The sequence below is a fragment of the Nocardioides flavus (ex Wang et al. 2016) genome (assembly GCF_014653115.1).
GTDB classification, from domain to species: Bacteria; Actinomycetota; Actinomycetes; order Propionibacteriales; family Nocardioidaceae; genus Nocardioides; species Nocardioides flavus.
Map to the genome: position 1 here is coordinate 396088 of NZ_BNAD01000001.1, position 54657 is coordinate 450744.

Here is a 54657-nt window from a genome sequence, read left to right on the forward strand (position 1 = left end):
CTCGTCGAGCGCTGGGAGGCCGCGACGGGCGGGCTCCTCGTGGAGGGCTACGGCCTGACCGAGACGTCCCCGGTGATCGTCGGCAACCCGATGACGGGCGCCCGCCGACCGAGCGCGATCGGGGTGCCCTTCCCCGACGTCGAGGTGCGGGTCGCGGACCCGGACGACCTCGACCGCGAGGTCCCCCTCGGCGAGCGCGGCGAGCTGCTGGTGCGCGGCCCGCAGGTGTTCGGCGGCTACCGCGGACTGCCCGACGAGACCGCGGCGGCCTTCCACGACGGCTGGTTCCGTACGGGCGACGTGGTGACGATGTCCCCCGACGGCTTCCTCACGATCGTCGACCGGATCAAGGAGATCATCATCACCGGCGGGTTCAACGTCTACCCGACCGAGGTGGAGGCGGCGCTGCGTACGCACCCCGCGGTCGCGGACGCGGCGGTCGTCGGGCTGCCGCACGAGGACGGCGGCGAGGAGGTCGTCGCCGCGGTGGTGCTCGCCGACGGCGCCACGGTCGAGCCGGACGAGCTGCGTGCGCACGCCCGCGAGGGGCTCACCCCCTACAAGGTGCCGCGCCGGGTGGTCTTCGTCGACGAGCTGCCGACCAACCCGATGGGCAAGGTGCTGCGCCGCGAGGTGGTGGCCCGGCTGCGCACGGAGGGTTGACTGACCCGGTGCCCCATGATGGGGGCATGACCACCTCCGACGTGACCGCCGCGGGCGTCGACGCCCCGGCGCTGCGCTCGCTGCGGGCCTGGAACCTCGGCCTCACCGTGCTGCACCTCGCCCAGGCGGTCGCGGTCGTGGTCCTCGCGACCGACTTCGCGATCACCCTCACCCAGACGCTGCCGACCGGCCCGCCCGGCACCCCGACCGCGTCGCCCGAGGCCCTGTTCGACCTGCCCGTCGGGGTGGCGATCGCCGTCTTCCTGGCGCTGGCCGGGCTCGACCACCTGCTCACCGCGACGGTCCTGCGCGTGTCGTACGAGCGCGACCTGCGCCGCGGCATCAACCGGTTCCGGTGGGTGGAGTACTCGTTCAGCGCGACGATCATGGTCGTGCTGATCGCGCTCTACTCCGGGATCGTCGACGTCGCCGCGCTGATCGGCATCATCGGCGCCAACGTGGCGATGATCCTGTTCGGCTGGCTGCAGGAGTCGGCCAACCCGCCCGGCGCCACCGCCCGCACGATGAAGCCGTTCTGGTTCGGCTGCGTCGCCGGCGCCGCGCCGTGGGTGGCGATCGGCTACGTCATCGTCGCCGCGGAGGAGGTGCCCGGCTTCGTCGTCGGCATCTTCGTGTCGCTCTTCGTCTTCTTCAACAGCTTCGCGCTGAACCAGTGGCTGCAGTACCGCCAGGTCGGGCCGTGGCGCAGCTACGCCTTCGGCGAGAAGGCCTACCTCGTGCTCAGCCTCGTCGCGAAGTCGGCGCTCGCCTGGCAGATCTTCGGCGGGTCCCTGGCCGGGTAGGCGCCCGACCCGAGGGGCGTCCCGTGGTCCGTGGATCGATCCCTTGTCGGCCCTCGGACCCGGTGTTATCTTCGATCCCAGCACTGTGCTCCCCGTCACAGGGAGCCCCACCCCAGACCCCCGGTGGAACGTCGACACACGTCCCGGAGGGTGGGCATGCATCGATTTCTGAACGAGTCGGACAGCTGCGTCGTGGACCAGGCCAGGGGCGCGTTGATGCTCCAGTACGGCATCGGGTCGCGCGAGGCGCTGGCCGTGCTGGACCGGTGGGCACAGGAGGCAGGGGTCGACCTCGTCGAGGTCGCAGAGGCGCTGGTCCACGGCATCTGCCTGGGCCGCGTCACCGACGAGACCGCGGTGCTCGTCCGCTGGCTCGAGCAGCGGATGCGCGGCGACATCGGTGATGTACGGGGGACGACGGAGGGGTCGGCGTCGGGGGTGAGCACGGCGGTCGCGCGCGTGCCCGCGCCGACCCCTTCCGTGTCGGCCACCGTGCCCGGTCCACGTCAGTGGCGCTACTCGTCGGCGGTCCACGCCGCCCGGGTGCTCCGCAGCCGCTGAGCGGACCACACCCGGCCGGGCGCGGACACAGTGCCGTTGGACCCTGACGCGCCCCCGTCGGCGGGCGCATGATGGACCCATGGGGGATGACGAGCGCATCACCGCCGCCGAGCAGCTGGCGGCCATCGGGCAGGCAGTGATCACCACGGACCCCGACGGCGTCGTCGTCTACTGGAACGCCGCCGCCGAGCGGTTGTACGGCTGGACGGCGCAGGAGGCGGTCGGTCGCCCGATCGGGGAGGTCACCGTCTCCGAGGTGGGCCAGGACGTCGCCGCCGCGATCATGGCGGCCCTGCGGGACGGGATCCCGTGGACCGGCGGCTTCCCCGTACGACGCAAGGACGGCAGCGCCTTCCCGGCGCTCGTGACCGACGCCGGCGTCTATCGTGGCGGCGACCTCGTCGGCATCGTCGGCGTGTCCACCAACCTCGGTACGGCCATCCGTCCCCTCCTCGAGCGCTCGACCGACGCGGCGCTGGTCCTGCGCCACGACGCAGTCATCTCCTATGCGAGCCCGGCGGTGGAGCTGCTCTTCGGGTGGGAGCAGGACGCGCTGATCGGCACCTCCGTGGTCGACCTGCTGCACGACGAGGACCGGCCCGCGCTGGGCCAGCTCCTCGAGGACGTCGTCGCCCATCCGGGTCCGCACCCGCCCGCCGAGGTGCGGGTCCAGGCGTTCCACGACTGGCGGTGGGCCGAGGCGGCCTTCACCAACCTGCTCGACGACCCCACGGTGCGCGGGGTCGTGTGCAACCTGCGGCCCAGCCCGACCCGGATGGCCGTGGAGCTCGCGGAGGACCGGGCGCGCCACCTCGAGACGGCCCTGCAGACGCGGCTCGTCATCGAGCTCGCGAAGGGCTTCCTCATGGGCCGCGACGGGGTGAGCGCGGACGAGGCGTTCTGCGCGCTCCGGTCCTACGCGCGCTCGCACCACCTGACGCTGCACGACGTGTGCCGGCGGGTGGTCGACGGCGAGGTGCAGGTCTCCGCGGTGGTCGGGCGCGAGTGAGGTCCTGCGAGGATCGGCGGGTGAACCGTCGCGCACTCGTCCGCCGCCCCAGCCCTCGCCTCGCCGAGGGACTGCTGACCCACCTCGACCGGGTCCCCGTCGACCTCGACCTCGCGCTGCACCAGTGGGAGGCGTACGTCGCCGCCCTGCAGGCCGAGGGCTGGGAGACGATCGAGGTGCCGGAGGCGCCGGAGTGCCCAGACTCGGTCTTCGTCGAGGACACGGTCGTGATGTACGGCGACCTCGCCGTCATCACCCGGCCCGGGGCCGACGAGCGCAAGCCCGAGACCGCGGGCACCGAGCAGGTCCTGCGCGAGCTGGGCCACCGCATCGCGCACATCGAGGCGCCCGGCACCCTCGACGGCGGCGACGTGCTCAAGCACGACGGCACCGTGTGGGTCGGGCTCGGCGGCCGTACGAACCGGGCCGGCATCGACCAGCTCGCCGCCCTGCTCGCGCCGCTCGGCGCCTCCGTCGTCGCGGTCCCGCTGACCAGGGCGCTGCACCTCAAGTCCGCGGTGACGGCGCTGCCCGACGGCACGGTCGTGGGGTGGCCGGACGTGGTCGACGACCCGGGGGTGTGGCCGTCCTTCCTCGCCGTCCCCGAGGAGCCGGGCGCACACGTGGTGCTGCTCGACGAGTCCACCGTGCTGATGTCGGCGGCCGCACCGCGCACCCGCGCGCTCTACGAGGAGCGCGGGTTGCGCGTGGTGGGCGTCGACGTCACGGAGTACGAGAAGCTCGAGGGCTGCGTGACCTGCCTGTCCGTACGCCTGCGGGGCTGACGCGGCGGCGCACCTCCGTCACGACGGCCTCGGCCCCCATCTGCTGGACGTCACCGACCCGCTCCCCGTCGACGAGGAGCGAGCCGGCCGTGGTGGCGCGGTTGGCCTCCTTGAGCGCCGCCCAGGTGCCCCGGCGACGGCGTACGGCCCGGAACACGCTGGGCAGGAGGTAGGCGGTGTTGTCGGCGCCGACGATCTGCACGTCGGCCTCGGGCACCTCGGCGAGGAGCCGGAGATGGGCCTCGGCGACGGTGCCCACCTCCTGGTCGTGCGCGCGCGGACCGTCGACCCGGCCGTCGAAGCAGAGGCCGTCGCGGGCCTCCCCGCCGCAGCACCCGGTGCCGCCGTGGGCATCGGTCCACGGCCGCACCAGCACCACGCGCACGGTCATCTGGTGGTCACGTCCGAGTCGTCGCCCAGCGGGCTGCCGGCCTCGTCGTACTCCCGGCGGCTGCCCCGGCGAAGCGCCCCGGCGGCCTCGACGATCAGCCACAGCGCCAGCACGAAGATGACCGCGTCGAGCGGGGCGAGCACCCAGCGCTCGCTCCACGACTCGCCCTGGGTGAAGTCCCAGAACTGGCTGAACAGCGCCCATGTGGTCATCGCCAGCAGGAAGACCAGGGGGGTGACGGCGGGCAGCGGGTTGCGCTTCATCCGGAGCACCCACACCGCGACGACGGTGAGCGCGAGCCCTGCCGTGAGCTGGTTGGTGGTGCCGAACAACCGCCAGAGCACGCCGAACGTGTAGCCGGCGTCGCCCCCGCCGGGGACCAGCGCCATCGCCATCGGGACCGCGACCGCGACGAGGCCGGCGAGCGTCAGGTTGCGCGCGAGCGAGTGCCAGCCGGCCAGCTCCGCGATCTCCTGGACGATGTAGCGCTGGAGGCGGACCCCGGTGTCCATCGTCGTGGCGGCGAAGGAGATGACCACGACGGCCGCGAAGATGACGGCGAGCTCGAGCGGCACGCCGAGGTTGTTGGCGAACACGGCCACACCGTTCACGAAGTTGCCCACCGCCCCGCCGGACGCGGTGGCGAAGTCGGGGTAGAGCGCCTCCCACTCGCTCCGTGTCGCGACCACGCCGGCCGTCACCGCGAGGACGGCGCCGGTCGCGAGGCTGCCCTCGCCCACGGCACCCATGTAGCCGACGTAGCGGGCGTCGGTCTCCTTGTCGATCTGCTTGGCGGTGGTGCCCGAGGAGACGAGGGAGTGGAACCCGGAGATCGCGCCGCAGGCGATCGTGATGAAGAGGAACGGGAAGATCGACGGCGAGCCGTCGGGGACGTCGTTGACCAGCGGAGCGACGATCTCGTTCCAGCCGACCAGCATGCCCAGTCCGATCACGCCGAGCGCGATGAACAGCTGGTGGGAGTTGATGTAGTCACGCGGCTGGAGCAGCATCCACACCGGGATCCGCGAGGCCACGAACGTGTAGGCGAACAGGATGACCACCCACACCGTGCGCGGCTCGACCCCGACCGCCTCGGCGAGCGGAGCGAGGTCGATCGGGAACTGCTGCCCGACCCAGATCAGCAGGTAGAGGCCGATGACCCCGAGGATCGAGGGCACCAGTGCGGCCGACCGGGTCTTGTAGATGTACTGGCCGATCGCCATGGCGAGCGGGATCTCGACGAAGATCGGGATCACCGCACCCGGGTTGGCGATGAAGAGGTTCGAGATCACCACCGCGAACACCGCGTTCACGAGCGTCAGCAGGAAGAAGATGATCAGCAGGAAGAGCGTCCGCGCGCGCTTGCTGATCACGTCCTGCGCGATGGTGCCGATGTTCTTGGCGCGGTGCCGCAGGGAGACCGCGAGGGACCCGAAGTCGTGGACGCCCGCGGCGAAGATCGTGCCCAGCACGATCCAGGCCAGCGCCGGCCCCCAGCCCCAGAAGACCGCGATCGCCGGTCCCACGATGGGCGCGGCGCCGGCGACCGAGGTGAAGTGGTGGCCGAAGACGACGTGCTTGTTGGTGGGGACGAAGTCGATCCCGTCCCGGAACTGGTGCGCGGGCGTGAGGAACCCCGGGTCCAGGGCGTACACGCGCTCGGCGAGGTAGGCCGAGTAGTAGCGGTACCCGAGGAAGAACAGCACCCTCGCGCCTCCTGGCCGACTCGCCCCTCCTGCAGCGCGAGCACTGGTGGTACCTCCCGCGCCTGCTCGTCGAGATCGACGTGGATGCCGTCACCCCCGCGCAGGTGCGCGACGACTGCGCTCGCGACCACCTCCTCGTCGTGGCGGGCGCCGACGAGCCCGTGGTGCGCGTCGCCCGCCTCTCCGGCGGAGGTCCCGGGCACATCGCCCTGCGGTCCGGGCACCCGTCCCCGCCGCCACCGGGCCCGGCGGTGCTGTTCGGGCAGGATGCGTCGTTCCCGGACCTGGAGCAGTGGACCCAGTGGAGCTTCCGCGGTCGGTGGGACGGTGCCGGCCTGGAGGTGGACGAGGCACCGGACACCATCGGCCTGGGACGCCCGCCCGGGTTGCTCCAGAGGTGGAGGCGTCAGCGCGACCTCGAGCGCCGATGCGTGGCTGCCATCCCCCGGCCCGCGCGCTGAGCTGCCAGTCCTAGGCTCGGTGCGTGGCCGAGCACCCCCAGACGTTGCCCGCCGCAGGCGCGCACGGCGGTGACGGACCGGCAGTGGCCCGGGCGCTCGGGCTCGATCCGACCGACTTCCTCGACCTCTCGCAGAACTTGAATCCGTTCGCTGCGGACGTGGCCGAGCTGGTCACCCGACACCTGGACGCCCTGGGCCACTATCCGGACGACCGCCCGGCGACTCGGCTCCTGGCCCAGGCGCTGGCGGTGGACCCGGAGCGACTGTTGCTGACCAACGGTGGCAGCGAGGCGATCGCACTGCTCGCCGCCGAGCACGGCGGTCAGGTGCTCAGCGAGCCCGAGTTCGCGCTGCACCCGCGAGGCGACGTCGGACCGGTGTGGCGCAGCGACCCGCACAGTCCTACCGGGCACCTGGCCGGGCCCGAGGAGCATGCGGACATCTGGGACGAGGCGTTCTACGCGCTTGCCACGGGCCGCTGGAGTGCTGGCCGCAGGGGCTCGGTCGTCGGCTCCCTCACCAAGACGTTCGCGTGCCCGGGGCTGCGGCTGGGCTACGTGCTCGTCGAGGACCCGGTGGACCTCGACCGGGTCCGTCGCCATCAGCCGCACTGGTCCACCAGCGCGCTCTCGCTCGCCGTGCTGCCCGACCTGCTCGAGTCCGCGGATCTCCCCACGTGGTCGGCGCAGATCAGTGACGCACGTGACCGTCTGGTGGCGCTCCTGCGCGCCTACGGCCTCGAGGTGACCCACGCCGCTGCCCCCTGGGTGCTGGTGGACCGGCCGGGTCTGCGTGAAGCCCTGGCTCCCCACGGGGTCCTGGTCCGAGACTGCACCAGCTTCGGGATGGCAGGTGTCGCACGCGTCGCCGTACCTCATCCGGATCAGCTGGCCCGACTGGGTCGGGCACTCGGCCGCGCCTTGGACCCCCCTGCGTCCTGAGCCTTCGCCGGGTCTACCCTGTGCGGGCGTCCTGAAGACGAAGTCCGGTGAGAGTCCGGCACTGTCCCGCAACGGTCAAGCCACCAGCTCCTGGTGGACGAGTCCGGTCGATCTTCTCGACGTGAACCGCATCGCCCTCGAGGACTGGGGTGGGTTTCGTCCGGCCACTCGTCGGCGAGCGCTTCCTCCTCGATCTACCAGGAGGAACGTTGAACCAGCCCCGCAACCTGCCCATCGCGCTGGCCCTCGCGGCCTCGCTCATCCTCGCCGGCTGCGGCGAGGGCGACGACGCCAGCAGCTCGCCCGCGGCCCCCGAGAACACTGCCTCGTCGGGTGGATATCCGGTGACCATCGACGGCGTCCACGGCGAGGTCACCCTGGACGAGCAGCCTCAGCGCATCGTCTCCCTCTCACCGTCCGCCACCGAGATCCTGTTCGCCATAGGCGCCGGGGACCAGGTGGTCGCTGCAGATGAGTACTCGACCTACCCCGCAGAAGCGCCGACCACCGACCTGTCGGCGTACGACCCGAACGTCGAGGCGATCGCCGGCCACGAGCCCGACCTCGTGGTGATCGCCAACGACACCAACGGCATCGTCGGGGCGCTGGCCAAGCTCGACATCCCGACCATCGTCAACCCGGCTCCGGCCACCGTCGAGGACGGCTACGACGGCGTCGCCGCCCTCGGCCTGGCGACCGGTCACGTCGACGAGACCGCGAAGGTGGTCGCGGACATGAGGGCCGAGGTGGCCGACGCGCTCGAAGCAGCCCCTCAGCAGGGCCTGCGGGTCTACCACGAGCTGGATGAGGAGCTGTACGCCGCCAGCTCGCACAGCTTCATCGGCTCGGTGTACGACGCGCTCGGTGCGACCAACGTCGCCGACGCGGCTGACAAGCAGAGGAGCGGCTACCCGCAGCTCACCGAGGAGGCGGTCATCGCCGCCGACCCGGAGCTGATCGTGATCACCGACCAGGTCAGCTACACCGCCGAGGACGTGGCGAGCCGACCCGGCTGGGAGAACGTCAGCGCGGTCAGGAACGGCGACATCGTCACCGTCGACGCCGACATCTCCTCGCGCTGGGGACCACGACTGCCGCAGATGATCGAGTCGATCGCCGACGCGATGACCTCCCTGAAGACACCCGTCGGCTGAGCACGTGCTGAGCGACACCACCGCGGAGGCGGCTGGCGCGCCGGGCGACCCGAGGTCCCCGGGCGCGGTCGACCGGGCGGCGGATCGTGCGTATCGGCTCTCGACGCCTGCCCTGCTGCTGGCGCTGGCCCTGCTCGTCGTCGCGGGTCTGGTCAGCGCTACGCGGGGGGCCGCCGGGATGCCGGTGGCCGGAGTGCTGTCGGCGTTGCTCGATGCCGTGCCGGGGGTCGCGGTCGACGCCGACCTGTCCACGTCCCAGGGGGCGATCCTGTGGTCGATCCGCCTTCCTCGTACGGCGCTGGGCATGTTGGTCGGAGCCGCCCTCGGGATGGCCGGGGCGGCCTACCAAGGGGTCTTCCGCAACCCGCTCGCCGACCCCTACCTGCTCGGGGTCTCGGCGGGAGCCGGACTGGGCGCGGTGCTCGCTCTCGGACACGACCTCGACATCAGCTTCGGTCCGTTCAGCGCGGTGCCGGCGGCAGCGTTCGCCGGAGCACTGCTGGCGGTGAGCGGGTCGGCGCTGATCGCCCGTGGATCGTTCTCCTCTGCCGCCACGCTGCTGCTCGCCGGGGTGGCGATGGCGGCGCTGTTCTCGGCCGCCCAGACCTACGCGCTGCAGCAGCTCGACGAGACGAGGGCGAGGGAGGCGCTGAGCTGGCTGTTCGGCCAGCTCACCACCCACGGATGGGACCAGGTACTCCTGCTGCTCCCCTACGTCGCCATCTCCGGGGTGGTGCTGCTGGCCCACGCCCGACACCTCGACGTGTTGCGCCTCGGAGACGACGAGGCCAAGGCGCTCGGCCTCGACCCGGCCCGGGTCCGGTTGGTCGTGATCATCGCGGCCACGCTGATGACGGCCGCCGCGGTGTCGGTCAGCGGCTTGATCGCCTTCGTCGGCCTGGTGGTGCCCCATGTCGTGCGCATGCTGACCAGCCACAGCTACCGCGTGGTCCTGCCACTGTCGGGGGCGCTGGGTGGCGCCTTCCTCGCCAGCGTCGACGTCGCCGCACGCACCGTCGTGGCGCCGGCGGAACTGCCGGTGGGAGTGATCACCGCGTTCGTCGGCGCTCCCTTCTTCGCGTTCGTGCTGTGGCGGCGGGGTGCGTCCCGATGAGGCTCCGCGCCACCGGCCTGGGCGTCCGGCTGCGCCGTACCGACGTCCTGCGCGACATCGACCTCCACCTGGAGGCCGGCGAGTGGCTCGGCGTCATAGGGCCCAACGGCGCCGGCAAGTCGACGCTCCTCAAGGCCCTCGCCGGAGTGCTGCGCCACACCGGCACCCTGGAGGTGGGCTCCGGCCCGCGGGCTCGGCGGGTCGGTCTGATGCCGCAGAACCCTCTGCTGCCCGAGGGGATGTCGGTGGTCGAGTACGTCCTGCTCGGCCGCACGGCCCACCTGGGATGGCTGCGCGGTGAGACCCGCCGGGACCGCCGGGTTGCCGCCGACGTGATCGGCAGGTTGGGGCTCGACGAGCTCGCCGACCGACCCGTCACCTCCCTGTCCGGGGGTGAGGCACAGCGGGCCGTGGTGGCCCGTGCGCTCGCCCAGCAGACCCAGGTCCTGCTGCTCGACGAGCCCACGAGCGCCCTGGACCTGGGCCACCAGGTCGACGTGCTCCGCCTGGTCGACGAGCTGCGCCGCCAGGACGACATCAGCGTGATCGCCGCCATGCACGACCTCGGCTCCGCCGCCCGCTACGCCGATCGCCTGCAGCTTCTCGCAGCCGGGTCGACAGATGCGGTGGGCACCCCGCGCCAGGTCCTGGACCCGGACGTGCTGAGTCGCGTCTACCGCACCTCACTCGACGTCCACCAGCTCGACGGCGAGCTCGTCGTCCTGCCCCGCCGCAAGGCCACCACCGACTAGGAGCACCGCATGAGCGACCACGCAGAGCCACGGACCGAGCGTCCCTACGACAAGCGCGAGCTGCGCTCGGCGCCCTCGTTGGTGCTCGTGAACACCGGCCACGGCAAGGGAAAGTCGACGGCTGCCTTCGGCACGGTGCTGCGAGCCGTGGCCCGGGGCTGGCCCACCGCGGTGGTGCAGTTCATCAAGAGCGGGAAGTGGCACACCGGCGAGGAGAAGATCAGCCGCCAGATCGGGGTGGAGTGGTTCGCGGCCGGCGACGGCTTCAGCTGGGACTCCAGCGACCTCGACGAGAGCCGGGCCAAAGCGGTGGCAGCCTGGGCGTTCGCCCGCGACCTGATCAACCGTGGCGAACACCGGATGATCCTGCTCGACGAGGTCAGCTATCCGATGAACTGGGGCTGGATCGACGCCGGAGACGTCGCCGCCACCCTCCGCGACCGGCCCGAGGACACCAGCGTCTTCCTCACCGGACGGGAGATGCCGCAGCCCGTCATCGACGTCGCAGACACCGTGACGGAGATGGTGAAGATCAAGCACGCCTTCGAGCACGGCATCCGGGCACGCAAGGGCATCGACTATTGAGCGGCGCGCTGCTGGTCTGTGGTGCCACCAGTGGTGCCGGCAAGTCCACCATCGCCTCGGCCCTGTGCCGGAGCTGGTCCGACGCCGGCCGCGACGTGGCGCCGTTCAAGGCACAGAACATGTCCAACCACGCCGCGGTGACCGCGGACGGAGGCGAGATCGGTCGCGCCCAGGCGATGCAGGCACTCGCCGCCCGGGTGGCACCGGACCGCCGCATGAACCCGATCCTGCTCAAGCCGTCCGCCACGCACACCAGCCACCTCGTGGTCATGGGTGACGAGGTCTCGGTCACCGACGCGGCCGGCTACGGGGAGGTCACGCGTGGCCTGCGCGACGTGGTCCTCGACGCGTTCACGTCCCTGCGCGTGGAGCACGACTGGGTGGTCGCGGAGGGCGCGGGAGGAGCGGCGGAGATCAACCTGCTGGACCGCGACCTGGTCAACCTCCCCCTCGCCGCCGCGGCCGGCATGCCGGCCATCGTGGTCGTCGACATCGACCGCGGCGGTGCCTTCGCCGCGGCGTACGGAACCTGGGCGCTGCTGCCGGACCACCTGCGTCGTCAGGTGCGCGGGTTCGTGTTCAACCAGTTCCGGGGTGACCCCTCCCTGCTCGGACCCGGCCACGCGGAGCTGACCGATCGCACCGGCGTGCCTGTGCTCGGCGTGCTGCCCCATCTGGGGCACCATCCGATGCTGGGTCTCGAGGACAGCCTCGACCTGGCGGCGACCGCGCGGCCGGTCAGCTCGTCGGCGCCGGTGCGGGTGGCGGTCGTGCGCCTGCCGCACCTGGCCAACCCCTCCGACTTCGACCCACTCGTGATGGAGCCGTCGGTGAGCCTGCGCTGGGCCACGCACCCCGACGACCTCGAGGGTGCGGACCTGGTGATCCTGCCGGGCAGCCGCACCACGGTCGCTGATCTGGCCTGGGTCCGTGAGAGCGGCCTGGCCGACGCCGTGGCTGGGACCGATGCGGTGGTGCTCGGGATCTGCGCCGGCTACCAGATGCTCGGGCGATGGATCGACGATCCGATCGAGTCCCGGGCGGGCCGAGTGGCCGGCCTGGACCTGCTGGACGTGCAGACCACCTTCGCCAGGCCGAAGATCGTGCGACGGACCGGCTCCGGATACGAGATCCGCTGGGGTCGCCCGGTGACGGACGAGCCGTGGGGCCCTGCGTCCGAGGGCAGCCGTCGAGGCTCGGTGCACGGGACCAGCGTGCACGGGCTCTTCGACGACGACGACTTCCGGCACTCCTTCCTGGGCGAGGTGGCCCGGTTGCGAGGACGGCGTCATGACCCCTCACCCGTGCCCTTCGACGCGGTCGTGGATGCACACCTCGATCACTTGGCGACCTGGCTCCGCGAGCACCTGGACATGGCCGCACTGGACGAGATCGCGACCTCGGCCCTCCCGGCCGCCGACGCACCGGGCTGGGTCCGTCCGGGACGTGCTCGATGAGCCGACTGGGGCGCCGCTCGCTCAGCGTCGCTGGTGGGTTGCTCCTGCAGAAGGTCTTGCCGGAGCCGCCGGACCGCTGGCACCCGGTGTCCTGGTTCGGGTTCGCGATGCAGCAGGCGGAGGCTGTCGGATATGCCGACACACGCGCCACCGGGGTGCGCCACGCGCTCGCCGGTGGTGCGATCGGCGGCTTGGCGGGCGGGGCGATCGGCTCCACCGCCCTGGCGGTTGCTGTCTGCGCTGCTGGCCGCGAGCTGCGCCGCGCGGCACGTCTGGTCGAGACGCCGCTGCTCGTCGGCGACCTCGCAGCCGCCCGCGTCGCCCTGCCCTCGCTGGTGGGCCGCGACCGGAGCCATCTCGACGCCTCAGGGATCGCGGCTGCCGTGGTCGAGTCCTTGGCGGAGAACCTCGTGGACGCCGTGGTCGCCCCCGCATTCTGGGGGCTGGCCGGCGGTGCCCGTGGGGTGACGGTGCACCGGGCGATCAACACCATGGACGCCATGGTGGGTCACCACAGCGACCGCTACGAGAACTTCGGATGGGCCGCAGCCCGCCTCGACGACGGCGCCAACTGGATCCCTGCCCGGCTCTTCGTCCTGCTGGTCATGATGGCGGCGCCGACCCGCGCAACGGCGGTGCGTGCCGCAGTCCGGAGCGATGCCCGCCTGCACCCCTCGCCGAACGCTGGCGTGGCAGAGGCAGCCGTCGCGGCCACTCTCGGTCGTGAGCTCGGCGGTCCACTGCAGTACGGCGGGCGCCACGAGGCCCGGCCCCGGCTCGGCGACGGGCCACGCCCTGAGGCAGGCGACATCGCTGCGGCGCGAGAGCTGACCAGCAGGACCGAGTGGGCACTGATCGTGACGCTGGTGCTGCTCTGGTGGGCCGACCACCGACTCGGACAGATCTCGGCGGGACGCCGGACAGCGCCCAGATGACCTGCTCGACCCCCACGTGCCGGTCAAGCCCCTCCGGCGTCGCCTCCTGACGCATCCGGAACCACCGAGCACGCGACAGGCACAGCAATCATCCTCGTGCCACACCCCGCGTACGACACCATCGACGACGACGCACCGATCACCACGTTGAAACCCGCTCGTGCCGCAGATCTGAGCCCGGCGCGAGCGGACGCGTACGGTGTCGAAGGCGCGCCCGTCCTCGCCTTCACCTACGCCGACGAGGACCTGGCCCGCGAGGTCGCAGCGGCTCCCGTGGTCGCGCCCAGCCTCACCGAGGTCCGCTCGAGGGGCGCGGCCGTCCCTCACGTCCGCCTGGTGAAGCGGACCTTGCCGTGCTTGTCGAGGGAGTGCTGGAACGCCGGGTCGTGGATCTTGCGGTGGTGGGGCGGGCAGAGCAGCCTGCCCTTCTCGACGCTCGTCCCGCCGCCCCGGCTCCACGGCACCTCGTCGTGGTGGGCCTCGGTCAGGCTTGGTGGGGCGTCACACCCCTCAGCGGTGCACCCGCCGTCGCGGATCCCCAGCGCGGTCCGTTGCGACTCGGTGTGGAAGCGCCGCTTGCGCCCGACGTCGAGCGGGACGCTCGCCCCGCCCAGCACCACCGGGATGATGCCCGCGCGACAGGCGAGCCGCCGCGCCTCACCAGCGCTGATCCGGCCGCCGGTGTCGAGCGAGGCGGACTTCAGGCTGTCGCGGAGGGTCTCGAGCTCCATCGTGACGACGACGGTCGCAGCGACCCCGCCGGACGACGGCACGGAGTCGGGAGGTCGGGACTCGATGTAGTCCAGGAGGGCCAGCCCGAGGCGGTGCCGGGTCGGCATCGGCTCCTCGTCGCTCGACGACTTCTTCTTGCGGTCGCGGAGGACGCGGGCCTTGAGGTCCTTGGCGAGCATCGCCCCGTGCAGCGACGGCACGGTGAAGGTGCCGTGGCACACGCCGTTGCCGTCGTCGACCATGCTGAGAGACGCCGCCGCGCGGGCATCGGCCTCCTCGGCCTCCAGCCGTCGCGCCTCCTCGGCGTCCGCTGCCTGGGGGTCGACGGCCTCGAGCAACCGTCGTCCCAGGACCCGGAGGTCCTTGGCGTCGTGCTCGACCGCCTTGCCGAGCAGGAACTGCGTCGCCGCTGCTGGAACCCAGTCCTCGACCGTGTCGGGGAGGTCGTCCACCGCGTCGGTGATCACGCGTGCCTGGTCGGCGCGCAGGTCGCCGGACGCCAGCGCCTGCGCGACTTCCTCGTGGTCATCCAGGGCCGCGGCCAGCCGGGCCGTACGGTGCGCCTCTGCGCGAGTGGTGCGGGTCGCGTGCGACCACCAGTTGACTGTCGACGTCGCGCCGGTGCCCAGCCCTGCGTCCACCGCCTGCGCCTGTCGCAGCACCCGCATCAGCAGCGCCTCGAGCTGGTCGCGGGCCCGCGTCAGGGACAGCAGCACCTCCTCGGCCTCCTTGGTCGACATCGACCACAGTGGCCGGTCGGCTGCGGCCGCGAGATCGGCCTCCATCCAACCCGCCAGCGCCACCACGTGGTGGTCGTCGGAGTGCTGGATGGCTGTCATGGAATGACTCTTCCAGAAGCCACCGACACTCGGGTCTGGGCGCCCAGTTCGCCGCCTGGTGAGCAAGACCGCGGCTTACCCTCGGATCATGCCGCCGACCCTGAGCTCTAACGACTACTCCCTAGATTTCGATGAGCTCTACGCGCGGATGTGGGCGCTCGCGATCGATGACCAAGGTGATGGCACCAGGGTGTACAAGCCAGAGAGCCAAAGTGCCCTCAAGTGGCTCATTGCGGACTTGGCTGGGACGCCCGCGACGCCCGGCCAGACATGGCCCGACAACGACAGGATCCGCAAGCAGGCACACACCCTCCTGCAAGAGGGCGGATGGGCGGAGCGCCTGACTCAGACGAGCTTCCGTCTACTTAGGCCGCCCAATGACGACGGAAGCAGCGAACGCGACACTCACGAGCGATACGACTGGCCAACGGTCGAGTGGGTGAAGATCCCTGTCGATCGTGCAACCGGCAATCCGAACGGTACGCCGATCCGTAAACGGCACTTCTTGGACTGTTGGCACTGGTATCGGGATGAAGACCAGAACCTGTTGGGCGACCCGCCGAGACTTGCGACGGACGAGGAGATGCGTCGCCTTGCGCCCTGCCAAAGCTGTTTGGCTGAGGCGACAGCCGCGAACAATCCGTCACGGGGGCCTCGGCTCTCCCTAGACCTCGAACCCAGCGACGTCGAAGATGGTCCCGTACTCACGCAATGGCGAAGCGACGGTCCAACCGACGGCACCGCGCAAGTGGCCGTGCGTCATGAGCAGCGTCACCTTCGCAGGCATCTCATTGGTTCCCAGCCTGAGTCTCCATGCGGACTGTGCGGTCGGAAACTCCCAGCGCGGGAGCTGGTTGCAGCCCACATCGTGCCCCGCCACACGCTCAACGAAGCCGAGCGTCTCGACTTTTCCACGGCCGCTGTGCTGGCCTGCACTCTGGGTTGCGACGCCCTGTTCGAACGCGGATACATCGCGGTGGACGACAGCGGTCGAGTCGTTAGCCACAGGCCCACCAAGAATGAGGCCCTGCGCGACGCGGTCTCTGCAATTGTCGGCAGGAACGTAGCGGCACACACCGAGGCCAGCGCACCTCGATTTGCGCAGCATCGCGCGCTACACGCATCTGCGGACGCGTAGTCAGCGGACTGGCTGCCTGCCTAGAACGATTCATCCCTAGCTAGTTGAGTCATTCCGCCGTGTGTGGCCACGCCCGACGCCACACCCGACGCCGCCAGTGCGGCGACGCCGGGCGACGCGACTAGCTGGCGACCTGGAGCGCCTTGACCTCGTCGCGGGCAGCGACCACCGCAGCGTGCTGGCGTACGACGACCTCGCGGAACCCTGCACTGAGGTCCAGCTTCAGGGCGTCCTCGTACTCCGAGACCGCGTGGTCCTCACCGGTGAGAGCGGCCTTGAGCACCGCCTCGGGGTCGTCGCCGGTCACGGCGTCCTTCAGCGCGATCCAGCCGCGGTGCACGGCTGCCGCGACGGTGCCGCTCTCGTCGACGTCGTCGCCGTACGCGTGACCCATGTCGACGATCTCGCGCCAGAAGCCGGCGCGCTGCTCGGAGAAGCGCTGCAGGGTCGTGGCCCACTCGGGGTGCTCGCCGTCGCGGACCTTCTCCGCCGCTTCCGCGAAGCCCCGCTCGCCGTCCTTCAGCGTCTCGACCAGTTCCTTGGCCGCCTTGGCGTCATCAGACATCTCTGCTCCTTCGTGGGATGGGAAGCCCCCACCGTTGCCGACTCGTCGCGTCCACGAATCACCCGTGGGGATGACCGTCAGGAGCTGGACGCCCGCCCACGCCCGACCCACCCCAAGCCCCGCGGGCCCCCGAAGCTCAGCCAGCCTCCGCGATCCGTTCGATCGCAGCGAGATGGACCGCCTGCTCAGCGGCGCGGCTTGCCGCCGCCCTTGCCGCCCTTGCCCGTGGTGGGCGCAGGAGCCGTGGCGACCGGCGTCGCCGTGGCCGCGGCGGCGTCGACGATGCCCCAGCCGAAGACCGGCGAGTAGACGCCGGTGATGTCGGTGAGGGGCTGTCGCGCGGTGTCGAGCAGCACGCGCTCGACCTCCTCGCGGTCGCGACCCTGCGCGAAGAGCAGCGCTGCGACCCCGGCCACGTGCGGCGTGGCCATGGAGGTGCCGGCGTAGAAGTCGTAGTCCTCCTCGCCGCACGCGGCGCTTCCGGTGCCCAGCGGCACGGTCGAGACGATGTCGTCCTCGCAGAACAGGAGGCCGGCGCCGCCCGGCGCCGAGACCGCCTTGAGGTCCGCCTTGTTCGGCAGCTCCGAGAACCAGCTCTTCGCCTCGTTGCGGTCCGTCGAGGCGACGCAGACCGCCCCGGGCTCGAAGGCCGGGGTGTTGCAGAGGGCGGTGGCGGAGTTGCCCGCTGCGGCGATCACCGAGACGCCCCTGTCGTTGGCGTAGGCGATCGCCTCGGTGACCGAGCTCTCCTGACCCGTCAGGGTCAGCGCCTGCACGCCGGGGAGTGCGCCGAGGCTGAGGTTGATGACGTCGGCTCCGTTGTCGGCGGACCAGCGGATCCCGTCGGCGATCTCCTCGAAGGAACCACTCCCGTCCTCGAGCACCTTGACCGGAAGGATCGTGGCGTCCGGGGCGGTGCCGGCCACGCCGATGCCGTTGTCGGTGACGGCTGCGACGATGCCCGCCACGTGGGTGCCGTGCTCGTCGCCATTGTTCTCCCCGTCCGGACCGCGGAAGTCACCGTTGCCGCAGGGCGACTGGTTCTCGCAGCCGGTGAAGGTGGCGCCCTGGACGAGGTTGGCCCTCAGGTCGGGGTGGGAGAAGTCGACGCCGCTGTCGACCACGGCGACCACCGCTCCCGCGCCGGTCGTCGAGGTCCACGCCTGCTCGGCGCGCACCTGGTCCAGGCCCCACTGCAGGTCGCGCAGGGGGTCGCTCGTGGCTGCCTGTGCCGCCCCGCCGTGCAGCAGCGCGGCTGCCATGGCGAGGGGGAGTGCGGATCCAGTGATGCGGCGCATGGGGCGTGCCTTTCTGTCGGCGTTGCTCGTCTCACGAGGCCCAACGCGCAGCGGTCGGGGAAGTCACGCCGACCGGGGGCGGCGGGCCGGCGGGATCCCCCAAACGTGCAATGGCGCATCGGCTGAGGACGGAGAACAGTGGGAGGTCCCAGAGACCGAGAGAGAGGCCCGCCATGCCCGAGTTCATGGACGTCCACACCACGATGAAGGGGGTCACCACGGAGGCCCTCAACGAGGCCCACCAGGCCGACCTCGCGATCCAGGACGAGGAGCAGGTGACCTTCAAGCACGCCTGGGCCGACCCCGAGTCGGGCATGGTCTTCTGCCTGTCCGAGGCACCCAGCGCCGAGGCCGTCCAGCGGATCCACGAACGCGCAGGACACCCGGCCGACAACATCTACCAGGTGCCGGTCCAGGCCTGAGCACGGACGCCAGAGCACAGACGCGAGGCGGCGTACGCCTCGGCTCGTCGGATCCCGGGACCAGAGACCCCCGACCGGGTGACACGTGGCACTGACGCTGCGCCGCTGCGGGCGTGCATGGTCGAGGGACAGGAGGAACCCACGACCGAGGAGGAAGTCATGGCCGCAGCAATCGTGCTCCTGGTGGTCGTCGTGGTGGGCGGCACGATCGCCATCAACCTCTACCTGCGCGGCTGGGTCCGCGAGGAGTCGCAGCGCGAGGCGCACCTGAGGGACCCGAACACCCACACCCTCGCCTTCGCGATCCCCACCGGGGTGGATCCGGTCAGGCCCGAGACCGCGCTCGCCCTGGCGGGCTTCAACTCCGGGCACGACCGCGTCGGCATGGTCGAGTGCATCCGCATCGAGGCCGACGACTCGCAGCGTGACCGGGTGCGCGGGATCCTGGATGACGTCTTCCGGACCGAGTACGACAGCTCGGTGCTGCCATCAGGGCACGTCGTCTTCGAGGACGAGCGCTGACGCTCCGTACGCCTACGGTGGTGACGGTTGCGCGCTAGTCCCGGACCCGGCCGGTCTCGTAGCCCCACATCGCGACCTCCACCCGGTTGCGGGCGCCGAGCTTGGTCATGAGGCTGCCGATGTGGGTCTTCACCGTGCTGAGGCTGATGTGGAGCTCAGCGGCGATCTCGGCGTTCGTACGCCCCCGCGCGAGGGTGACGAGCACCTGCTCCTCGCGCTCGGTGAGGGGGTCGATGGGCTGGGCGGGCGGGGCGACGCGACCCGTACGCGCGAAGGTCGCCAGCAGCCGGCGGGTGATGCTGGGCGAGATGAGCGAGTCACCCCGGGTGGCGGCGCGGACCGCCTCGCCGAGCAGCTCGGGTCCGGCGTCCTTGAGCAGGAAGCCGGTGGCGCCGGCCGCCAGCGCGCCGTGGACGTACTCGTCGAGGTCGAAAGTGGTGATCACGACGACGGCAACCGGGTCCGCGACGCCCGGCCCGGCCAGCAGGCGGGTCGCCTCGACGCCGTCGAGGACGGGCATCCGGATGTCCATCAGGCACACGTCCGGGCGCAGCTCGCGCGCCAGCCGTACGGCCTCCTGCCCGTCGCGCGCCTCCCCCACGACCTCGATGCCGTCGAGGGTGCCGAGGATCAGCCGCAGCCCGGTGCGTACGAGGTCCTGGTCGTCGGCGACCAGCACCCGGATGGTCATGCCGGCACCTGCCGCGGCAGTGTCGCGCTGACGGTCCAGCCGCGACCGGGGCTCGGGCCTGCCTCGCACACGCCGCCGAGGAGCAGTGCCCGCTCGACCATGCCGGTGAGGCCGAACCCGGCGTCGGGGGCGGGGTCGGCCGCGCCCGGGTCGCCGTCGTCGCGGACGACGAGGCTGACGGTCGAGGCGTCCCCGGCGACGCGTACGTCGACGAGGGTGGCGTTGCGGGCGTGCCGCAGGGCGTTGGTGACGGCCTCCTGCGCGATCCGGAAGACGGCCGCGTCGATCGCCGCCGGGAGGGCGGCGACGTCACCGGAGACCGTGATCTCCACCCGCGGCCCTGCGGGCGAGGCACCGGCCAGCCGGTCGAGGTCGGCGACACCGGGCTGCGGGGCGTAGGCGGCGGGCGCCTCGTTGCGCAGCACCCGCACCATCGCCCGCATCTCCGCGAGCGTGCGCGTCGCCTCCACCTCGATCACCTGCAGCGCCTCGAGCGGCGCCGACGGGCTGGTCGCCGCGAGCGCACGCCCGGCCTGGGCCTGGACGGCGATGGCGGAGACGTGGTGGGCCACGGTGTCGTGCAGCTCGCGCGCCAGCAGGACCCGCTCCTCCGACTTCATCTGCTCGATCCTCCGCTCCTGGGCGCCGCGCTGGGAGCGTACGGCCCAGCCCAGCGCGACGGCGGCCAGCAGGACAGCGACGCCGCCGATCGCGTCGCCGAGCCCGGTCCAGCTGACGACGAGCGACAGGACGGCCGGGACCAGGATGATCGCCAGGCCCGCCACCGCCTCGCGCCCGGACCCCCACCGGAACAGGGCGTAGGGGAAGACGAGGAAGTAGAGCATCGAGTAGATGTCGAGGGTCGGCGCGTCCGCGACGATCACGCCGAGGTCGACCACCGCGACCGTGCCGAAGGCGGCGGCGACCACGGCGAGCGGGTGCGTACGACGCCAGAGCAGCAGCGGCGCGAGGCCGAGCGTCAGCACCATCGAGAGCTCCCGCAGCGGCATGTCCTCGCGCAGCACGCCCTCCAGCACCCCGGCGACCACCACGAGCGCGAGCAGGGCCCAGTCGCGCCACACCCGGACCGGTGGGGCCGAGGGGCGGGGCTCGTCCAGGAAGGACCGCAGCGGGGTGCTCACGCGCCCAGCGTAGGGACGGGGCGCCGCTGCCACGCCGTACTTTCGGCCAGAGAAGTGCGGCCATCGAGCCGATACGCCGACGACGCGGCGTCGCGAGGGTTGGTCGCATGATCACAGTCGAGTCCCTGACCCGGAGGTACGCCGGCTTCACCGCCGTCGACGACGTCTCCTTCACCGCCCGACCGGGCCGCGTGACCGGCTTCCTCGGTCCCAACGGCGCCGGCAAGTCCACCACGATGCGGGTGATGGTCGGCCTGACCGTCCCGACCGCCGGCTCCGCGACCATCGACGGTCGACGGTTCGCCGACCTGCCCAACCCCGGCCTCGAGGTCGGCGTCCTGCTGGACGCCTCCGCGCAGCACGCCGGCCGCACCGGGCGCGAGATCCTCGCGGTCGCCGCCGCCACGATGGGCCTGCCCGGCTCACGCGTCGACGAGATGCTCGAGCTGGTGAGCCTGACGCCCACCGAGGCCGGGCGCCGGGTGCGCAACTACTCCCTCGGCATGCGGCAGCGTCTCGGCATCGCGACCGCGCTGCTCGGCGACCCGCAAGTGCTGATCCTCGACGAGCCCGCCAACGGCCTCGACCCCGCGGGGATCCGGTGGATGCGCGACCTGCTGACGGGGTTCGCCGGCCGGGGCGGCACCGTGCTGCTGTCATCGCACCTGCTGCACGAGATCGAGGTGATCGCCGACGACCTCGTCGTGATCGGCAACGGCCGGATCGTCGCGTCCGGCACCAAGGACGAGCTCCTCGCCTCCGCCGGGACGCTCGCCCGTACGCCGTCGCCGCGCGACCTGGCCCACGCGCTCGAGCAGGCCGGGATCCCCAGCACGCTCGCCGGCGACGGCTCCGTACGCACCGAGGCCGACCCCGCCCGAGTCGGGGCCGTGGCCCTGGCCGCCGGCCTCGCCCTCACCGAGCTCCGGTCGGCCGAGGGCGCCGGGCTCGAGGACATGTTCCTGTCGCTCACCGCCGACACCCAGCGCGAAGGAGTTGCCGCATGACCGCCACGACCATCTCCCGGGACCCAGCAGCTCCCGTCCGCCGCACCGTACGTCCGATCCCGACCGCGCGGCTCGTGAAGGTCGAGCTGCGCAAGATGTTCGACACCCGCTCGGGGTTCTGGCTGCTGGTCAGCATCGCGGTCCTGTCGCCGATCGCGGCCGGGTCGGTCGTCGTCGTCGCGCCCGACAGCGACGTCACCTACCAGAGCTTCGCGAGGGCGAGCGGGTTCCCGATGTCGGTGATCCTGCCGATGATCGCGATCCTGGCCGTCACGAGCGAGTGGAGCCAGCGCAGCGGGCTGACGACCTTCACGCTGGTGCCGCACCGCGGACGCGTGATCGGCGCCAAGGCGGTCGCGACCCTCCTGGTGGGTGTCGGCTCGGTGGCCCTCGCCTTCGCGGCGGGCGCCCTCGGCAACGTGGCCGGCTCGGCAGTCGCCGGGCTGGACACCGTGTGGAACATCCCGTGGTCGATGGCGACCCAGATGCTGCTGGGCAACCTGGTCGGCATGGCGATCGGCTTCACGCTCGGGGTGGTGATGCGGGCGTCGTCGGCGGCGATCGTCGGCTACTTCGTGGTCTCGCTCGTGCTGCCCGGCGTGCTGCAGCTGCTCGCCCTGGTGCAGGACTGGTTCCTCGACCTCCAGCCGTGGGTCGACTGGAACTACACACAGGTCGAGCTCTTCGAGGGCGCCACGAACACCGGTGAGGAGTGGGCGATGCTCGGGTCGACCACGGCGATCTGGATCGTCGTCCCGCTTGTTGTCGGACTGTGGTTCTTGCGGAGGTCCGAGGTGAAGTAGGGCGGTACGGCGGTGTGCCTAGGGCTCCTCTATGGGCTCCGGGCGTCCGTCGTCTCGTGGTGGATCTACTGCGTCCAGTGAATCCCGCCTGGGGCGCGGGATCCTCAGCGCGGGTGCGTCTCAGCGCCCAGAATGGGCTACGCCCGAAGGGCGCAAACCGCGTGACGATAGGTCGCGAAAGACCACATCTAGAAGAGCATCCCCTGTTGGGTCTCATCTGCGCGAGCGGTGCGTGTCGAGCGCGCTTGCACGACAGGCTTGGCGTTCTTGGAGGCCTTGATGGCGATGATTCGATGGATGTCGCGCTCACCCCGAAGCCGCAATGTCGCGCGGGAGACGGTCCAGGTGCCGTCGCGGTTGTCCGCCGCCAGCCCGGCACGCGCTAGCAGCGTGAGGGCGGCTTTGACCTCGCTGGCGCGGCCCATGCCGAACTGGTCGCGCAGCGTCTGTGCGATGTCGGCCGGGGTGACCTCGATGGGTTGGGTGCCGGGACCGCCGTACTCGGTGGGCCAGTGCGAGGTCCACAGGTGAGTGGCTAGGTACAGCGGCTTGACGGGGTCGTTCATGAACTTCCGCCGGGCCTTGATGTGATTGAACCGGTTCGCGGTGACGTTGTTGACCCCGGTGAGGAAGTGTCCGATCGTGCTTGGGTCGTCGGAGTTCGGCAGCACACCGTTAGCGGGGTCCGGGAGGTGTTGGAACGTGTACCGGTACTCGTCTCGGTCGGCCGAGCGGCTGTACTGGGCGATCACCGGTGCCTTCGACGGCGCGTACTCGTGGTCGGGGTTGAGGTAGCGGTCCTTGATGATCCGCCGGACGGCTGCCAGCCCAACGTCGCTCGGCACCAGTTGCAGCACGTCGAGGTCGTGGACCTCGACGAGCGTGCCTGCCTCATCGACGGGAAGGTGCGTCAACTCGGCGTATTTCCCGATCTGTCGGCAGGCCTTGTCGATGCTGTTGTCATGCATCGCCAACTTGCTGATCTCGCCGACCAGACCGGTGCCGTCCTGGAAGATGACCGTGAAGTCAGGGGTGACCGTGACTTCGGTTCCGTCGTCCATCGTCACCTTGATCTTGGGGAACCGTTCGAAGTGACGGACCGTGTCGGCGATCTCGGTGACCCGTGTGAACAGCCACTCGAACGCGCACACCACGTCGACGTACTGGTCGTAGAGGTTGAAGTCGTCGAGCAGATCCTGCAGTGCGATCGCACTGCTCTTGGCCCCCGCCACAGTCGGTCAGCCGACTAGGTCGAAGATCGACACCGGCTTCGGTGGAGCGGACTCCCGCAAGTCATCGGCCTCGAAGTAGGTCCCCAAGTCCTGGGCGATGCGGGTGAGTGACCCCATGCTTGCCCGGAAGCCCGGGTGGATCTCGATCGCGTCAGGTTGGGTGACGAACAGGTCGTAGTTCGAGCCGTCGCGGTTGTCGGTCACCACCACGTGTAGGTAGGGGTTGCGGTGCACCACGGCGAACGAGATGTCGCTGGTGCCCTCCAGCATGTGAATGACCTCGCCGGTCGCCTTGGGGTCGGTGAACAGCGGCGCGGCCAGCCGCACCTCGATGGGTTGCTTAGGCGGCTCGTGCACGACTCGTGCTCGGTTCGAGAGGAGCTCACGTCGCCGCGATGCGGCCAGCGCAAGGCGGGATAGGACGCGGTTCTCGAACACCTCGAAGTCACCGCGGTAGAACGTGGCCCCGGCGATGCGCCGAAGCAGAACGTCCATCACGTCACCCACGTGCAGGTGCAGCGTCCGCAGGGCAACTCCTTGGGACTCGGCCTCTTCCACGATCTCGCGGTGGTCTGGCCTCAGGTCGCCACCCATCAACGCCCGGAAGCCTCGGTTCCACGACGACCTATCCGACCGCACACGACCCGATGCCCGCTGGACTTCGACCTCGTCGTGCTCCGACAGCGCGGCACCGATGGCCACGAAGTCGTCATGATCTAAGAAGCAACGCACGACCTGCGGAGCGGCCTTGCTCAGCCATCGGTCGACTTTGTCCCACCGCGGGTCGGTCGACGGGATCGAACCGATCAAGTGGAAGACCCCGTCGTAGGCCGTCGGCCACGCCGACAGCACGAACGGCCCTCGGTCATCCTCGACACGCATGACCGACACCCCACCGACGGTGAGCACCGAAGACAGGAGGTTCGTGGGGTGGATGACCTCCAAGGGGTTGGAGTCCTCCACGATGATCGTCTCGACGACCACGTGCTCACGCGGCTTGCCCTCACACGCGTCAACGAGGTCGTGGAGCGGCTGCAGGTGCCCCTCTTGGGCTTGCCTCCACAGGAGCGCATCGAACCGCGGAAGCCCAACGGCGTCGACGACGTTCATCGGGCCCGTCGTCCCCATCGTGCTCACCTCCGTTGGCCAGCCCAAGCTCAGTGCGGGTCCCACCGGTCCCCGGCTTGACTGACCCTAGCGTCCCCTCGGAGCGACGGCAGCAGATCGGTCGCCGCCAGCCCCCAAGGTACGTCTGACCGCCGACAAGCACGGATCTGCGGCCTTCCGCGCAGTCAACGGCGTGCCCCATTCCGCCGCGACTTCGCACCTGGGCTCGCCCGGTCCCGGCATCGTTCCAGGACGCTGGACTCGGGTTCTAACCTGAGCAGATGCTCGACCTGGCCGGAATCGACGTTGAGGAGATCGCAACCGCGCTGGCGGATCAGACGGACTACGAGCACCGTTGGCTGCTGGATCCGCGAACGGGGCAGGTGGTGTTCTGGACCAGCGACACAGGTATCGACGGTGAGAACCCCGTCGAGATCGACGAGTTGGACCTGATTCCCATCGACCCGATCCCGTCGTACGTCTGGTACCAGGACATGGCCGACTTCGCTGAGGGCATCAGTGACGAGGCGGCCAGTCGAGGCCTGGCCAGGGCGCTTCAGGGGCGGGGAGCGTTCCGTCGTTTCAAGGACGAGCTCTATGAGCACCATCCCGAGCTCGTCCCTGCCTGGCAGGCGCTGCGTGACAGTCGAGCCCAGCGCCGCGCCGTCGAATGGCTGCTAGACCATGCCCTCATCGACGACGACGCCGCTGACAAGTTCGCGGCCGACCACCCAGACCCCGCTCTGCCCTGATATCGGCAGCCGTGACGACAAACGCACCAAAGAGCACCTCAGTTCCCCCTGCCAGCCTCGCCGGGTTTCCCGGAATGCCGATGTGCGGAGACACGAGCCCGCTCGAGTCGCCTCGCAATGGCGCCCCGGCGACGCACTCAGGCGCGGCTCATGGAGTGAAGCGCTGCCTCCACGGCTGCGTACGGGTCTTCGGCCCGAGTCACGCCGCGGCCCACGATGACGTGACTGGCTCCATCGGCGATTGCCCCGCCGACGGTGCCCGCGCGGACGTGATCACGCGTCTGGACGTCCCCTGGCACCGCGGCGCCCGGCACCACGATCAGGGAGTGCGGCGGTGCGAGTGCCCGCATCCCGCGCACCTCACATGGAGAGGTCACCAGACCATGACATCCGGCATCGATCGCCAGACCTGCCAACCGTTCGACCTGCGCCTGCACCCCACCGGGCACTCCCACCTCGACCAGGCCCACGTCGGCGAGCGAGGTGATCACGGTCAACGCCAGGACCTTCAGCCGGGGCGTCGCACGCGCTGCTTCGACCGCGGCGCGCAGCACGGCCGACCCGGCGCCGGCATGGACGGTCACCATCGAGACGCCGAGGTCCCCACATACCCGTATCGCGGAAGCTACCGAGTGCGGGATCTCGTTCAGCTTCAGGTCCAGGAACACCTGTTTCCCGGATTCGACCAGAGCACTCACGACCGCGGGCCCGGCAGCGGTCAGCAGCTCCAGCCCCACCTTGTACGTGCCCACCAGGTCACCCAGCTGCCGCACGACGTCCATAGCGGGCTCGCTGTGGTCGAAGTCGAGCGCTACGACTATCTGGCCCCCGCTGGTCACGAGCAGCACACTATCGACGGTCCACCAGCGACGGCACCGTCACTCCGCCCGCTCATGTCGCGACCCGTGCATCCGCTCATGCCGATGTGCGGTTCGTCCCGTAGCCTCGGGCCGTGGACTCCGAAGACGTACGGATTGCTGTCTACGACCGGTTCAGGCGCGGCGAGGTTCCCTCAGTGGCAGACCTTGCAGCCGATCTTTCGTCGAGCCGGGATGAGGTCGGCGTCGAGTTGAAGGCCTTGGCCGAGCAGCGACACCTTGCGCTCGACGCGGACGGCGAGGTCGCAATGGCGCACCCGTTCACGGCCGTGCCATTGGGGTTCTCGGTGATGGGTCGCGACGCCCTGTGGTGGGGTGGCTGCGCGTGGGACTCGTTCGCGCTCCCTCATCTCCTTCCGGAGCAGAGCCCAGTGCTGGTTGCAACGTCGTGTCCCGCCTGCGACACGCCGCACGCCTGGCACGTGGACGATCGGGAACCGCCACCGGGCGACCAGGTCGCGCACTTCCTGGTCCCGACCAGGCACATGTGGGACGACGTGGTCCACACCTGCGGGAACCAGCGGATCTTCTGCTCCGAGCAATGCGTGACCGACTGGCTGGCGCGGACGGGGAACCAGCGCGGCTACGTGATGAACCTGCCGACGCTATGGCGACTCGCGTCGGGCTGGTACGCCGGGCGGCTGGAGCGGGGCTACGTGCGGCGCGAGCCAAGCGCCGCTGCCGACTACCTGCGCGGTGTCGGCCTCTCCGGGCCCTTCTGGGGTCTCACGGACTGACTCTCCAACGCACGCTCATGCCGCGAGTCGCGCGTTCGCAGACCCGCGTCTTACCGCCGCCTATCGGCGTCTCGTTCCGCCTTGCTAAGGCCGTCCGCTTGTCGGCTACTGTCGGCCCCATGGCATCTCCAGAGGCGAAGTTCGCACCGGTCGGGGCTTTGCGGGGCGGACTTGCCCTGATGGTCCTTGGTGCGCTGATGGCCTGGGGCCCCGTCGACTCCATACCGGAGTGGGCTTGGCTCGGGACCCTGTCCATCGGTGCCCTCTTGCTGGCGACCGCTTTGGGCATCCGCACGCTACGGACCTAGGCGACGGTTCCTTTCGAAGCGACGCGCACAAGCGAGCGAGCCGCGGCCACTGTTCGGGCGAAACGCCCCGCAGTACCGCTCTCGTCGGTCGCCGGACTCCTGTGCGATCGGTGGTCTCGGCGCCGCGTAGGACGCAGTCAACCATCAGCCGCTGGTCGTCATTCGCAGCCAGTTCCATCCCCGTCGCCGTCCAGGTGTCTCCCATAACCCGGATCTCCCGCGCGGACCGGGGTTGCGCCAGCTGCGCGCGCCTCGTCGCAGTTGTCGTAGTGCACTGATCCACCGCCTCTGGCTCCGGAGGCCTCAGTCGGGGCGTGATCGTTGGCTGCGACCGTCGGATCGGAGATGTTGTGGTCCACCTCCGTCGAGGCACCCCACTCGTCAGTGGTGAGGGCTTGCCTGTCACAAGGGGCGAGCACTCGCTGGATCGCCTCCTTCTCCGGAAGGGTCACCCAGAGGCCGTACTTGACCTTCACGGCAACTTGACGTGAGACGTACTCGCACCGGTACGAGCGGTTGGCCGGCAGCCACGTCGCGGCGTCGCCGTCTCCCTTCTGGCGGTTGGCGCCGGCGTCAGTCGGAAGAAGGTTGAGCGGGTCGTTCGCGAAGGCAGCGCGCTTGCGGATCGGCCAGCCAAACGCCCCGGTCGCCCATGCGTTCCCCAGGGAGACGACGTGGTCGATGTCGATGAGGGCCCCATCGCCGCGCCAATAGTCGATTGCGGAACCGGTGTAAGGGTCCTCGTACAAACCAGCGGCCACGACACAACCGTTGCTCTCCAGCGTCGCCTGGCGCAGGTAGTGGCCGAGGATGTCGTTCCTGGTGTCGCACCCGTTCCGGTCCGCGTCGAGCCACGCTGGACCGAAACGGTCGCGGTCGTATCCCGTCATGGGAGCACGCCCCTTGACTGGCAAGCCGTGGAGCGCTGCCAGCGTGGTTGCTCGGCCAGCTTCGTGTCCGCCGGACGTGGGTGGGGTAGGTGTCGCTCGTGCACTCGGACGGGCGCTGCCACTTCGTTGCGCGTCTCGATCCTGCGCACGGGCCACGACGTCGGAGTCGTAGCCGCACTGGCCGATCGAGACGACGAGGACAGCACCCACCACAACATGCTTGAACTTCACGACGTTCCTTCAGCGGCTGCGGTGGGCAGAGCGGCGTCGCCTCGCCCCAGGCGGAGTGGCCGCTTCCGTCAGCGCTTCTCGCAGGCGATGCCGTCGTTGTCGGCGTCGAGGGTGCCGTTGTGGCCCTCGGCGGCGCGGTAGGCCTTGGTGTTGCGGTAGAAGTTGGTGACGGGCTTGCCGCTGGTGCGGTCCTTGGCCTTGGCCAGGCCGACGCCGTGGGGCCACTTCTTGTTGAGGTTGGTGCAGTTGTCGTGGTAGCCGGTGGTGTGAGCCGATGCCGGGCCCACCAGCGTGAGTGTGGCGGCGGCCATCGTGCTGACAGCGATAGAGATGAGCGTCTTGGTGGCGTGCACGTTTGTTCCCCGTGTTGATCGTTCCCGGCCCAGTCGCCGAGACCACGAAGTTACGTCAGGCGCGGGACGGTGTCCGGCGAACAGGAACATGCGCCGGCTCACGCGACGTGAGGTCCTCTGTCGCGGTCAGGCGTCCACCCTCAGCCGCTGTTCGCGCACAGCGCGTAGAAGGCGGCGGAGAAGTTGGAGGTGGTGCTTCGGACGTAGACCTCCCACGCCGTTCCCGTCGCGTTGGGTCGGTTGGTGTGGACGGCGATGTCGACGGCCGAGCTGGCGAGGTAGTAGCCACCGGAGACGGCGATCTTGCCGGCAGGACACGGGACCGTGACGAACGCAGAACCGTAGTAGTCCCCACTCGCGGTGATGTCACGGTCGACGCTGACGCGTTCCACGCCGGTGAAGCCGCCCGTGGCGCCGGCGGGACCAGTGGCTCCCTGAGGTCCGGCGGGTCCCGCAGGTCCCGTGTTGCCCTTGAGTGCGGCGACCGTGGACGCGGCCAGGTCCTTGGTCTTGAGCGTGCGGTTCTTGATGTCCTTGGACGTGACCGAGTTGTCCTTGATCTGCTTCCCGGTGATGACCAGGGCGGCAGTCGCGCCCCCGGTGGCTGACACGACGAGCAAGGCGCCGGCAACGGCGATCGTCGGGACGCCGCGGCGCAACGTGGGGGCGATGGTGCTGGAACCAAGTAGACCTCGCGGTCCAGACCGGGGCGTGGGGACAGGTGCGCCTGGCCGCCGCGGTCACCCCTCCGCACAGGGCAGCCGCAGCCGGGACGCCCCACCCACGCCGTGGCAGATCGTCCGCACCGACGGCGCCAGGTCCGTACCCGTCGCAGGCGGCTGGCCGGTGCCCAGGTTCCGGGCCCAGCGCGGGTGCGCACCGCCGGAGACCTGCAGGCGGAGGCGGTGCCCGGCCAGGAACCGATGTGCCAGCGCGTCGAGCTGGACCTCGACGGTCCTGTTGGCGTCGTCCGGCCCCAGCCTGCGGAACCCGTCGCTCACGTTGACGGACCGCCCACCGCGCCCCACGTCGCACAGCCGCACGAACAGGTCCGCCCACGGGTTGTCGGTCTCGTGCACGATCTCGGCCACCGGGGTCCCGAGCACGTCCAACGGCTCGGTCAGCGGCGCGCTGGTGAAGGTCACGACGTCCGCGCGGCGCTCGAGCCTCCGGTTGTCCCGACGACCGGAGATCGCCGGGTTGACCACCTGGCCGCCGACCGCCGGGGTGGGATCGGCCGGGTCGTAGGCGAAGGTGGTTGGACCGGCGGCGGACGGCGGCGGGTCCTCGGCGAGGCCCCCGCCGGGCTGGAGGTGGAGCACCCGGTCGCGGGTCTGCGGCGGCCACGACTCCAGGTCGCGCCACTCCCCCGCACCCGTCACGGTGATCCGGACCGGGCTCGGTCGCCGTCGGCCACCGTCGCCGGCGAGGTGCTCGCCCAGCCAGTCCAGTGCCTCCGTCATCACGGTCGCGGCGCCTTGGGTGCCCGTCTGGAGGTGGGTCCACGGTCCGATGGTGAGCCCGACGTCGACGCCGCGCTGCCGCAGACGGTCGTACTGCTCGAGCACATGCGCGGGGAACCCAGTAGGACGCTCCCCACAGCGCCAGTCGTCCGTCGAACCACGGCTGCTCCCGCAGCCAGCCGACCGCGTCGTGCCCGTCGGCCGTCTCCTGGGCGAACGGGTCGAGCACCCCGCCGGACCCGCCCGTCCCGCGGCAGGCCTGGTTGACGACCCGGTGCCCGTGCGCGGCGAGGAAGCCGGCGGTGAGGTGGGCGACCACCCCGTCCAGGCCGTACGGCGTGCGGATCAGCACCGTGCCCGGCGACCTCGTGGCCGGGACGTAGACGTCGGTCAGCAGCTCCACACCGTCGCGCATCGGCACCCGCGCGCGCTCCACGGTGTAGCGGCAACCTCCCCGCGGCAGCCGCAGGATCCGGGCCAGCGCGGGTCCGAGCGGATGCCGCAGCCCCGGCGCCGACATCGCCGTCGCTCAGCCGACGTGCACGGCCGCGGGTCCCGCGGGCAGGTCGTACGCATGACGCACCGCGCCGCCCTCGAGCTTCGTCAGGACGTGGTGCGCCAGCCGTGCCGTCGTGGGGGCCGTGGACAGGTTGTGCGAGGCGTACAGCCGGCTCGACCAGGCGTCGAAGTGCTGGTGGCGCGCGCGGATCTCCAGCAGCTGGCGCGGGCGCCAGTCCTGCCCCGGTGCACCCAAGGACGGGACGACCGTCCCGAGGGCGTCCCACTGCCCCAGCCACAGCTTCATCTGGAGCTCGAGGGCGGCAGCGAGCAGGTCGGGGTGCTCGTCGACGACCAGCATCCGGTGGTGCAGCTGGTAGCGGTACGGCTCGCGCGGGCCGCGGGTCAGGCCGGCGCGAACGGCGGCGGCGTCGAGGTCGCGCCCACAGGCACGCGGGTCCTTCAGGCGGGCGGCGCACAGCCGCGCGGCGCACGCCCAGTCACCGGCCGCGACGTCCGCGAGGGCGTCCAGGCCGGGCGCGAGCAGCCGGGCCCCGGGATGCATGATCACGATGGCCACGACGCCCCTCCTCACCACGCGGTCGGCGCTCGCGCGCGTGGTCACCAGCGTCCGGCCGGCCGGCTGAGGTCGGGCCGGATGCGCGCGCTTTTCCCGCGAACCGGTGACGAGCAGGCGGTGGCTCAGGTGGAGTAGGGCTTGTCCTCGTGCCGCGGGTCGGACGTGGGATAGCCCGCCCTGGGGTCCACGCCCTCCGGCTGCGGCTCCTCGCCGCCCGGGCTCTGCTCCGGCGGTGCGTCCGCCGGGGTGTCGAGCCGGCTCGTGTCCCGCAGGCCGTCGGTGCTCACCTGTCCCGGACCGGTGGGACCGACCCGCTCGCTGCTGGAGCCCATGCCGCCGGCCGCTCCCTCCGGGCCGGAGGAGTTCGGCGTCCCGCGCCGCTCCGCGGTGTCGGGCTTGGCGGTCTGGTCGGCGGTCTGGTCGTCCTGTCCGGTCATGGACTCGTCCCCTCGCTCGTGGATGGCAGACGTCCTGTTCCCCGGAGACCGGTCACGATGCGCACCGGCCTCACGCCCACGGGTCCGTGATCTCCCGCAGCATTGCCATCGTCTCCTCCAGCTCACGCATCCGGGCCGCGCCGACGTGCTCCTCCCACTCCGCGAGCGCACGGGCCACCTCGGCGTCGGCGTGCTCCCCGACGGCGTGCGCCCGCGGGGTGAGCCGGACGAGCTTGGCGCGACCGTCCGCGGGGTCCGCGACGCGCTCGACGTAGCCCGCCTGCTCGAGCTGGTCGACCAGCGCGGCCGCCGACTGCTTGGTCGTGCGGGCGCGCGCCGCGAGCGTCACCACCCGGCTGCCGCCGGGGTCGACCTGCGCCATCAGGCGGGCCTGGGCGGGCGTCACGTCGGTGGCGCCGGCGGCGACCAGCGCGTCGTACGCCCGCGTCTCGAGGGAGCGCGCGGCGACCCACATCAGCACCCCGACGTTCGGCTGCCCACCACCCGTTGACGACGACTCGACCACGGGCGCATATTAGTCAGATAACCTGACCATCTGGGAGGCGACGCGATGGACAGCGACGCGATCTGGCACCACATCGACACCGAGCGCTCCGCGCTGGCCGACATCCTCGAGCCTCTCCCCGCGGACGACTGGCGCACCCCGTCGCTGTGCGACGGCTGGACGGTGCGCGACGTGGCGGCCCACCTCTGCTTCGCCCACGCGGGCCTGCGGGAGGCGCTCGTACCTGCCGTCCGCTCCGGCTTCCGCTACCACGCGACCCTCCGCAACGCAGCCCTGTGGAGCCCGCTCGACCACGAGCAGATCGTCGCCACGCTGCGCGGCTTCGTCGGCTCGAGGCGTACGGTCCCCCTCGTCACCGAGCGCGAGCCGCTGCTCGACGTGCTGGTCCACACCCAGGACATCTGCGTGCCGCTCGACCTCGACCACCCGATGCCCGTCGCCGCCGCCGTCGACGCCCTGGAGCGGGTGATCTGGTGGTCGCGGCGGATCCCGCTCGGCCCACGCCTGCGCGGCGTCCACCTCGTCGCCACCGACGTGGCGTGGGAGTGGGGCTCGGGTCGGCGCGTGGAGGGCCCCGTGCAGTGGCTGCTGCTCGCGGCGGCCGGACGCACCGTGGCCCACCAGCACCTCAGGGGCGAGGTGGGCGCGCTGACCTGAGGAAACGCTCCACCACGACCGCGGCCTCCTCGGGCGTCGGCATCGCCGCGACCTCCGCCCGCACGGCACCCGCCGCGCGACCGTACGCCTCGTCGGCCAGCACCGCGTCGAGGGCTGCGCGCACCGATGCGGGCGTCACCTCGTCGGGACGCAGGACGACGGCGGCGCCGGCCGCCGCGGCGCCCGTGGCCACGTGGAACTGGTCGGCGCCCATCGGCAGGAGCACCAGCGGCACACCCTGGGCGAGCGCGCCGAGCGTGCTCCCCGACCCGCCGTGGCCGATGGCGGCGGCGGCGCGCGGGAGCACCTGCGTCTGCGGGACGAAGCGCTCGACGCGCACGTTGGCCGGGACCGCTCCCAGCTCGGCCGGGTCGACGTCGCGACCGGTCGTGAGGACGGCCGACCCGACGCCGTCGAGGGCGGCGAGGAGCGTACGGAGCAGGTCGGGGCTGTTGAAGAGCGTGCCGAGCGTCGCGTAGACCACCGGCGGCTCGAGGTCGGCCACCCAGTCCGGCACCGCTGCCGGGTCGGGCGAGGTCGGGCGCAGGGCGGTCACCTCGCCCGGCGGGAGCTCCGTACGGAAGCGCGCCGGGGCGAGGTCGACGTAGAGGCCGTCGAACGCGCCGGCGAGCCGCGCGGGCGGGACCCCGAGGGCGTCCCAGACCGGCGCGACCCGCTCGGAGGCCGCCTCGAACCACGCCAGCGGGATCATCGGCCCCCACGAGTGGTGCACCGCGGGGACGCCCAGCGCGGCCGCGACCGCGGGCGCGGCGAGGTCGCCGCTCTCGAAGACGACCGCGTCGGCGCCCCAGCGCTCGGCGACGTCGGCGAGCTCGCGCGCCTTGCGGTGCGCGTGGCCCTGGGCGAAGAGCAGCGCGAAGACCTCCTGGCCGGTGTCCGCCCGTACGGCGCTCGCGTCGCCGAGCGTGTCGACCACGCCCTGCCAGGCCTCGTCGTGCGGGCACCCGGCGGCGAGGGCGTCCAGGCCCTCGGCCTCCACGTGCGCGTGCCAGCCGCGCTCGGTGGCGACGGCGACGTCGTGCCCGCGGCTGCGCAAGGCCCGTGCGAGCGGGACCATCGGACGGAAGTGTCCGTCCAGCGGTGTCGAGCTGAACAGGATCCGCACCGGCCCCGCCCCTTCCTCTACCCGGCGCCCACCAGCAGCATCGTCGTGGCGAAGACGAGACCGGACGCCAGCAGGGTCACCATGGTGTAGCCGAGGATGTCACGGATCTTGAGCCCGGAGATGGCCAGCACCGGCAGCGCCCAGAAGGGCTGGATCATGTTGGTCCACTGGTCGCCGTAGGCGATCGCCATGATCGTCACCGAGGGGTCGACGCCCAGCCGCGCGCCGGCGTCGAGCATCACCGGCCCCTGCACGGCGAACTGGCCGCCGCCGGAGGGCACGAAGAAGTTGACGACCCCGGCGGACAGGAAGGCCAGCACGCCGAAGGTCGACGGCCCCGCGGTCTGGACGATCCAGTCGGAGAAGACGGTGATCAGGCCCGAGGTGGCCATGATCCCCATGATCCCGGCGTAGAGCGGGAACTGCAGCAGGATCTCGCCGACGTTGGACGCGGCGTTCTTGGTCAGCGCGATCAGCTCCAGCGGGCTGCGCACCAGCAGGAAGATCAGAGCCAGGAAGGTCCAGTTGACGATGTCGAGGGTCGCCGTGCCGCCGTCGGCGTAGTGGATCACCAGGTAGGCGACGAGCGCGAGGCCCACGAGCAGAGTGAGGACGCGGCTGGCGTCGACGCGGTCGGCGGGCGTGACGACCTCGTCGATGACGACCTCGTCCTCGTAGCGCGCGTCGGTCTTCATCTCGACGACCTCGTCACCGCCGCGCGGCGCGACCAGCGCGAGGCCGACGCCGACGGCGACGATGGTCGCGACGATCGCGACCAGGTTCCACCAGGCGAAGGTGGTCTCGCTGATCGGGATGGTCTCGCCCAGCTGCTCGGCGATGAACGACCCCTCGGTCGCCGCGGTCAGGGTGCCGGAGCCCGAGTAGCCCATGTGCCAGATGACGTAGCCGGAGTAGCCGGCGGCGACCAGCATCGGGAAGTGGAGCGCGAGGCCCTTCTCCTTGCCCTGGCGGGCGACCTCGACGGCCAGCAGCACGCCGACCACCAGCCCGAGGCCCCACGTGATGAGCGAGGCCACGGCCGCGACGCCGAAGACGAACAGGTAGCCCTGGAGCGCGGTCTTCGGGATCCCGCCGAGGCGGGCGAGCAGGGCGCGCACCGGCCCGGTGTTGGCGAGCGTGTGGCCGAGCAGCAGGATCAGCGCCATCTGGGTCATGAAGGCCAGCAGCCCGGACAGGCCCGCGCCCCAGCCGCGGGTGATGTCGACGGGGCCGCTGTCGGTCAGCAGCAGCGCGAGGATCGCCACGACGAACGTCAGGACGATCGCGAAGACCAGCGCGCTCGGGATGAACCGCTCGACGACGGAGTTGACCGGTCGCATGACCCCCGAGAGCGCTGCTGATCGCTGCTGCTGGTCCTCTGCGCTCGTACGGGGCATGACGATCTCGCTCCTCAGGGTCCGGGGGTGGTCTGGACCACACCCCACCGCCGACCGTCGAACGCTGTCAAGGCGCCCTAGGCGACGGGCGCCGGGACGACCGAACGGCGCGGCGAGCGGTCCGGCAGCCAGCGCACCGCTCCGTACGTCTCCTCCGACGAGCCGTAGACCAGCAGCGCCAGGAACACGCCGTAGACCGGGAGGTGGCCGACCATCTCGGTCTGGCCGAAGAGCAGCAGCGTCGCGTTGAACGGCACCATCGCGACCAGCACCGCCACCTGCGGGAAGGCCCCGGAGATCACCAGCAGCCCGAACAGCAGCTCCGTCGCCCCGGCGACCGCGACGAAGGTCTCCGGTGAGACGTCGAGGCCGACCAGCGCGAAGACGTCGAGCGCCGGGTAGCGCTCGAGGGTGTCGATCGCCATCGCCGGGTTGGTGAGCTTCTCCGAGAAGGCCAGCACGACCAGCGCCACGCCGACGCCGAGGCGCAGCCACAGCAGGGCCCAGCGCAGGTGCGCCCGCGAGGGGTGCGCCGCTCCGTACGCGTCGGGGCCGGGCGGCACGACCACGAGGAAGGCGGCGACGGCGGCGAGGTTGGCGCACTCCCCCAACGCCGTCCAGCCCGCGACCAGGGCGAGGGCCGGCGCGAGGCCGAGCACGAGGGCGGCGGCGGTGCGCAGCTGCCAGCCGGTGACCAGCCAGATGCCCAGAGCGGCCTCGACGAGCAGCAGCGCGCTGCCCCCGGCGCCCTCGAGGTGGTCGTTGGACGGGGTGATGAACGCGCCCGTCGCCGCCAGCGCGAGCAGGGCGACGCCGAGGTGGATGCCGAGCAGGCGCGGCACCCACGGCACCAGCCGGGCCAGCGGGCGCAGCACCGGCAGCTCCGGGCGGTCGACGCGCAGGGCGACGACCCGCCACAGGACCGTCACGACCACCACTGCCGCGGTCAGCGCGAGCGGCAGCGGGGAGAGGAAGAACGACCAGTCGCCGGCCTCCCGGGACTCGACGAACCACCGCTCGTGGGTGGGCAGGGACGGCACGAGGGCAGGGGCGAGGGCCGGGAGGGCGAGGGTCATGGCTCCACCCTCGGCGCCGGTCGGGGTCGGCGTGGAGCGCCGGAGGTCAGCAACTCCGCGGGACCTTGGTCCCGAGGCGTCGGCCGCGTCCCGGACGTAGGGTCGCGGCATGCCACTCCACCCCCTGCGTGCCGGCGAGCACCTCCTGGCCAGGACCGGTGTGCGCTCACGTGCCCGCCACCGCGCGGACCCCTCGTCGCTCGGCCACCCGGCCGGCCCGCCGTCGACCCGTGCCGCGCTCGGCGAGCTCGGCGCCGGCCTCGACGGGGTTCGGCTGCTGGGCGCGCTGCCGCGCCTGGCCACCGCACCCCGCGGCGACGGTCACCTCGTGGTCGACATCCCCGGCTGGCGGGCCCCCGAGCTGTCCGGTGCGCCTCTGCGGGCGTACCTCAGGCGCCTCGGGTACGACGCGCGCGGCTGGGGCTTCGGCACCAACACCGGCGACCCGCGCCGCGACGTCGAGCGGCTGGCCGAGCGGGTGCTCGGGCTGGTCGAGGAGACCGGCGCACCGGCCTCGCTCGTCGGCTGGAGCCTCGGCGGCGTGATCGCGCGCGAGGTCGCGCGCCGGCACCCCGAGGCCGTGCGCCGGGTGATCACGTACGGCACCCCCGTCACCGGCGGGCCGCGGCACACGACGGTCGCGCGGGTGCAGAACCGCGGGGCCGAGCCCGACACCGGGCGCGTGACGCGGCGCCTCGACCCGACGGCCCCGGTCCCGGTGCCGCTGACGGTCATCTTCTCCCGGCGCGACGGGATCGTGTCGTGGCAGGCCTGCCTCGACCACACCTCGCCCGACGCCGAGCACGTCGAGGTGTCGTCGACGCACATCGGCATGGGTGTCGACCCCGACGTGTGGTCGGTCGTCGCCGACCGGCTGGCGCGGCCGGCCTGAGCAAGCGGCCTGACGTCAGGCGTCGACGACCGGGTTGACCAGCCGGCCGATGCCGGGGATCCGGCACTCGGCCACGTCGCCGGCGCGCACGTGGATCGCGCCCGGGGTGCCCGTGGAGATCACGTCGCCGGGGAACAGCGGCATCACCGCGCTGTGGAAGGCGACGAGGAACGCCGGGCTGTAGCGCATGTGCGCCACGGTGTTGGTGCGCATCTGGTCGCCGTTGACCACCGTCGAGACCTCCACCTCGCCGATCGAGCCGAACCGCTCCAGCACCTCGGCCATCGGCACGATCTCGGGACCGAAGGAGAAGAACCCGGGGAAGTTCTTCGAGCGGGTGAGGAAGCGCGGGTTGCGCTGGAGGATGTCCTCGGCCGTCTGGTCCAGGACCGTGGTCACACCGAAGACGTGGTCGAGCGCGTCCTCCTCGGACACGTTGCGGCACTCACGTCCGATGACCAGCCCGAGCTCGCCCTCGGCCGTGGTGCGCTCGCTCTGCGGCGGGATCGGGATCTCGTCGGCCGCGCCGATGATGGTGTGGTCGCCCTTGATGAAGGAGGCGGGCTCCTCCGGCACCGACTCCGACAGGTCGGCGGCGTGGTCGACGTAGTTGAGCCCGATGCCCCAGATCTTGCGGGGCCGCCGGTAGGGCGCGGTGAACCGGACGTCGGCGGCGGGCCGGAACGCGTCCGGGCCGGCACCGGCCGCGGCGGCCGCCAGCGCGTCGTACAGGTCCTCCTCGATCACGGTCAGCAGCGACGGGACGCGCCGGTCGGTGAGGTCAGCGACCGCGACGACGCCGCGCTCGGGGTCGACGAGGACCGGCACCTCGGTGCCGCGCTCGAGGATGGTGGCGAGTCGCACGATGGGCCTCCTGGGGTCGTGGGTGTCAGTAGCCGGCGACGAGGCCGCCGTCGACGCGGACCTGCTCGCCGGTGACGTAGCCGGCCTGCTGGGAGGCGAGGAAAGCGACGACCGCGCCGAACTCGGCCGGCTCGCCGTAGCGCCGGGTCGGGATCGCCGCCTCGGACGCGGCCCGCGTGTCCTCGACCGTACGGCCGGTGCGCTCGGCCGCGGCGCGGTCGAGCTGGGCGACGCGGTCGGTGTCGATGCGACCGGGCAGCACCATGTTGACGGTGACGCCGTCGCCGGCGACGGTGCCCGCGAGGGTCTTGAGGTACGCCGCGAGCGCCGCGCGCCCGACGTTGGACGCGGTCAGCGTCGGGATGGGCTGCTGGACCCCGCTCGACCCGATGGCCAGGACCCGGCCCCAGCCGCGCTCGCGCATCCCCGGCAGCACCTCGCCGACCAGCGCGACGTGCCGGGCCACGAGCAGGTCGAAGGCCGCCTGCGCCGAGTCGGCGGTGAAGGCGTCAGCCGGTCCCGGCGGGGGGCCGCCGCCGTTGAGCACCACGATGTCGACCTCGCCGAGCTCCTCGCGGGTGCGAGCGACCAGCAGCGCCGGGGACGCGGGGTCGGTCAGGTCGGCGACGACGCCGGTGGCCGAGGGCAGCGAGCCCGCGACCTCGTCGACCACCTCGGCGCGGCGGCCGACGACGACGACGCGGGCGCCCTCGGCGGCCAGGGCTTCGGCGGACGCGCGACCGAGGCCGCCGGTCGAGCCGAGGACGAGGGCGACCTTGCCGGTCAGTCCGAGGTCCATGGGGTTCCTCCTGGGGTGTCGGGCAGGTGGGACAGGTGCTGGTCCACCAGCGGCAGCAGCGCCGGCGGGAGCGTGGGGGCCGGCGGGCGGACGCGGCCGGTGGCGAGGACGCCGCGGCGGCGCAGGACCTCCTTGCGGATGGCCAGGCCGATGCGGAGCTGGCCCTCGAAGGTGGCCAGCGGCAGCCACGGGGCCCAGGCACGGTGGGCGGCGGCGAACCCGCCCGAGTCGTACGCGTCGAGCGTCGCCCGCAGGCCCTCGGGGTGGCTCATCCCGGTCATCGCGCCCGCGGCGCCACAGCCGAGCTCGTCGACCAGGCCGACGCCGCCGAGGCCGCCGTACACCGGGGCGGCGACCACGGCGGTCAGCGCGGCGATCGCGGGCGGGGTCGGCGCGGCCTCGGCCTTGACCGCCGCCACGAAGCCGTCGCACTGCCGGACCACCTCGACCAGCACGTCGGCGGCGACGCTCACGCCCGAGGCGGCGGGATAGTCCTGCACGACGACCGGGAGCCCGGTGGCCTCGTGGACCGCGGTCAGGTGCTCGACCAGGACGTCGGCGCGCGGCGAGTTCACCTGCACCATGAGCGCCCGCGGCGGCCGGTGCGCGGCCTCCAGGCACGCCTGCGCCTGGTCGACCGCGACCGCGGTGGTGCGGGCGGGGAGCCCGAGCACGACCGGGAGGTCGCTGGCAGTGGTGACGGTGCGTACGACGTCCTGCTGCTCGGCCCGGGTGAGGGCGTCGGCCTCGCCGAAGACGCCGAGCGCGACGACGCCCTGCGCCGACACCGCGTCGGCGAGCGCGAGCTGCCGCTCCAGCGAGGCGGTGTCGAGGGCGAGGTCGTCGTCGAAGGGGGACGCCAGGACCATCCACAGCCCGGGGTCGAGGTGCACCGCGCTCACCGCGCCACCTCGCGCCCGAGCACGACGTCGACCACGTGCTCGGCGATCGCCAGGCTGGAGGTGGCCGCGGGCGAGGGGGCGTTCCGCAGGGCGGTGACCCGGTCGCGGGTGCTGATCCGGAAGTCGTCGACCAGCTCGCCGGTGCGCTCCATCGCCTGCGCGCGGATGCCGCTCGGCCCGTCGACGACGTCCTCGAGCCGCAGCTCGGGCACGTAGCGGCGCGCGGCGGCCACGAACCGGCGCCGGCTCAGCGAGCCGGCCATCTCCGCCACCCCGGTGCGCCAGTGCTGCCGGGCGAAGCGGCGGAACCCGTCGTACGCGACGACCTCGCGCAGGTCGCGGGCCGACACGGTGCGCCAGTCGTAGCCCTCGCGGGCGAGGGCGAGCACGGCGTTGGGCCCGACCATCACCTCGCCGTCGACGCGCGGGGTGAGGTGCACGCCGAGGAACGGGTAGCGCGGGTCGGGCACCGGGTAGACGAGCCCGTTGACGAGCGAGCGGCGCTCGGGGCGCAGCAGGAGGTACTCCCCGCGGAACGGCACGACCCGCGGGTCGCTGGTGTCGCCCGCCTGGCCGGCGGTGCGGTCGGCCCACAGGCCGGTGCAGAGCACCACCCGGTCGACGCGCTCCTCCACGGTCCCGGCCGGGGTGCGCCCGGTGAGCACCACCCCGCCGGTCTCCTGGCGGATGCCGACCAGCTCGGTCGAGAGCCGTACGGTGCCGCCGTCGGCCTCGACGAGCTCGGCGAGGCGGCGGGTGACACCGGGGTAGTCGACGATGGCCGTCGACGGGGAGTGCAGCCCGGCGACCCCCCGGACGTGCGGCTCGATCTCGCGCAGCTCCGCGCCGGAGATGCGCCGGATGCCGGGCACGCCGTTGGCGAGCGCCTTGGCCTCGATCGCGCCGAGGCGGCCCTCCTCCACCTCGTCGAGCGCGACGAGCACCTTGCCGCACGCGTCGTAGGCGATGTCGTGCTCCTCGCAGAACTCCCGCAGCAGGCCCACCCCGCGACGGCACAGGGTCGCCTTGAGCGACCCGGGCTCGTAGTAGAGCCCGGCGTGCACCACCCCGGAGTTGCGCCCGGTCTGGTGCGCGGCGAGGCGGTCCTCCTTCTCCCACACGGTGACCGACGCGTCCGGGTCGACGACCTGGAGCCGGCGGGCGACGGCCGCGCCGAGGATGCCGCCGCCGACGACGGCGTACGACGCGGCGCTCATGCGGCACCTCCGGTCACGGCCTGCTGGTCGAGCCAGGGGCGGTCCCACGCGAGGTCCTCGTGCTGGCCGAGCAGCGGCGGCGGGACGCTCGAGGCGGCGGGCGACCCGTCGTAGCGCAGCGCGCCCCCGGGCACCGCCACCTGCCCGAGGGTGGCGTGCCCGAGCTCGTGGACGAGGCCGAGGTGGCGCACCTGCTCCCAGTCGTAGACCTCCGGGATGCTGCGGATCCGCCCGGCGGGGACGCCCTCGCGCTGCAGCTCGGCGAGGACGTCGTCGGCGGCACGCCCGGACAGCAGGCCGTCGATCTCGGCCTGGAGCGCGTCGACGTGGGCGACCCGGTCCCGGTTGGTGGCGACGTCCTCGCGGGCGGGGTCGATGCCGACCACCGCGGCGAAGCGGCGCCACAGCGACTCCGACCCGACCGCGATGACGAGCGCGGCGTCGGCGCACCGGAAGGTGCCGTAGGGCGCGATCGAGGGGTGCCGGTTGCCCGTACGGGCGGGCACGCGTCCGCCGGCGAGCCAGCCGGCGCCGTGGAAGGCGTGCACCGAGGTGACCGCCGCGAGCAGGCTGGTCTCGACGGCCCGGCCGACGCCGGTCGTCTCGCGCTCGTGGAGCGCCGACATCACCCCGAAGGCCCCGAACATGCCGGCCAGGATGTCGGCGATGGGCAGGCCGACCCGGGTGGGGTCGCCGTCGGCGTCGCCGGTGAGGCTCATCAGCCCGGCCTCCGCCTGCACGATCTGGTCGAACCCGGGACGGGTCCCGTCGGGACCTCCCGAGCCGAAGCCGGTGATCGACAGGGTCACCAGCCGCGGGTTGGCCGCGCGCAGCGAGGCGGGGTCGAGCCCGAGCCGCGCCAGCAGCCCGGGGCGGTAGTTCTCCACGAGCACGTCGGCGTCCGCGCACAGGTCGCGGAGCCGCTGGGCGCCCTCGGGCGACTTGAGGTCGAGCCGCACCGAGCGCTTGCCGCGGTTGGCGGAGAGGAAGTAGGCCGACTCCTCCTCCGCGCCGGGGGCGGCGTCCGGGCCGGGCACCGCGAACGGAAGCCAGCCGCGGCTGTCGTCGCCCGCGGGCGGCTCGACCTTGAGCACGTCGGCGCCCACGTCGGCGAGCATCATCGTGGCGTACGGACCGGCGAGCGCGCGGCTCAGGTCGACGACGCGTACGCCGGCCAGGGACCGGTGGTCGGTCGGGTTCATGATCGTCCTCCCATCAGCTTGAGTCCCACGCTCATCAGCACGATCACCGAGGTGATCCGCAGGACGTGGATCGACAGCACCACGGGCACGTTGGCCCGTACGTCCGCCGACAGCGCGCCCATCTGCGCGATGCCGCCGGGGGCGGTGGCGAGCAGGGCGGTGTAGGCGTCGAAGTCGGTGAAGCGCCACAGCCCCCAGGCCAGCGCGAGCCCGAAGACGAGGAAGAGCACGACGGTGAGGATGATCGGGACCGCCGCCGAGCGCAGCGCCGTCAGCGACTCGCGGGTCACCGACTGCCCGAGCAGCGCGCCGATCGCGACGTAGACCACCCACTTCACGCCGCCGGGCGCCGGCCAGCTCAGCTCGGTGGCCAGCGACAGCGCGGCCACCCCGATCATCGCGCCCAGGAGCGGCGCCGCGGGCAGCCGCAGGAGGCTGGCGACCACGGCGCCGGCGACCGCGGCTGCCGCGGTCGCGGCGACCCCCGCGATCACGTGGAGTCCACGCGTTCGGTCTCCGGCTCGCGGTCGGCGGCGTCCGTCGACCGGTCGGCGGCGTCCTGCGTCGTGGGAGTGGTGCCGTCGACGTCGGTCAGCTCGCCGGCGCGACGGGCGCGACGGCGGCGCATCGCGCCGTACCTCGCGATGGCGCGGGCGGCCGCCCTCTTGATCAGCACCGTGACCAGCGGGAGCACCAGCAGCAGCACCATGAGGACCAGCAGGGCCCGCGAGGTGCCACGGTCGAGGAAGACGCCGAAGCTGCCACCCGAGATGATCATGGTCTGGCGCAGCGACTCCTCCGCCATCGGACCGAGCACGAGGGCGATCACCATCGCAGCGGGCGAGAGCCCGAAGCGGCGCATGAAGAACCCGAGCACGCCGCAGCCGAGCATGATCGCGACCTCGATGATCGAGCCGTTGACGGTGAACGTCCCGAGGACGCAGAAGACGATGATCGACGGCCCGAGGACGCGGAAGGGCACCCGTGCGATGCTGGCGAAGGCCGGGATGCAGAACACGTTGACCAGCAGCAGCATGATGTTGCCGAGGAACATGCTGGCGATCAGGCCCCATGCGAACTCGGGGTTCTGCGTCATGAGGAGCGGACCGGGCTGCAGGCCCCACATCAGGAAGCCGCCCAGGAGCACGGCGGTCGACGCCGAGCCCGGGATGCCGAGGGTGAGGAGCGGGACGATGGCGCCCGAGGACGCAGCGTTGTTTGCGGCCTCGGGGCCGGTGAGGCCGGGCATCGCGCCCTTGCCGAACTTCTCCGGCGTCTTCGAGACCGAGCGCTCCAGGTTGTAGGACATCAGCGACGCGACCGTGGCACCCGCTCCGGGGGTCGCCCCGACGAAGAAGCCCAGGAACGAGCCCCGGGTGATCGGTCCGGCCGACTCCCGCAGGTCGTGCCCGGTGGGCCAGAAGCCGCGCGAGCGCGCGGACACGTTGAAGTAGGCGAGCTTCTCGAGGTGGCCACCGCGCCACAGGGTGTGGAGGATCTCCCCCACGCCGAACAGGCCGATGGCGACCGGGATGAAGTCGATGCCGTTGATCAGCTCGACCGAGCCGAAGGTGTAGCGCTGCTGGCCGGTGCCGATGTCGATGCCGACGGTGGCGATCGCGAAGCCGATCAGTGCGGAGAGAGTGCCGAGCAGACGGTTGCCGCCGATGATGACGATGAGGGTCAGCAGGCCGAGGATCACGACGAGGAAGAGCTCGGGCGGGCCGAAGGTGGCCGCGAGCGCCGCCGTCGCCGGCGAGGCGACGCTGATGAGCACGGCGCCGATCGTGCCGGCGACGAAAGAGCCGATGGCTGCCATCACCAGGGCGGGCCCGGCGCGGCCCTGCTTCGCGAGTGGATAGCCGTCGAAGGTGCTGGCCACGGTGGCCGACTCGCCGGGGGTGTTGATCAGCACCGACGTGATCGTGCCGCCGTACATCGCGCCGTAGTAGACCGCCGCCAGCATCACGACCGCACTCGTCGGGTCCAGGGTGAAGGTCAGCGGGAGCAGGATCGCGAGACCGGCCGAGGGCCCGAGACCCGGCATCACACCGACGATCATGCCGAGCATGACGCCTGCCAGCAGCAGCAGCATGTTCATCGGGGTGGCGATGGCGACGATGCCGTTGGCCAGGTTGTCGAAGGTGTCCATGTCGGGTCTCCGGGATCAGAAGCGCGGCAGGATGCCCTCGGGCAGCCCGGCGTTCAGGAAGGTCTGGAGCAGCACGTACATCGTGAGCGGGAGGCCGATCGCGACGACGGCGTTGAGGAGGTGGCGCCCGCGGTTGAGCATGCTCAGCATCACCATGAGGAAGAGCGCCGAGGAGATGATCGTGCCCAGCGAGATCAGCGTCGCGGCGAAGACCGCGGACGCCAGGACCATGATCGTCAGCAGGCGGGGGTGCTTGCCGAGGTCGGCGTCGCCGACCTCGTCCTCCATCGCGACGACCTCGTCGTCGTGGGGGGAACGGATGGCGGCCACGAGGCCCCACAGGGTGAGCGCGAGGCCGGCGACCCCGATGATCCGCGGGAAGAACCCCGGCCCGATCCGGCCCGCCTGGGTGCGCCACTCGAGGGCGAAGGCCATCTCGGTGTAGACCGCGAGCACGACCAACACCGCAGCGAGGAAGACCGTCTTGGGACGGACCCACCCCGCGACCCGGCCCGAGGGCCGGGTCGCGGGGCGCGCGGTGTCAGCCAGGCTCACAGGGCACCCAGCTCGGTGAGCTTCTCCTCGAAGGCCGTCTGCGTGTCCTCGAGGTAGGAGGTGAAGTCCTCGCCCCAGCGCTCGTCCTCGAGGAGGAAGTTCTCGTCGAGGTAGGCCTGCCAGTCGTCGGTCTCGACGACCTCCTGCATCGTGTCGATCCACCACTCCTGCGCCTCCTCGGGGGCGTCGGGCGGCAGGATCAGGCCACGAGGCATGGACGGCAGGTCGCTGACGCCGTTCTCCTCACCGGTCGGCACGTCCGGCAGCGCCTCGAGGCGCTCGGGACCGGTGAACAGCAGCGGGGTCACCTGGCCGGCCTCGATCTGGCCCATGATCGAGCCGGGGTTCGAGATCATCGTGTCGATGGCGCCCGAGAGCAGCGAGGTCTGCATCTGGCCCTCGTCGTTGTAGGGGACGTACTCGATCTCGTAGCCCTCGGCGTCCGCGACCATCTGCTGGATGATGTAGTCGACGTTGACCGTCCCGATGCCGCCCACGACGACGGAGCCCTTCTCCGTGGCGTAGTCCACCCACTCATCGTAGGTCTGGAAGTCGGCGTCGCCGGCCGCGATCATCAGCGCGTTGTCCGCGGCCAGCAGCCCGACCGGCGTGAAGTCGGTGGGCTCCCAGCCGGTGTCGGCCTGCAGCGGGGTGGTGATGAAGGATCCCGACGTGGTCGAGATGCCGTAGCCCTCGCCCGCCTGGTTGAGGAGGTAGCCCCAGCCGGTGGCGCCCGAGCCGCCGTCGCGGTTCTCCACGCGGATGTTCTCGGGGTAGAGGTCGTTGCTCTGGAGGATGTCGACCATCGTCCGCGCCATGATGTCGTTGCCGCCGCCGGGACCGAACGCGATCGTCCAGTCCATGTCCTCGGACGGGTACGCGCCACCCGACCCACCGCCCGAGTCGCCGCCGCAGGCGCTCAGCGTCATCATCAGCGCGGCCGCCGAGGCGAGCGCGATCCTCGTGTGCTTCATGGTTCCTCCTGGTTGCGTGGCACGGCGACGCCGTACCGGTGAAGAGAGTGGTGGTGTTGTCACACCGCGTCGAGGCGTTGCCACGAACCGGTGCCGAGAGCTGTGAGGCGCCCCTGCTCGTCGCTCATGCGCGACTCGAGGTGCACGATGCGGCGTCCGGCGCGGACGATCCGGCCGGTGCAGGTCCCGGTCCCGGTGAGGGGACGGAAGAACCGCATCTGCATCTCGATCGTCACGGCGGCGGACAGGAACCGCTTGGACAGGTGACCCATCGAGATGTCGAGGGCCGTGGTGATCACGCCGCCGTGCACCGACCCCTGCGGGTTGCACAGGTGCGGGGCGTAGGGCAGGACGACGGTGCAGGTCTGCTCGGTCTCGTCGTAGGAGATGTCGAGCTGCAGGAAGCGACTGAGGAAGAACGACCCGAACTCCCAGGCGGGGTCGGACGCCGCGGCGTGGGCCAGTGCCGACACCGCGTCGGCGTCGACGCGGGGTGCCGGGAGGCCGGTCTCGGTCGTCGTCATGTCAGGACCAGGTGAAGTTCGGCGAGCGCTTGGCCATGAACGCCTGGACGCCCTCGGTGAAGTCCTCGGTGTCGAACGAGGAGTTGCGCAGGTCCGTGGTGGCCTCGTCGTCGCGCACCTGCCCGCCCACGACCTTGTCGACCATGACCTTGCCGGCCCGTACGCTGAACTGGGCGCGGCTGCACACCGTCTCGGCGAAGCCGTAGGTCAGCTCCTCGAGGGCGTCGGTGTCGGTCACCTCGTCGAACAGGCCGAGCTCGTAGGCGCGGTCGGCGGGGATCTGGAGTCCGGAGAACAGGATCCACTTCGCCCGGGACGGACCGACCAGGTCGACCATCCGCTTCGTCGACTCCAGGCTGTAGACCAGGCCCAGCTTGGCCGGCGTGATCGCGAACTTGGCCGCCCGGTCGGCGAACCGGATGTCGCAGGCGAGGGCGAGCCCGGCGCCGCCGCCGATGCAGTAGCCGTGGATCATCGCGATCGAGGGCTTGGTGAGCTCCTCGATCGCGTGCTCGGCGGCCGCGACCTTCTCGTTGTAGGCCTTGGCCTTGGTGGCGTCGCTGCGCTCGGCCTCGAACTCGCTGATGTCCGCGCCGGAGGCGAACGACCGCTCGCCGGCGCCGCGCAGCACGACGACCTTCACCGTCGGGTCGCTGTCGAGACCCCGTACGACGTCGGGCAGGTCGCGGTACATCGCGACGTTGATCGCGTTGTGGCTCCCGGGACGGTTGAGGATCACGGTGGCGACGGCGTCGCGTCGCTCCACCACGATGTGGTCGGACATGTCAGGCCTCGTCATTCGTCTGGTCGTGGAGGTGGGGACGGGCGTCGAAGACGACCTCGTCGGCGAAGAGGGCGGCGATGTCCTCCTCGCTCGTGCCGATCTCCCGGAGGACCTCGGCGGTGTGCTGGCCGAGCCAGGGGGCCGGCCCGCGCACGGAGTAGTCCAGCGCGGAGAACTTCGTCGGCGGACCGATGGTCTTCATGTCGCCGATGACCGGGTGGTGGACGTCGGTGACCATGCCGCGGGCGACGACGTGGGGGTCGGCGAGGGTCTCGTCGAAGGTCAGCACCGGGCCGCACGGCACCCCGACCGCGTCGATCGTCTTGATCCACTCCTCGGTGGTGCGGGTGGAGGTGATCGCCTCGATCTCGGCCTCCAGCTCGTCGATGTGGGCCATCCGGTCGGGGAGCGTGAGGAAGCGGGGGTCGTCCTTCCACTCCGGCCGGTCGAGCGCGGTGAGCAGCCGCAGCCAGAGCCGGTCGTTGGCCGCACCGATAGTCACGTAGCCGTCGCTGGTCCGGTACGCCTGGTAGGGGGTGGAGCGCCGGTGCCGCGTGCCGGTGGGCTGGGGCACCTCTCCGGCGCCGAAGTAGGCCCCGGACTCCCACACCGCCCAGGCGAGGCCGGCGTCGACGAGGGAGATGTCCATGTACTGGCCCTCGCCGGTCGCCATCCGGTGCATCTGCGCGGCCATGATCGAGTAGATCGCGGTGGCGCCCGCGGCGATGTCGTTGACCGCGATGCCGACCTTGGCCGGACGCCCGCCGGGCTCGCCGGTCATCCGGAGGAACCCGACCATGCCCTGGGCCATGATGTCGAAGCCCGGACGCTCCTTGTAGGGACCGGTCTGGCCGAACCCGCTGATCGAGCAGTAGAGGATGTCCTCGCGCACGGCCTTGACGCCCTCGTACCCGATGCCGAGCCGGTCGGCGACGCCGGGCCGGAAGTTCTCGATGACCAGGTCGGCCTGGGCGGCCATCGCCAGGAACAGCTCGCGGCCGCGGTCGGTCTTGAGGTCGAGGGAGACCGAGCGCTTGCTGCGGTTGGGCATCGCGAAGGGGTAGCTCTCGCCGTCGACCTTCGGCGCCATCCGGCGCGAGTCGTCCCCGGTGTGCGGCTGCTCGACCTTGATCACGTCGGCTCCCAGCTCGGCCAGCACCATCGTGCAGTAGGGCCCGGACAGGAAGCGGGTCAGGTCGAGGACACGGAAGCCGTCGAGTGGACGCCGGGGGGTGGTTTCCCGTATCGTGGGATTGCTTGCCGTCATGTGGGAACTGTGGCACACGCCACAACGCCCGTCAAGGGTCTTCCCGGCGTCGGGCACACTGACCTACGTGGAAGAGGGCAACGGGACCGTGAACGGACGCAGCTCGGTGCAGTCGATCGATCGGGCCGTCGCGATACTGCGGTGCTTCGACGCCCACCACGCCGACCTCGGGATCAGCGAGATCGCCCGCGCGACCGGGCTGTCGACGAGCACGGCCCACCGGCTGCTGGGCTCGATGACGGCCAACCGGCTGCTCAGCCAGGGCCCCGACAAGCGCTACCGGCCCGGGCCGCTGCTGGTCCAGCTCGGCCGCTCCGGGGCGGTGCCGTCGAGCCTGCGCGAGGCCGCGCGCCCCTACATGGTGGCCTTGCGCGACGAGGTCGACGAGACCGTGGGCCTGCACGAGCTGCTCCCGACGTACGAGCGCGCCGTGGTCGACCAGGTCGAGTCGCGCCAGGAGCTGCGCCGGCACTACACCGACGTCGGGGTGCCCATCGCGCTCACGCACGGCGCGCCCGGCAAGGCGATCCTGTCCACCCTGCCGTGGGCGCGCCAGCAGGCTGCCCTCGCCCGGGGCATCGAGCCGGTGACCGAGCGGACCGTCACCGACCCGACGGCCCTCGCCGCCGAGCTCGAGGAGGCCCGCCGGCGCGGTTGGGCCGGGTCCGACGCCGAGCGCACGCCCGGGATCCGGGCCGTGGCGGCCCCCGTCTTCGACCACACCGGCGCGGCCGTCGGGGCGCTCGGCCTCTCGGTCCCCACCGTACGGATGGACGACGCCCGGGCCGACGAGCTCGGGACGCGGGCCGCGGAGGTCGCCTGGGAGGTCTCCGAGACCCTCGGGGCCACCCGCGAGCTCGTCGACCAGCGCCTGGCGCTGGCCCGCGACCCGGCCCGCACCGGCTGAACCGGGTCCGGCTGCCCGGGGCTGCTCAGGGTTCGAGGACGAGCTTGCCCCCGGGGTGCTGGCCCATGAGGAGCTCGGTGGCCTCCCGTGCGTCGGCGAGCAGGAAGGTGCGCGCGACGGGCACCACGAGGCTCCCCTCGCCGGCCCACCGGACCAGGTCGGCGCGCACCGACGCGCGGAACTCCTTGCTGGCCGGCATCGCGCCGGCGATGGCCGTGAAGCCCTCGGCGCGGGCGCGGTCGGCGGCCGCGATGGTCACGATGCGGGAGCGGTCGTCGACGAGGGCGAGGGAGACGTCGACCGCCTCGTCGGTGCCGACGCAGTCGAGGGCCGCGACCACGCCCTCGGGCGCGAGGTCGCGAACCCGCTGCTCGAGCCCGTCGCCGTACGCGACCGGGACGCCGCCGAAGCCGCGCACCACGTCGTGGTTGGCCGGGCTCGCGGTGCCGATGACGCGCGCACCGAGCCGCGCGGCCTGCTGCAGCACGCTGACCCCGACCGCCCCGGAGGCACCGTGCACGAGGATCGTGTCGCCCGCGGTGACACGGGTGACGTGGAGCATCTCCGCGGCCGTCGTGCCCGCGAGGAGCAGGTTGGCGGCCTCGCCGAAGCCCAGGGTCGGCGGCTTGGCGAAGACGTCGCGCGCCGGCACGGTGATCTCAGTGGCCCAGCCGCCGGTGATGCGGAAGGCGAGGACCTCGTCGCCCACCTGCACCGGGCCCGACGCGATCACGGTGTCCGGACCGACCGCGCTCACCACGCCGGCGACCTCGTAGCCGAGCCCGCGTGGGAAGTCGGCCGCGTCGCCGCGTGCCACGTGCTTGGCGTCGGCCGGGTTCATCCCCGCGGCACGCACCGCGATCGTCACCTCGCCCTGCTGTGGCGCGGGGACGTCGTACTCCTCGAACGAGAACACCTCGAGCCCGCCGGGGCGGGTCGCGATCCAGTGGTGGGCCATGGCCCCGAACCTAGACCCGCGTCCCCAGCCCGGCGTACGGGGCAGGCCTCAGCCCAGCGGCGGGAGCGTCACGACCTGGCCGGCATAGCTGAGCCCGGCGCCGAAGGCGATCAGCAGCGCCGTGTCGCCGACCGCGGCCTCGTCGTTGCGCAGCATCGCCTCCATGGCGAGCGGCACCGACGCGGCCGAGGTGTTGCCGGAGTCGACGACGTCGGTGGCGATGGCGACGGAGTCGGGCAGCTGGATGTTCTTGGCCAGGGTCTGGGTGATGCGCAGGTTGGCCTGGTGGGGGATGAAGGCGTCGAGGTCGTCGACCGAGACGCCGGCGAGGTCGAGGGCCTCGTGGGCGACCTTGGCCATCGCGAAGGGCGCCCAGCGGAAGACCGCCGTGCCCTCCATCTGCACCACCGGGTGGTCGGCGTCGGTGTGCTCACGAGCGCCCATGCAGCTCGGGGTCTGGGTGATCACGTGCGCCTGCGAGCCGTCCGAGCCCCACGCGGTCGGGCCGATCCCGGCGGACTCCGACGGTCCGACGACGACCGCGCCCGCGCCGTCGGCGAAGATGAAGGCGGTGCCGCGGTCGGTGGGGTCCATGAAGCGGCTCAGCTGCTCGACGCCGATCACCAGCACGTGCGACTCCGCGCCGGAGCGCACCATCGAGGACGCCAGGTTGAGCGCGTGGCAGAAGCCCGCGCACCCGGCGGAGATGTCGAACGCGGCCGCCGTGATGCCCAGCGCGGTCGCGACCTGCGGGGCCGAGGCGGGCGTGTGCTCGGGGTGGGTCGAGGTCGCGACGATGACGCAGCCCACCTGGTCGGCGGTGACGCCCGCCGCGGCGAGGGCGCGCTCGGCGGCCGAGACCGACATGCCGATCAGCGTCTCGTCCTCGCCGGCGAAGCGCCGCGTCCTGATGCCCGACCGGGTCTGGATCCACTCGTCGGAGGAGTCCAGGACCTCGCAGATCTCGTCGTTGGTGACGAGCCGCTCGGGCCGGTGGACCCCGAGGCCGAGCATCGCTGCGTGCGTGAGGTCGGTGGGCTGCTGGATGGTCATGACGCGAGCATAGGCATGAAGGGCGTCACACCAGCAGGGCAGGAGTGCGCTCGTCCGGCTCGCCGTCGAAGAAGCGCGCAAGCACCTCCTCGTACGTCGGCTCGTCGGGGTCGGCGAGCGCGAACAGCGTCATCGACGATCGCAGCTTCATCGCGTCGGTCCCGCCGAGCACCTGCTCGGCCGTGCGGTCGTCGTCGAGGTCCAGCAACGCGCGGCAGCACTCGAGCAGCCGGGCACCCAGCACGTCGTGCCGCACGTAGGCCTGGGCCTCCGCGAGGTCGGCGATGGCGTACGCCTGGGCGGTCGGGCTGCGACCGAGCCCGGCCACCTGTGGGAAGACGAACCACATCCAGTGGCTCGTCTTGCGGCCCGCGCGCAGCTCGGCGAGCGCGCGGTCGTACGTGCCGCGGTCGTCCTGCGCGCGGACGAAGCGCTCGAGGTCGGTGGCCACCGCGGTTCAGACGGGTTCGGGCTCGGTCTCGGGGATAGGCGCGTCGGGGGCCTGGCCGGGGTCGATCGGGTCCGCTGCGGGGTCCCCGGACGGCACGACCTGCGGGTCGGACTCGGGCTCCATCGGTGTCGTCGTCATCAGTCCGTCCTACGCCTCGTCCACGGCATTGGCAACGCCCCGCCCACCCCGAGCGGTGGGATGGGACGGCTACGTTGACCGCGTGCCCGACGCCCCCTCCCGTGCGATCCAGCTGGGCGCCCTGCTGTTCCTGCTGCGCCCGACCTACGTCGCGACCGAGGTCGTCACCGCCGCCGCGACGACGGGCGGGTACAGCTTCATCGCCGACTCGGTCAGCCGGCTCGGCGAGGTCGGGTGCTCGGCGGCGTACTGCACACCGCGGCACGAGGTGATGAACGGCTCCTTCATGGCGTACGGCGTCGCCCTCGCCGCCGGCGCGCTGCTGCTTGCCCGGCCGCTCGGGCCGTGGGTGAGCGGCCTGCTCGTCGTGTCGGGGGTCAGCTCGTTCGCCACCGGGCTGGCGCCGCTCGACCAGGACGCCACCCTGCACGTGGTGGCCGCGACGCCCCTGTTCGTCGCGCAACCGGTCGCGCTGCTGCTGCTCGGTGCGCGGGTGCGGAGCCACTCACCTCGCCTGGGCGCGGGACTTCTGGCGACCGGCGCCGTCACGGCTGCCGCGGCCATCGGCTTCATGCTGTCCGGCGAGGGGCGGGCGGCAGGAGCGCTCGAGCGCGCCGCGCTGTGGCCGGTTCTGCTCGGGCTCGCGGCGTACGGCTGGCGGCAGCTGCGGCGGGACGCACGTCGACCCCGCCCCTGAGGGACGGGGTCGACGAGGTCAGGCCGCAGCGGGCCGCGTCACCGCAGCACGCCGCAGAGGGCGGGGTCGGTCGCCTCGGCCGGCAGGCTCGGGTCGAGCTCGCTCGCGCCGGCACCGTCGAAGTCGTACTCCCCGTTGCCGTTGTGGTCGACGCCGTGGACCACGATCACGCCCTTGCCGTTCTTGATCGCGCGCGCCACGGCGGCGGGCGCGAAGCTGATCTTCCGCTCGTAGTCCACCTTGCCCTTGGGTGCGGTCGGGTACCGGTCGACCGCGAGGCCGCTCTCGGGGCTGGTGTCGCCGGAGGTGGTCAGCGACTTCAGGATCGGGCCGTAGTCCGGGACGCCCTCGGCGACGTTGATCCGCAGGTCGTTGTTGGCGTCGTCGAAGACGTTGGGGCACTCGTTTCGCGCATCGGCACCGAAGTGGAGGTGCTGGGCGTGCGGGAGACCCTTGGCGAGGCCGCGGGCCTTGATCCGCACCTCGGCCTTGCGTCCCTTGAACTCGGCCCAGACGCGACCGGACGCGCCGGAGTCGTTCATGGCGTTCAGGCGGCCGTCGAGCTGGACCGGGGCGGAGGCCGCCGGCTTCGCGGACTCGGCCGCGGACTCACTGGCGCTGCTGGCCTGGATCCCGGCGAAGGCGGCCGTGCCTGCGAGGACCGTTGCGCCGATGCCGGCGAAGAGCTTGCGGTGCTGCATGTGGACTCCTGGTGTCGAGTGTCGGCCGAGGTCTCGGCCTTTGCGTGGCGTTCGTCACCCGTCACCATGCGGATTGGTCGGCAGTGCGGCACTGCCACGGCCCCGCCCTCCAGCGCGGCTGGGGAGCAGCTCAGTAGCGCTTGCCGCCGCGGCGGTCCTGCAGCTTCTGCACCGCTGCCTTGATCTTGGCCTGGTTGTGCGGCTTGCGCGCCTCGTCGTAGACCTTCTTGGCGATCCCGAGGGCGGCGATCTTCTTTCCCATTCCCATGCCCCCACCCTGCCAGCTCCCCCCAACCCGGCTGCGGCGGCCGTCGCGATCACCGGTCGGCGGCCGTCGCGATCACCGGTCGGCGGCCGTCGCGATCACCGGTGAACCGGTGATTCGTGCGCTTCCAGCCCGTTGCAACGGCCGAGAAGCGCACGGAAAGGACTGTCAGAAGGCGGGCCGTACGGACGGGCGGCACGACGCCGGACCCATCCGTGACGCCGGTCACGCCGAACCACCCTCGTGCCGTCGGTCCCGGCGGCGTCGTCGACGAAGGGTCAACCTCATGCGCCTCCCCTCCATCCGCCGCCCGTCCCCGTCCATGGCCGTCGCCGTGATGGCCCTGGTCGTGGCCTCCACCGGCACGTCGTACGCCACCGGGCTCATCGGCTCCGCGGACATCCGCAACAACTCCGTGCAGTCCCAGGACATCAAGAACCGCACGATCCAGGGCAAGGACGTCAAGACCGGCACCATCGGGGCCAAGCAGGTCAAGGACGGCTCCCTGCGGGCCCGCGACTTCAAGGACGGGCAGCTGCCCGCCGGCGCACAGGGTCCGGCCGGCCCGGCCGGGGTCGGCAGGTGGGCGCTCGTCGACGCGACCGGCGCGATCGTCGCCCAGTCGGGCGGC

The 54657-nt window shown here is 71.8% G+C and carries 64 protein-coding genes and 1 pseudogene (2 of these 65 cut by a window edge); 25 read left to right on the plus strand and 40 right to left on the minus strand.

All coding sequences use genetic code 11. The annotated features are described in order from the left end of the window. The 5 genes from IE200_RS01895 to ddaH form a co-directional block, all read left to right on the plus strand. Positions 1-663, plus strand: the final stretch of a protein-coding gene (locus IE200_RS01895) for a long-chain-fatty-acid--CoA ligase (RefSeq protein WP_229855963.1). 1023 nt of this gene lie to the left of the window's left edge; the window shows 663 of its 1686 coding nt (coding positions 1024-1686); its start codon lies off the left edge, out of view; it ends in the stop codon at positions 661-663. Positions 664-689: 26 nt separating this feature from the next. Beyond that, positions 690-1466 (plus strand): heliorhodopsin HeR, encoded by a 777-nt coding sequence (gene heR, locus IE200_RS01900; protein WP_191277654.1) that lies wholly within the window; start codon positions 690-692, stop codon positions 1464-1466. A gap of 156 nt (positions 1467-1622) precedes the next feature. Continuing rightward, positions 1623-2027 carry an ANTAR domain-containing protein gene (locus IE200_RS01905; protein WP_191277655.1) on the plus strand — a complete coding sequence of 135 codons (405 nt, stop codon included), beginning with the start codon at positions 1623-1625 and terminating at the stop codon, positions 2025-2027. A gap of 79 nt (positions 2028-2106) precedes the next feature. Next, positions 2107-3036 carry a PAS domain S-box protein gene (locus tag IE200_RS01910; RefSeq protein ID WP_191277656.1) on the plus strand — a complete coding sequence of 310 codons (930 nt, stop codon included), beginning with the start codon at positions 2107-2109 and terminating at the stop codon, positions 3034-3036. A gap of 20 nt (positions 3037-3056) precedes the next feature. Then, complete coding sequence (gene ddaH, locus IE200_RS01915; RefSeq protein ID WP_191277657.1) at positions 3057-3821, plus strand: dimethylargininase; 765 nt, start codon at positions 3057-3059, stop codon at positions 3819-3821. Here ddaH and IE200_RS01920 read toward each other — a convergent pair. Both IE200_RS01920 and IE200_RS01925 read right to left on the minus strand, forming a co-directional pair. Continuing rightward, positions 3760-4212: a hypothetical protein gene (locus IE200_RS01920; protein WP_191277658.1), complete on the minus strand. Its 453-nt coding sequence runs from the start codon at positions 4210-4212 to the stop codon at positions 3760-3762. The genes ddaH and IE200_RS01920 overlap by 62 nt on opposite strands. Beyond that, positions 4209-5918: a carbon starvation CstA family protein gene (locus tag IE200_RS01925; RefSeq protein WP_191277659.1), complete on the minus strand. Its 1710-nt coding sequence runs from the start codon at positions 5916-5918 to the stop codon at positions 4209-4211. Before IE200_RS01925 ends, IE200_RS01920 begins: the two co-directional genes overlap by 4 nt. Positions 5919-5998: 80 nt before the next feature. Between IE200_RS01925 and IE200_RS01930 the strand changes: the two genes are divergently transcribed. The 8 genes from IE200_RS01930 (at position 5999) to IE200_RS01965 (ending at position 13317) form a co-directional block, all read left to right on the plus strand. Next, a complete protein-coding gene (locus IE200_RS01930) occupies positions 5999-6379 on the plus strand; it encodes a hypothetical protein (RefSeq protein ID WP_191277660.1) in 381 nt (126 codons plus the stop codon). A gap of 23 nt (positions 6380-6402) precedes the next feature. Continuing rightward, positions 6403-7320, plus strand: a complete 918-nt coding sequence (locus IE200_RS01935; protein ID WP_191277661.1) for an aminotransferase class I/II-fold pyridoxal phosphate-dependent enzyme — start codon at positions 6403-6405, stop codon at positions 7318-7320. A gap of 209 nt (positions 7321-7529) precedes the next feature. After that, positions 7530-8474 (plus strand): ABC transporter substrate-binding protein, encoded by a 945-nt coding sequence (locus tag IE200_RS01940; protein WP_191277662.1) that lies wholly within the window; start codon positions 7530-7532, stop codon positions 8472-8474. A gap of 4 nt (positions 8475-8478) precedes the next feature. Then, complete coding sequence (locus IE200_RS01945; RefSeq protein ID WP_229855964.1) at positions 8479-9588, plus strand: FecCD family ABC transporter permease; 1110 nt, start codon at positions 8479-8481, stop codon at positions 9586-9588. Next, complete coding sequence (locus IE200_RS01950; RefSeq protein WP_191277663.1) at positions 9585-10340, plus strand: ABC transporter ATP-binding protein; 756 nt, start codon at positions 9585-9587, stop codon at positions 10338-10340. Before IE200_RS01945 ends, IE200_RS01950 begins: the two co-directional genes overlap by 4 nt. A 9-nt stretch (positions 10341-10349) precedes the next feature. Next, positions 10350-10925 carry a cob(I)yrinic acid a,c-diamide adenosyltransferase gene (cobO, locus tag IE200_RS01955; protein WP_191277664.1) on the plus strand — a complete coding sequence of 192 codons (576 nt, stop codon included), beginning with the start codon at positions 10350-10352 and terminating at the stop codon, positions 10923-10925. Further along, positions 10922-12382: a cobyric acid synthase gene (locus IE200_RS01960; RefSeq protein WP_191277665.1), complete on the plus strand. Its 1461-nt coding sequence runs from the start codon at positions 10922-10924 to the stop codon at positions 12380-12382. Before cobO ends, IE200_RS01960 begins: the two co-directional genes overlap by 4 nt. Continuing rightward, on the plus strand, positions 12379-13317 hold the full coding sequence (locus IE200_RS01965) for a cobalamin biosynthesis protein CobD/CbiB (protein WP_191277666.1): 939 nt from the start codon (positions 12379-12381) through the stop codon (positions 13315-13317). Before IE200_RS01960 ends, IE200_RS01965 begins: the two co-directional genes overlap by 4 nt. A 323-nt stretch (positions 13318-13640) precedes the next feature. On the opposite strand, the gene IE200_RS01970 is transcribed toward IE200_RS01965, so the two are convergent. After that, a complete protein-coding gene (locus IE200_RS01970; protein WP_191277667.1) occupies positions 13641-14888 on the minus strand; it encodes an HNH endonuclease signature motif containing protein in 1248 nt (415 codons plus the stop codon). An 88-nt stretch (positions 14889-14976) separates the two neighbouring features. Here IE200_RS01970 and IE200_RS01975 point away from each other — a divergent pair, with 88 nt between their 5' ends. Continuing rightward, positions 14977-16026: a hypothetical protein gene (locus IE200_RS01975; protein ID WP_191277668.1), complete on the plus strand. Its 1050-nt coding sequence runs from the start codon at positions 14977-14979 to the stop codon at positions 16024-16026. A gap of 121 nt (positions 16027-16147) precedes the next feature. Here IE200_RS01975 and IE200_RS01980 read toward each other — a convergent pair whose 3' ends face one another. Together IE200_RS01980 and IE200_RS01985 are read right to left on the minus strand one after the other, a co-directional pair. Then, on the minus strand, positions 16148-16591 hold the full coding sequence (locus tag IE200_RS01980) for a ferritin-like domain-containing protein (RefSeq protein ID WP_191277669.1): 444 nt from the start codon (positions 16589-16591) through the stop codon (positions 16148-16150). Positions 16592-16776: 185 nt separating this feature from the next. Further along, positions 16777-17889: a S8 family peptidase gene (locus IE200_RS01985; protein ID WP_191277670.1), complete on the minus strand. Its 1113-nt coding sequence runs from the start codon at positions 17887-17889 to the stop codon at positions 16777-16779. 173 nt (positions 17890-18062) lie between these two features. Between IE200_RS01985 and IE200_RS01990 the strand changes: the two genes are divergently transcribed. Together IE200_RS01990 and IE200_RS01995 are read left to right on the plus strand one after the other, a co-directional pair. Continuing rightward, a complete protein-coding gene (locus IE200_RS01990; RefSeq protein ID WP_191277671.1) occupies positions 18063-18311 on the plus strand; it encodes an SCO4226 family nickel-binding protein in 249 nt (82 codons plus the stop codon). Positions 18312-18470: 159 nt separating this feature from the next. After that, positions 18471-18833, plus strand: a complete 363-nt coding sequence (locus tag IE200_RS01995) for a hypothetical protein (protein WP_191277672.1) — start codon at positions 18471-18473, stop codon at positions 18831-18833. A 34-nt stretch (positions 18834-18867) separates the two neighbouring features. Here IE200_RS01995 and IE200_RS02000 read toward each other — a convergent pair whose 3' ends face one another. Next, positions 18868-19524: a response regulator gene (locus IE200_RS02000; RefSeq protein ID WP_191277673.1), complete on the minus strand. Its 657-nt coding sequence runs from the start codon at positions 19522-19524 to the stop codon at positions 18868-18870. Then, positions 19521-20666 (minus strand): sensor histidine kinase, encoded by a 1146-nt coding sequence (locus tag IE200_RS02005; protein ID WP_191277674.1) that lies wholly within the window; start codon positions 20664-20666, stop codon positions 19521-19523. The genes IE200_RS02000 and IE200_RS02005 overlap by 4 nt, the downstream gene beginning before the upstream one ends. Positions 20667-20773: 107 nt before the next feature. Between IE200_RS02005 and IE200_RS02010 the strand changes: the two genes are divergently transcribed. Beyond that, positions 20774-21673 (plus strand): ABC transporter ATP-binding protein, encoded by a 900-nt coding sequence (locus IE200_RS02010; protein WP_191277675.1) that lies wholly within the window; start codon positions 20774-20776, stop codon positions 21671-21673. Continuing rightward, positions 21670-22476: an ABC transporter permease subunit gene (locus tag IE200_RS02015; RefSeq protein ID WP_191277676.1), complete on the plus strand. Its 807-nt coding sequence runs from the start codon at positions 21670-21672 to the stop codon at positions 22474-22476. Before IE200_RS02010 ends, IE200_RS02015 begins: the two co-directional genes overlap by 4 nt. Before the next feature lie 188 nt (positions 22477-22664). Here the strand turns inward: IE200_RS02015 and IE200_RS02020 are convergent, their stop codons facing one another. Beyond that, on the minus strand, positions 22665-23708 hold the full coding sequence (locus tag IE200_RS02020; protein ID WP_191277677.1) for a hypothetical protein: 1044 nt from the start codon (positions 23706-23708) through the stop codon (positions 22665-22667). Between the two features lie 6 nt (positions 23709-23714). After that, positions 23715-24818 (minus strand): hypothetical protein, encoded by a 1104-nt coding sequence (locus tag IE200_RS02025; protein WP_191277678.1) that lies wholly within the window; start codon positions 24816-24818, stop codon positions 23715-23717. 278 nt (positions 24819-25096) lie between these two features. Here IE200_RS02025 and IE200_RS02030 point away from each other — a divergent pair, with 278 nt between their 5' ends. Beyond that, the gene (locus IE200_RS02030; protein WP_191277679.1) at positions 25097-25567 is read left to right on the plus strand and encodes a UPF0158 family protein; all 471 of its coding nucleotides are present in this window, start codon (positions 25097-25099) and stop codon (positions 25565-25567) included. 137 nt (positions 25568-25704) lie between these two features. Here IE200_RS02030 and pyrF read toward each other — a convergent pair whose 3' ends face one another. Next, positions 25705-26415, minus strand: coding sequence for an orotidine-5'-phosphate decarboxylase (gene pyrF, locus IE200_RS02035; protein ID WP_229855966.1), 711 nt, complete (start codon positions 26413-26415; stop codon positions 25705-25707). A 104-nt stretch (positions 26416-26519) separates the two neighbouring features. On the opposite strand from pyrF, the gene merB reads away from it, so the two are divergent. Beyond that, complete coding sequence (gene merB / locus IE200_RS02040) at positions 26520-27182, plus strand: organomercurial lyase (protein WP_229855968.1); 663 nt, start codon at positions 26520-26522, stop codon at positions 27180-27182. A gap of 466 nt (positions 27183-27648) precedes the next feature. On the opposite strand, the gene IE200_RS02045 is transcribed toward merB, so the two are convergent. The 8 genes and pseudogenes from IE200_RS02045 to IE200_RS02075 all read right to left on the minus strand — a co-directional run bounded on the left by IE200_RS02045 (position 27649) and on the right by IE200_RS02075 (position 32468). Continuing rightward, a complete protein-coding gene (locus IE200_RS02045; RefSeq protein ID WP_191277680.1) occupies positions 27649-28380 on the minus strand; it encodes a GmrSD restriction endonuclease domain-containing protein in 732 nt (243 codons plus the stop codon). Positions 28381-28679: 299 nt separating this feature from the next. After that, complete coding sequence (locus IE200_RS02050; protein ID WP_229855970.1) at positions 28680-28964, minus strand: excalibur calcium-binding domain-containing protein; 285 nt, start codon at positions 28962-28964, stop codon at positions 28680-28682. Between the two features lie 140 nt (positions 28965-29104). After that, a complete protein-coding gene (locus tag IE200_RS02055) occupies positions 29105-29623 on the minus strand; it encodes a hypothetical protein (protein WP_229855972.1) in 519 nt (172 codons plus the stop codon). 81 nt (positions 29624-29704) lie between these two features. Further along, positions 29705-30532: a CocE/NonD family hydrolase gene (locus IE200_RS02060; RefSeq protein ID WP_229855974.1), complete on the minus strand. Its 828-nt coding sequence runs from the start codon at positions 30530-30532 to the stop codon at positions 29705-29707. A 76-nt stretch (positions 30533-30608) separates the two neighbouring features. Beyond that, positions 30609-30947 (minus strand): annotated as a pseudogene (locus IE200_RS21155) (CocE/NonD family hydrolase); the annotation flags it as partial. Positions 30948-30956: 9 nt separating this feature from the next. Then, a complete protein-coding gene (locus IE200_RS02065) occupies positions 30957-31505 on the minus strand; it encodes a hypothetical protein (RefSeq protein ID WP_191277682.1) in 549 nt (182 codons plus the stop codon). Between the two features lie 122 nt (positions 31506-31627). Beyond that, positions 31628-31942 (minus strand): hypothetical protein, encoded by a 315-nt coding sequence (locus IE200_RS02070; RefSeq protein ID WP_191277683.1) that lies wholly within the window; start codon positions 31940-31942, stop codon positions 31628-31630. 70 nt (positions 31943-32012) lie between these two features. After that, positions 32013-32468, minus strand: a complete 456-nt coding sequence (locus tag IE200_RS02075; protein WP_229855976.1) for a MarR family winged helix-turn-helix transcriptional regulator — start codon at positions 32466-32468, stop codon at positions 32013-32015. 45 nt (positions 32469-32513) lie between these two features. On the opposite strand from IE200_RS02075, the gene IE200_RS02080 reads away from it, so the two are divergent. Then, positions 32514-33125, plus strand: a complete 612-nt coding sequence (locus tag IE200_RS02080) for a maleylpyruvate isomerase family mycothiol-dependent enzyme (RefSeq protein ID WP_191277684.1) — start codon at positions 32514-32516, stop codon at positions 33123-33125. On the opposite strand, the gene IE200_RS02085 is transcribed toward IE200_RS02080, so the two are convergent. The 3 genes from IE200_RS02085 to IE200_RS02095 all read right to left on the minus strand — a co-directional run bounded on the left by IE200_RS02085 (position 33097) and on the right by IE200_RS02095 (position 36724). Then, complete coding sequence (locus IE200_RS02085) at positions 33097-34203, minus strand: glycosyltransferase (RefSeq protein WP_191277685.1); 1107 nt, start codon at positions 34201-34203, stop codon at positions 33097-33099. The two genes, IE200_RS02080 and IE200_RS02085, sit on opposite strands and share 29 nt — an antisense overlap. Before the next feature lie 65 nt (positions 34204-34268). Then, on the minus strand, positions 34269-35648 hold the full coding sequence (locus tag IE200_RS02090; RefSeq protein WP_229855978.1) for a short-chain fatty acid transporter: 1380 nt from the start codon (positions 35646-35648) through the stop codon (positions 34269-34271). 77 nt (positions 35649-35725) lie between these two features. After that, positions 35726-36724, minus strand: coding sequence for a hypothetical protein (locus IE200_RS02095; RefSeq protein WP_191277686.1), 999 nt, complete (start codon positions 36722-36724; stop codon positions 35726-35728). A 109-nt stretch (positions 36725-36833) separates the two neighbouring features. On the opposite strand from IE200_RS02095, the gene IE200_RS02100 reads away from it, so the two are divergent. After that, entirely contained in the window at positions 36834-37616 is a 783-nt protein-coding gene (locus IE200_RS02100) for an alpha/beta fold hydrolase (RefSeq protein ID WP_191277687.1), read from the plus strand. 15 nt (positions 37617-37631) lie between these two features. On the opposite strand, the gene IE200_RS02105 is transcribed toward IE200_RS02100, so the two are convergent. Genes IE200_RS02105 through IE200_RS02160 form a run of 12 tightly spaced genes read right to left on the minus strand, consistent with a single transcriptional unit; the run spans position 37632 to position 48856 of the window. After that, complete coding sequence (locus tag IE200_RS02105; RefSeq protein ID WP_191277688.1) at positions 37632-38480, minus strand: fumarylacetoacetate hydrolase family protein; 849 nt, start codon at positions 38478-38480, stop codon at positions 37632-37634. 25 nt (positions 38481-38505) lie between these two features. Then, complete coding sequence (locus tag IE200_RS02110) at positions 38506-39279, minus strand: SDR family oxidoreductase (protein ID WP_191277689.1); 774 nt, start codon at positions 39277-39279, stop codon at positions 38506-38508. Next, positions 39264-40181, minus strand: a complete 918-nt coding sequence (locus IE200_RS02115) for a dihydrodipicolinate synthase family protein (protein ID WP_229855980.1) — start codon at positions 40179-40181, stop codon at positions 39264-39266. The genes IE200_RS02110 and IE200_RS02115 overlap by 16 nt, the downstream gene beginning before the upstream one ends. Continuing rightward, positions 40178-41398, minus strand: coding sequence for an L-2-hydroxyglutarate oxidase (gene lhgO, locus IE200_RS02120; protein ID WP_191277690.1), 1221 nt, complete (start codon positions 41396-41398; stop codon positions 40178-40180). Before lhgO ends, IE200_RS02115 begins: the two co-directional genes overlap by 4 nt. Then, a complete protein-coding gene (locus IE200_RS02125) occupies positions 41395-42600 on the minus strand; it encodes a CaiB/BaiF CoA transferase family protein (protein ID WP_191277691.1) in 1206 nt (401 codons plus the stop codon). The genes lhgO and IE200_RS02125 overlap by 4 nt, the downstream gene beginning before the upstream one ends. Then, the gene (locus IE200_RS02130; RefSeq protein ID WP_191277692.1) at positions 42597-43094 is read right to left on the minus strand and encodes an AbrB family transcriptional regulator; all 498 of its coding nucleotides are present in this window, start codon (positions 43092-43094) and stop codon (positions 42597-42599) included. The genes IE200_RS02125 and IE200_RS02130 overlap by 4 nt, the downstream gene beginning before the upstream one ends. Continuing rightward, the gene (locus IE200_RS02135) at positions 43091-44752 is read right to left on the minus strand and encodes a tripartite tricarboxylate transporter permease (protein WP_191277693.1); all 1662 of its coding nucleotides are present in this window, start codon (positions 44750-44752) and stop codon (positions 43091-43093) included. Before IE200_RS02135 ends, IE200_RS02130 begins: the two co-directional genes overlap by 4 nt. A 15-nt stretch (positions 44753-44767) precedes the next feature. Further along, positions 44768-45307: a tripartite tricarboxylate transporter TctB family protein gene (locus IE200_RS02140; protein WP_191277694.1), complete on the minus strand. Its 540-nt coding sequence runs from the start codon at positions 45305-45307 to the stop codon at positions 44768-44770. Further along, on the minus strand, positions 45304-46281 hold the full coding sequence (locus IE200_RS02145) for a Bug family tripartite tricarboxylate transporter substrate binding protein (RefSeq protein WP_191277695.1): 978 nt from the start codon (positions 46279-46281) through the stop codon (positions 45304-45306). The genes IE200_RS02140 and IE200_RS02145 overlap by 4 nt, the downstream gene beginning before the upstream one ends. A 59-nt stretch (positions 46282-46340) precedes the next feature. Beyond that, on the minus strand, positions 46341-46805 hold the full coding sequence (locus IE200_RS02150) for a PaaI family thioesterase (protein WP_191277696.1): 465 nt from the start codon (positions 46803-46805) through the stop codon (positions 46341-46343). 1 nt (position 46806) lies between these two features. After that, complete coding sequence (locus IE200_RS02155; RefSeq protein ID WP_191277697.1) at positions 46807-47589, minus strand: enoyl-CoA hydratase-related protein; 783 nt, start codon at positions 47587-47589, stop codon at positions 46807-46809. Between the two features lies 1 nt (position 47590). Further along, positions 47591-48856 carry a CaiB/BaiF CoA transferase family protein gene (locus tag IE200_RS02160; RefSeq protein ID WP_191277698.1) on the minus strand — a complete coding sequence of 422 codons (1266 nt, stop codon included), beginning with the start codon at positions 48854-48856 and terminating at the stop codon, positions 47591-47593. Positions 48857-48923: 67 nt separating this feature from the next. Here IE200_RS02160 and IE200_RS02165 point away from each other — a divergent pair, with 67 nt between their 5' ends. After that, positions 48924-49763, plus strand: coding sequence for an IclR family transcriptional regulator (locus IE200_RS02165; RefSeq protein ID WP_229855982.1), 840 nt, complete (start codon positions 48924-48926; stop codon positions 49761-49763). 25 nt (positions 49764-49788) lie between these two features. Here IE200_RS02165 and IE200_RS02170 read toward each other — a convergent pair whose 3' ends face one another. The 4 genes from IE200_RS02170 to IE200_RS20985 are packed head-to-tail and all read right to left on the minus strand — an operon-like array spanning position 49789 to position 52363. Continuing rightward, positions 49789-50721 carry a quinone oxidoreductase family protein gene (locus IE200_RS02170; RefSeq protein WP_191277700.1) on the minus strand — a complete coding sequence of 311 codons (933 nt, stop codon included), beginning with the start codon at positions 50719-50721 and terminating at the stop codon, positions 49789-49791. Positions 50722-50769: 48 nt separating this feature from the next. Next, a complete protein-coding gene (locus tag IE200_RS02175) occupies positions 50770-51774 on the minus strand; it encodes a beta-ketoacyl-ACP synthase III (RefSeq protein ID WP_191277701.1) in 1005 nt (334 codons plus the stop codon). A gap of 25 nt (positions 51775-51799) precedes the next feature. After that, positions 51800-52225, minus strand: coding sequence for a DUF1810 domain-containing protein (locus IE200_RS02180; protein ID WP_191277702.1), 426 nt, complete (start codon positions 52223-52225; stop codon positions 51800-51802). Between the two features lie 6 nt (positions 52226-52231). Further along, positions 52232-52363: a hypothetical protein gene (locus IE200_RS20985; RefSeq protein ID WP_268245521.1), complete on the minus strand. Its 132-nt coding sequence runs from the start codon at positions 52361-52363 to the stop codon at positions 52232-52234. Positions 52364-52445: 82 nt separating this feature from the next. Between IE200_RS20985 and IE200_RS02185 the strand changes: the two genes are divergently transcribed. After that, complete coding sequence (locus IE200_RS02185) at positions 52446-53060, plus strand: DUF998 domain-containing protein (protein WP_191277703.1); 615 nt, start codon at positions 52446-52448, stop codon at positions 53058-53060. A gap of 38 nt (positions 53061-53098) precedes the next feature. On the opposite strand, the gene IE200_RS02190 is transcribed toward IE200_RS02185, so the two are convergent. The 3 genes from IE200_RS02190 to IE200_RS02200 all read right to left on the minus strand — a co-directional run bounded on the left by IE200_RS02190 (position 53099) and on the right by IE200_RS02200 (position 54255). Next, a complete protein-coding gene (locus tag IE200_RS02190; RefSeq protein ID WP_191277704.1) occupies positions 53099-53761 on the minus strand; it encodes a hypothetical protein in 663 nt (220 codons plus the stop codon). A 130-nt stretch (positions 53762-53891) separates the two neighbouring features. Beyond that, positions 53892-54029, minus strand: coding sequence for a hypothetical protein (locus tag IE200_RS02195; protein WP_191277705.1), 138 nt, complete (start codon positions 54027-54029; stop codon positions 53892-53894). 49 nt (positions 54030-54078) lie between these two features. Then, positions 54079-54255 (minus strand): hypothetical protein, encoded by a 177-nt coding sequence (locus IE200_RS02200; RefSeq protein ID WP_191277706.1) that lies wholly within the window; start codon positions 54253-54255, stop codon positions 54079-54081. A 57-nt stretch (positions 54256-54312) separates the two neighbouring features. Between IE200_RS02200 and IE200_RS02205 the strand changes: the two genes are divergently transcribed. Continuing rightward, on the plus strand, positions 54313-54657 hold the start of the coding sequence (locus IE200_RS02205) for a hypothetical protein (RefSeq protein WP_191277707.1). The gene runs 390 nt beyond the window's last position; 345 of the gene's 735 nt are visible here — the first part of the coding sequence; it begins with the start codon at positions 54313-54315; its stop codon lies off the right edge, out of view.

Bases quoted from the DNA above. Each gene is read 5' to 3' on its own strand.
- IE200_RS02125 (WP_191277691.1), bottom strand. From the start codon at position 42,600: ATGAACCCGACCGACCACCGGTCCCTGGCCGGCGTACGCGTCGTCGAC.
- IE200_RS01990 (WP_191277671.1), top strand. From the start codon at position 18,063: ATGCCCGAGTTCATGGACGTCCACACCACGATGAAGGGGGTCACCACG.
- heR (WP_191277654.1), top strand. From the start codon at position 690: ATGACCACCTCCGACGTGACCGCCGCGGGCGTCGACGCCCCGGCGCTG.
- IE200_RS02045 (WP_191277680.1), bottom strand. From the start codon at position 28,380: ATGACGGGATACGACCGCGACCGTTTCGGTCCAGCGTGGCTCGACGCG.
- IE200_RS02100 (WP_191277687.1), top strand. From the start codon at position 36,834: ATGCCACTCCACCCCCTGCGTGCCGGCGAGCACCTCCTGGCCAGGACC.
- IE200_RS01985 (WP_191277670.1), bottom strand. From the start codon at position 17,889: ATGCGCCGCATCACTGGATCCGCACTCCCCCTCGCCATGGCAGCCGCG.
- IE200_RS02010 (WP_191277675.1), top strand. From the start codon at position 20,774: ATGATCACAGTCGAGTCCCTGACCCGGAGGTACGCCGGCTTCACCGCC.
- IE200_RS02170 (WP_191277700.1), bottom strand. From the start codon at position 50,721: ATGGCCCACCACTGGATCGCGACCCGCCCCGGCGGGCTCGAGGTGTTC.
- IE200_RS01950 (WP_191277663.1), top strand. From the start codon at position 9,585: ATGAGGCTCCGCGCCACCGGCCTGGGCGTCCGGCTGCGCCGTACCGAC.
- IE200_RS01975 (WP_191277668.1), top strand. From the start codon at position 14,977: ATGCCGCCGACCCTGAGCTCTAACGACTACTCCCTAGATTTCGATGAG.
- IE200_RS02195 (WP_191277705.1), bottom strand. From the start codon at position 54,029: ATGGGAATGGGAAAGAAGATCGCCGCCCTCGGGATCGCCAAGAAGGTC.
- IE200_RS02155 (WP_191277697.1), bottom strand. From the start codon at position 47,589: ATGTCCGACCACATCGTGGTGGAGCGACGCGACGCCGTCGCCACCGTG.
- IE200_RS20985 (WP_268245521.1), bottom strand. From the start codon at position 52,363: ATGACGACGACACCGATGGAGCCCGAGTCCGACCCGCAGGTCGTGCCG.
- cobO (WP_191277664.1), top strand. From the start codon at position 10,350: ATGAGCGACCACGCAGAGCCACGGACCGAGCGTCCCTACGACAAGCGC.
- IE200_RS01970 (WP_191277667.1), bottom strand. From the start codon at position 14,888: ATGACAGCCATCCAGCACTCCGACGACCACCACGTGGTGGCGCTGGCG.
- lhgO (WP_191277690.1), bottom strand. From the start codon at position 41,398: ATGAGCGCCGCGTCGTACGCCGTCGTCGGCGGCGGCATCCTCGGCGCG.
- IE200_RS02015 (WP_191277676.1), top strand. From the start codon at position 21,670: ATGACCGCCACGACCATCTCCCGGGACCCAGCAGCTCCCGTCCGCCGC.
- IE200_RS01905 (WP_191277655.1), top strand. From the start codon at position 1,623: ATGCATCGATTTCTGAACGAGTCGGACAGCTGCGTCGTGGACCAGGCC.
- IE200_RS02150 (WP_191277696.1), bottom strand. From the start codon at position 46,805: ATGACGACGACCGAGACCGGCCTCCCGGCACCCCGCGTCGACGCCGAC.
- IE200_RS02175 (WP_191277701.1), bottom strand. From the start codon at position 51,774: ATGACCATCCAGCAGCCCACCGACCTCACGCACGCAGCGATGCTCGGC.
- IE200_RS02025 (WP_191277678.1), bottom strand. From the start codon at position 24,818: ATGAACGTCGTCGACGCCGTTGGGCTTCCGCGGTTCGATGCGCTCCTG.
- IE200_RS02000 (WP_191277673.1), bottom strand. From the start codon at position 19,524: ATGACCATCCGGGTGCTGGTCGCCGACGACCAGGACCTCGTACGCACC.
- IE200_RS01920 (WP_191277658.1), bottom strand. From the start codon at position 4,212: ATGACCGTGCGCGTGGTGCTGGTGCGGCCGTGGACCGATGCCCACGGC.
- IE200_RS02190 (WP_191277704.1), bottom strand. From the start codon at position 53,761: ATGCAGCACCGCAAGCTCTTCGCCGGCATCGGCGCAACGGTCCTCGCA.
- IE200_RS02160 (WP_191277698.1), bottom strand. From the start codon at position 48,856: ATGACGGCAAGCAATCCCACGATACGGGAAACCACCCCCCGGCGTCCA.
- IE200_RS01980 (WP_191277669.1), bottom strand. From the start codon at position 16,591: ATGTCTGATGACGCCAAGGCGGCCAAGGAACTGGTCGAGACGCTGAAG.
- IE200_RS02085 (WP_191277685.1), bottom strand. From the start codon at position 34,203: ATGGTCCCGCTCGCACGGGCCTTGCGCAGCCGCGGGCACGACGTCGCC.
- IE200_RS01910 (WP_191277656.1), top strand. From the start codon at position 2,107: ATGGGGGATGACGAGCGCATCACCGCCGCCGAGCAGCTGGCGGCCATC.
- IE200_RS01995 (WP_191277672.1), top strand. From the start codon at position 18,471: ATGGCCGCAGCAATCGTGCTCCTGGTGGTCGTCGTGGTGGGCGGCACG.
- IE200_RS02080 (WP_191277684.1), top strand. From the start codon at position 32,514: ATGGACAGCGACGCGATCTGGCACCACATCGACACCGAGCGCTCCGCG.
- IE200_RS02110 (WP_191277689.1), bottom strand. From the start codon at position 39,279: ATGGACCTCGGACTGACCGGCAAGGTCGCCCTCGTCCTCGGCTCGACC.
- IE200_RS02090 (WP_229855978.1), bottom strand. From the start codon at position 35,648: ATGCCCCGTACGAGCGCAGAGGACCAGCAGCAGCGATCAGCAGCGCTC.
- IE200_RS02030 (WP_191277679.1), top strand. From the start codon at position 25,097: ATGCTCGACCTGGCCGGAATCGACGTTGAGGAGATCGCAACCGCGCTG.
- IE200_RS02145 (WP_191277695.1), bottom strand. From the start codon at position 46,281: ATGAAGCACACGAGGATCGCGCTCGCCTCGGCGGCCGCGCTGATGATG.
- IE200_RS02135 (WP_191277693.1), bottom strand. From the start codon at position 44,752: ATGGACACCTTCGACAACCTGGCCAACGGCATCGTCGCCATCGCCACC.
- IE200_RS02095 (WP_191277686.1), bottom strand. From the start codon at position 36,724: ATGACCCTCGCCCTCCCGGCCCTCGCCCCTGCCCTCGTGCCGTCCCTG.
- IE200_RS01965 (WP_191277666.1), top strand. From the start codon at position 12,379: ATGAGCCGACTGGGGCGCCGCTCGCTCAGCGTCGCTGGTGGGTTGCTC.
- IE200_RS02070 (WP_191277683.1), bottom strand. From the start codon at position 31,942: ATGACCGGACAGGACGACCAGACCGCCGACCAGACCGCCAAGCCCGAC.